The organism is Burkholderia sp. RF4-BP95 (genome assembly GCF_001521985.1).
Lineage (GTDB): Bacteria > Pseudomonadota > Gammaproteobacteria > Burkholderiales > Burkholderiaceae > Burkholderia > Burkholderia diffusa.
In genome coordinates this window covers 169,894-226,302 of sequence record NZ_LOSX01000029.1, presented here as the reverse complement: position 1 = coordinate 226,302, position 56,409 = coordinate 169,894, and the positions used below count along the sequence as shown (strand labels likewise).

Genomic DNA, 56,409 nt, shown 5'->3' with positions numbered 1-56,409 from the left:
ACTCGACGAAGCGATCGACCGCTTTCGCAACGCGCTCACGCTCGCGCCCGAATTTCCGCTCGCGCACTACAACCTCGGCAACGCGTATGCGGCGCTGCAGCGCCACGAGGATGCCATCGACGCGTTCGGCCGTGCGCTCCGGCTCACGCCCGACGACGCATCGATCCACAACAACCTCGGCAACGCGCTGAATGCCCTCGGCCGTCACGACGACGCGCTCGCCGCATTCCATCGCGCGCTCGAGTTGCGGCCCGGGCATGCCGGCGCGCACAACAATCTCGCGATGGCGCTGAACGCGATGGGCCGGGCCGACGACGCGATCGCGCACTTCCAGGCGGCGATCGCCGCGCAGCCGCGCTTCGTCGCCGCGCATTTCAATCTCGGCAACACGCTCGAGGCGGTCGGCCGTCACGCCGAAGCCGCCGCCGCATTCGAAGCCGCGCTCGCGCTGCACCCGCCGTTCCCGCTCGCCCTTTTCGGGCTCGCGAACGCGCTGTGCGCGCAGGCACGCCAGCGCGAAGCGCTGCCCTATTACGAACGCGCGGTCGGCCTCGATCCGTCGTTCAGTCTCGCGTGGCTGAACCTCGGCAACGCGCATCACGCACTCGGCGCGCACGAGATGGCGCTGCGCGCGTACGACCAGGCGCTGCGCGTCGCTCCCGACCTCAAACTCGCGCACCTGCATCGCGCCGTCACGCTGCTGACGCTGGGCGACTTCACGCGCGGCCTGCCCGCATACGAAACGCGTCACGACACGCCGGGCGCAACGCCGCTCGGCACGCTGCCGCGCTGGCAAGGCGAGCCGATTGCGTCGCGCACGCTGCTGATCCGCGCGGAACAAGGCTTCGGCGACACGCTGCAGTTCGTCCGCTTCGTGCCGCTCGCCCGCGCGCGCTGCGCGCGCGTCGTGCTCGAAGTGCAGCCGGAACTCGTCACGCTGCTCGCGCCGGCCGCGGCACGCTGGCGCGTGACGCTCGTCGCACAGGGCGCCGCGAAGCCGCCGGCGGCGGACGTCGCGTGCACGCTGATGAGCCTGCCGTTCCTGCTCGGCCTGCAGCCGGCCGACATCGTCGCGGGCAAACGCTACCTCGACGCGCCGGACAGCGCGCACCGGCGCTTTCGCGGCTCGCTCGGCGGCCAGTCGAAGCGCAAGTTCGGTCTCGCGTGGTCAGGGCGGCGGCAGGCGCAGGAAAACCGCTCGATGCCGTTCGACGCGCTCGCGCCGCTGCTCGCGCTGCCGGACATCGACTGGGTCGTGCTGCAGCCGGCGCTCGACGAAGATGAACGCGCGCGCGTCGACGCGCATCCGCGCGTGCATCGCCTCGACGGGCGACTGAACGACTTCGCCGACACGGCCGCGCTGATCGAACGGCTCGACGGCGTCGTCACGATCGACACGGCGGTCGCGCACCTCGCGGGCGCACTCGGCAAGCCGCTATGGATCATGCTGCCGTTCGCGCCCGACTGGCGCTGGTTCACCGGCGACGATTGCCCGTGGTATCCGCACGCGCGGCTCGCCCGCCAGTCCGCACCGGGGCAATGGCTCGACGTGGCGACGGCGGTCGCCGGTGCGCTGCGCGACGCCTGACCCCGGCCGAGCGCGAATGAAAAAAGGAGCGCGACGCGCTCCTTTTTTCATTCGACGCGATGCGACGCGGGTGGCGTCAGGCCGCCTTGTACTGGTTGCGCGACTCGGGCGTGCGATACAGCACGAGCGTCGCGATCAATCCGCAGATCGCGGCGACGCTCAGCCACAGCCCCGGAGCCGCCTTGTTGCCGGTCTGGTGGATCAGCAACGTCGAGATCGCCGGCGTGAAACCGCCGATCGTCGTCGCGAGGCTGTACGCGAGCGAGAAGCCGGCCGTGCGCACGTCGGCCGGCATGACTTCGGTCAGCGCGACGACCATCGCGCCGTTGTACGAGCCGTACAGGAACGACAGCCACAGCTCGACCGCCAGCAGCCGCAGGAACGACGGATCGGCCACGAGCCACAGCACGGCCGGGTAGGCCGACAGCAGCGTGAGCACCGTGAACGCGATCAGCACCGGGCGGCGGCCGATGCGATCCGACAGCGCGCCGGACAACGGCAGCCAGACGAGATTGGACAGGCCGACGCAGACGGTCACGACGAGCGCGTCGAGCGACGACAGGTGCAGCACTTCCTTGCCGAATGTCGGCGTGTAGGCCGTGATCATGTAGAACGACACCGTCGTCATGATCACCATCCCCATGCCGGCGATCACGACACCCCAGTTCTCGAGCATCGAACGCATGATCTCGCCCATCGTCGGACGATGACGCTTCGCGAGGAATTCGTCGGTCTCCTTCAGCGAACGACGGATCAGGAACAGGAACGGGACGATCAGACAGCCGATCAGGAACGGAATGCGCCAGCCCCACGCGGTCATGTCCTCGACCGGCAGCGCGCGGTTCAGCAGCACGCCGACGAACGCGGCGAACACGACCGCCACCTGCTGGCTGCCCGATTGCCACGACGTATAGAACCCCTTGTTCCCCTTCGTCGCGATTTCCGACAGGTAGACCGACACCCCGCCGAGTTCGACGCCCGCGGAAAAGCCCTGCAGCAACCGGCCGAGCAGCACGAGCACCGGCGCGAGCACGCCGATCGTCGCATAGCCGGGTATCGCGGCCACCGTGAGCGTGCCGAGCGCCATCAGCCCAAGCGTCAGGATCAGCCCCTTGCGGCGGCCGTGGTGGTCGATGTATGCGCCGAGCACGATCGCGCCGACCGGGCGCATCAGGAAGCCCGCGCCGAACACGGATAGCGACAGCATCAGCGACGCAAACGCGTTGCCGCTCGGAAAATAGGTTTTCGCGATGGCCGACGCGTAATACCCGTAGACCATGAAGTCGTACATTTCCAGGAAGTTGCCGCTGACGACCCGGAACACGGTACGAACCTTCGATTCCTGGACGACGGCGTGTGTTGCTGTGGACATGTTGTTCTCTCTCGGCGCGGATGGCGCGACATCGGCGCCGTAGGGATCCGACGATGCGTGTGGCGCCGGACCAGCGCGCACGAACATCGTTGCCAGCCGGCGGCACGCCGCGCAACGATGTGCACGCCGGCATGGTCGGCAAATGATGCCACGCGAAGCCGACAATTGCCTTGGGGCCGGGGCCGCGATCAACGTCGCCGCGTTCGTCTCGTACGAATCGCCTCGAAAAACGCACGAAAATCAGATCGGTCTGATCGACAGGTCGCCGGCGACTCACCACAATGTCACGACTCGCCACGCTATTCGCGCCGCTGCCGGCATCGTCGCCCGTGTCGCACCGCGTACCGCCCTCATGATCCCAACGCCTCTCGTTCCCGTCGAAGGTCCGTTTGCCCGCCCTCGTGTCGCGCCCCTCGACGGCGTGCCGCCGTTCGGCCGTGAATGGACGTTCCGCGGCGCGCCCGGCACCCGCCTCGGCACGCGCTGCGCTGCCGTCCTGAAGACCTCGTGCATCGACGTCGAAGCACCGCATCGCACGTGCCGCTGGCAATCGCCGCCCGCCGCGCGCCCTGTGTCCGCCGGTGTAGCGGCCGTTGCGGCGCGCGCCGCCGGCCAGCACATCGAGCATGCCACCGGTCGCGCGCATGACCGGCGTGCGCGGCACGCCGCCTGCTGGAGCATTGGCGCACTCGGCATCATCGGCTGGCTGATCGCCGCGCACGAGCCGTTCCCGGGTTTCGCGCGTGCGCCTGCGATTCAGACCGTTGGCGTCGCGCCGGCGCATCCCGTGCAGTCCATGGTTGCCGTGCCAACGGCCGCGGTGGCGCCCGCCACGCCGACCATCGCGCCGGCTCAGCGCGTCGCGGCGCGGCAGGTTGCGACGCCTGCCGCGGCGTTGCCCGTCGCACGCGACGCGGCGACCAAGCCAGCGCCGCGCCGCCCCGACACGACACCGAACGTTCAGCGCGTCGCCACTGCCGCGCCGCCAACGCCGCATCGTTCGGACACCAGGCGCACGGCAACGGCACGCGTGCACGCACCTTCCGCGCCGCGAGTCACCGCTCGCCCGTCAGTCACTCACCACGCGTCGCGCACGCCGACGCCCGATCGCGTCGGTTCGCCTGCGCATCCCGGCGCCCCCCACGACTCGCTCGACGATCCGCTCACGCTTATCGCGATGGCGAACGCGCTGCAGGCCGATCGCCCGGCACCGGCGGCCCATGCGCCCGTCGCCGGCTTCGACTGGACAGCGCAACTGTCCCACCGCCGCCTGACCGACGTACCGGATACGCTCACCCGCTGACAGCGCCCAACAAAAAACCCGGCGAAGCAGGCTTCGCCGGGTTTTCGTCCGTCCGTCGGTCCATCGGACCGAATCGTCACTTGTGCGCGGGCAATCCCGTTTCGGACTGCCGTTCGAGTTGCCGTACCTGCTCCTGCAGATCGCGCAACTGCACCTGCGCGGCCCGCTTCTCGATCTGCAGCGCCTGCGTCTGCTCCTGCGCCGCCTTCTGCCGCTGCGCGACCTCGGCCTGCTGGCCGCGCGCGATATTCAGATCGGCCTGCAGTTGCTGCGCGCGATTCGCCTGCAGCGCAATCACGCGTTCGAGGAACGTCTTCTGCGCCTGGAGTTCGGTGCGACGAATTTCGACATCCGCGAGCTGCGCCGTCTGCTGGACGAAGTTCGCGTACACCATCTCCGCGCGGTTCTTCTCCTGCGACCTGATCACGCGCCACAGATGCTTGTCCTGAAACAGCGCGACGTAATACGTCATCTCGCGCGGATCGAACATCAGGCTTGCGCCATAGCTGCCGTTGTAGGTGGTGCGCATCTCGACGATTCGTCCGTCATGCAGCATCTGCGTGAGTTCGGCGACGTTGCCTTGCGCGGCGGCCTCCGTGGCGGACGCCGGCGTCGCGGTCGCCGCATCGCCGCTCAGGCTCGTCACCGCGGGGCGCGTGCCCGCGACCGGCGCGGTCGCGTCGGACCACGCCGCGCCCGCGTGCGCGCAGGCGGCCAGCGCAACGATCCACGTCGCGCATCGTGCAGGGGAAAAATCTCGGAAGGCCAACGTCAGACTCCGTCGAACGAATCGGGAGTCGCGATTATCGTTCAAAACGAAACGGCCGCATCTCGAATTTATCGGGATGCGGCCGGCTTTCCTGCGCGGCAATACAAGAACGGGTTACAGGCGGGTCTCGCGAGCGGCGCGCAGGAACGCATCGAGCAGCGGCGTGCAGTCGAGCAACTCGGAGCCGCCGGCACGATGAAACTCCGGGTGCCATTGCACGCCGACGACGAACGGCGCACGCCGGTAGCGAATGCCTTCGATGATCCCGTCGCCGGCTGACACGGCCTCGATGTTCAGATCGCGGCCGAGATCGCGGATCGCCTGATGGTGGATCGAGTTCACGATCGCTTCGCTGCGCCCGGGGAACATGCTCGCGAGCGTCGACGAGTCGGGGAAGCGGATGGCGTGGCGATGCTGGTCGTAATGCTCGCTCACGTGCGCATTCGCGGTCGGCACGTCCGTCGCGATGTCCTGGTACAGCGACCCGCCGAACGCGACGTTGATCAGCTGGGCGCCGCGGCACACGCCGAGCACCGGCTTGCCGGACTCGACGAACTCGTGAAACAGCTCGAGCTCGTACATGTCGCGCACGCGGTCGCCCGGCCACTCGGGGCGCGCATCCGACGCCGCGTAGGTTTGCGGCGACACGTCGGCGCCGCCTTGCAGCAGCAGGCCGTCGAGATGCTTCGCGTAGTCGCGCAGGCGGATGTTGCTCGGATGCAGCATGCCCTGGTGACCGACGGTCGGGATCATGAACACGAGCACGTCGCGCGACATCACCCAGTGCGCGATCGATTCCTCGAGATACTGCAGCGTCTTGCCGCGCAGCCCCTTCGCGCCCGGCTCCGGATGGAAGATCCGTGCCGACACGCCGATGCGCAGCGTGCGCTGCGTGATCCGCTGGCCGGCGCGATCGAAGATCCGGCGTGCACGCGCCGCGACGATCCGGCCGAACACCGACCACGGCGTGTCGCTTTGCTTCAGGTACGCCGGCGGCGCGTTCTGCGCGCTCGCGGGCGGCGGACGCGGCGTGTCGAAATCGGGCTGAGCGCCGAAACCGGGCGGCGCGGCACCGGGTTTCGGCGGCACTGCACGGCCTTCTGCGGCAGCGCCTGTCGTGCCCGCAGCGCCCGGCTCGGACGCCGCCGTGACCGGCGACGCGCCGTCCGCCGCGACGATCTGCGCAGCGGCAGCCCGCGTGGAGGGCGCCTCCGGCGTATGCGCCGGACTGGAACGGGGGGAATCGGTAGAAGCGGAAGAGGTGCCGGGCAGACCGGCCGGGGAAGGCGTGTTTTCGCTCATGACGATGGTCTGGTACGTCGCTCGCGCGTGGTGGATTGACGAGGATTCATTATGCTTCAGTGCACGATCGCGCGGTAAACGAGCAACATCCTGTCGATATTGTTGCAACTCGTCGCATCCGCCGCGACGCGCGTCACCGGCCCCGTTCGACAACATCGACAGTCGCCCGGGCAAACTGGACATCAGTGATATATCACAATAATATTCACGAATCGCCCACGCTACCCGATCGACCGCGCCATGATCGCGCCCTGCCCGGCCACCGCGCCGCCGCCCGCATGAACGACCTGACCGACGCCCGCCACGACCGGCCCGCCGCATCGGCGGTCAGCCTCGCCGATCGCGCATACGCGCTGATCCAGCGCGACATCATCACGATGCGCCTGAAGCCCGGCGCCGCGCTCAACGAAGCCGACCTCGTCGCACGCACCGGCATCGGCCGCACGCCCGTCCATCAGGCCGTCCACCGGCTGGTGCTCGAAGGGTTGCTGTCCGTGATGCCGCGCAAGGGGCTGATGGTGCAGCCGCTGTCGCTCGACGACATCGTCGCGGTGATCGACGTGCGCCGCATCAACGAAGCGCATTGCGTCGAACTCGCCGCCCGCCATGCGACGCCCGACGATCTCGCGCGCATGGCCGCGCTGCTCGACGACGGGCAGGCCTGCGTCGACACGCACGACGTCGAAGGCATGATGGAGCTCGACCGCGCGTTTCATCAGACGATCGCCGCGGCGGCACGCAACACCGTGCTCGCGGAAATCCTGCGCGCGCTGCACGAACGCTCGCTGCGCTTCTGGTTCGTCACGCTGTCCGAGCCGCACCACCTGTCCGAGGTCCAGCGCGAACACCTCGAATTGTTCGAACGGCTGTCCGCGCGCGATGCCGCCGGCGCACGCACGGCCGTCGAACGCCATATCGATTCGTTTCGCGCCACGCTTGTCCAACATCTTCGTCCCTGAGCCGCCCATGACCACCTTCACGCCCTTCCCTCCGCTCGCCCAGCTTGCCGCCGACCTCGCCGCCGGCCGGACCACGAGCCGCGCGCTCGTCGACGTCGCGCTCGACCGGATCGCCGATCCGGCCGGCCAGGGTGCCGCCGTCTTCACCGAAGTCGACGCCGACAACGCGCGCGCGGCCGCCGATGCCCACGACCGCCTGCGTGCGGCGGGCACCGTGCTGTCGCCGCTCGCGGGCATCCCCGTGTCGGTGAAGGATCTGTTCGACGTCGCGGGCCAGGTGACGCGCGCCGGCTCGCGCGTGCTCGACGGCGCGCCGCCCGCCAAGTCCGATGCGGTCGCCGTCGCGCGGCTCAAGCGCGCGGGCGCGGTGCTGGTCGGCCGCACCAACATGAGCGAGTTCGCGTTCTCGGGGCTCGGCCTGAATCCGCACTTCGGCACGCCGCGCTCGCCGTACGGCCGCGACGTGCCGGGCGACGCGCGGATTGCCGGCGGCTCGTCGTCCGGCGCGGCCGCGTCCGTCGCCGACGGGATGGCGGCCGTCGCGCTCGGCACCGACACCGGCGGCTCGATCCGCATTCCGGCCGCGCTGTGCGGGCTCACGGGCTTCAAGCCGACCGCGAGCCGGATCCCGACGCAAGGCGGCGTGCCGCTGTCGACCACGCTCGATTCGTTCGGCCCGATCGGCCTGACGGTCGCCTGTTGCGCACTCGTCGACCGCATGCTCGCGGGCCTCGAGCCGCACGTGCCGGCCGCGCGACCGCTCGAAGGCGTGCGGCTCGGCGTGCTGACCAACTATGTGACGGACGGTGTCGACGCCGATGTCGCCGCCGCGCTCGACGCATCGCTGAAACACCTCGAAGCCGCCGGCGCGATCGTCACGGAAGTGCGCTTTTCCGCGCTCGACCGGTTGCCGGACATCAACCGTTTCGGCTTCTCGCCGATCGAAGCCTACGCGTGGCATCGCCCGCTGCTCGCGCAGCACCGCGACCAATACGATCCGCGCGTGCTGTCGCGCATCCTGAAGGGCGAGCCGGCGAGCGCGGCCGACTATCTCGACCTGCTCGCCGCCCGCCAGGCGATGCTGGACGAAGCGGCGCACACGGTCTGGTCGCGCTTCGACGCGCTCGTCGCGCCGACGGTGCCGGTCGTGCCGCCGCGCATCGCCGAACTCGAAGCGGACGACGCCGCCTTCACGCGCACCAACGCGCTGATCCTTCGCAACCCGAGCGCGTTCAACTTCCTCGACGCCTGCGCGCTGTCGCTGCCGTGCCATCCGCGCGACGCAGCGCCGGTCGGCCTGATGCTCGCGGCCGCGCCGCATCGCGACGACGCGCTGCTCGCGATCGGCCAGGCGGTCGAAGCCGTGCTGAACACGATCCGGTGACCGCACGGGCGCAATGACGGCGGCAGACGCCCCGGACGCAGTGGCTGCGGCGGGGTGCCGCACGTGCGCTGTCAGTTTCGTGCCAGATCGTTCGCGCTAAAATCGCGCGATTGTTTATCGGACCGACCAACGACAGGAATCCCGCCGACATGAACGACTCCACGCTCGCACTCCGCCGTGAACGCCGCCTGCTGATGCTGCTCGGATGGGTGTGCATCGCCCTGCTGGCCGGCGCGCTCTATCTGCAGTACGTGAAGAACGAAGATCCGTGCCCGCTGTGCATCATCCAGCGCTACTTCTTCGCGGCGATCGGGATCTTCGCGTTCCTGGCGGCCGGGATGCGCAACTGGCGCGGCATCTGGGTGCTCGAGCTGCTGATCGCGATCGCCGCGGCCGGCGGCGTCGGCACCGCCGCGCGGCACCTGTCGATCCAGATGAATCCGGGCTTCAGCTGCGGCTTCGACACGCTGCAGCCGATCGTCGACAGCCTGCCGCCCGCCCAGTGGTTCCCCGGCATGTTCAAGGTCGCCGGCCTGTGCGAGACGGTCTACCCGCCGATCTTCGGCATCCTGCTGCCGGGCTGGGCGCTGATCGGCTTCGCCGCGATCCTGATCGCCGTCGCCTCGAGCCTCTGGCGCCATCGCCGCAAGCTGGCGGGCTGACCGGACGCGCCACGCGGTCCGGCCGACCGGTCGAGGCCGCGCAGGCGCGTCGCGCCGCTCACCCGGCTGCGCCGGCGCAGCCCCGACGCGCCCGCACCCTGCCCGCCGCGCGTAAACACCTACCCCCGCCGCAACCCGGATTTCCGGGCGAACGCACGTCGCGCGACATCCGCGCGCACGCCCCGCCGCACATGCGTTTCGGGCCGATGCCCGCGCATCTGCGCCCCGATTCCGCGCGGCGGGCCTATGATCGACATGATCGCCGCCTGATAGCCCGGATCACCGCCCGGCAATGTTTCCGCCGCCTTGCGGTGCTATCTTCGCGACTGGATGGCGATCTACGTGCGCGAGGCCAGCGGTCTCACCTCCTGCGTAACGCGCGCCCGATCCGCAATGTCGACTGGATTCATCATGACAACGCAAACCATCCGCATCCGTCACCCTCATGGCGTCCGCACGTCCCGCGGCGCCGTTCGCGCGCGCCCTCGGCGCACGGCCGCCGCACAGGATCAGTCGGGCAGCCGGCCCGCGTCGCTCCCATCCGTCCTCGTTGCCGCCGCACCCGCCAGCCCGCGCCGCGCGTCGTGCCGCGTCGTCCCGACCGGAGCGTGCTGATGGAAGCCTGGCTCGGCGATTTGCAGCAACTGCTCGCGCACGGCGAAGCGGCCGTGCTCGTGACGGTCGCGCACACCGACGGCTCCGCGCCGCGCGAGGCCGGCACCAAGATGCTCGTCACGCGCGACACGGCCCGCCATACGATCGGCGGCGGTCATCTGGAATGGAAGGCGATCGAGATCGCGCGGCACCTGCTGAAGGACGGCGCGCACGTGCCCCACGCACGCCGGCTCGAACGGCTCGCGCTCGGCCCGAGCCTCGGCCAGTGCTGCGGCGGCGCGGTCGTGCTCGCGTTCGAGCGGCTCGACGTCGGCGATCTCGGCTGGATCATGTCGCTCGCCAAGCGCGTCGCGGCGGGCGCCGCGACCGTGCGTAGCGTATCATTCGGCCCCTCGCCGGGCGCGCCGCTGCTCAGCGAGCCCGAATCGCCCGCGGCGCGCGCCGACTGCCTGCTGTGGGAAACCGGCGGCGTGTCGCTGATGACCGAAACGATCGCGCCGTTTGCGTTCCCCGTCGTGCTGTTCGGCGCGGGACACATCGGCACCGCGCTCGTGAAGGTGCTGGCGACGCTGCCGTGCCATGTGCACTGGATCGACGGGCCCGACGCGGTGTTCCCGCCGGCCGACGCACTCGCCGGAATCGGCAATCTCGCGATCGACGCGATGGCCAGCCCGGCCGATGCCGTCGACACGGCGCCGCCGCATACGTACTTCGTCGTGATGACGCACGACCACGCACTCGATTTCGTGCTGGCCGAACGTATCCTGCGGCGCGGCGACTATGCGTATTTCGGGATGACCGGCTCGCGCACCAAGCGCATGCAGTTCGATCATCGTCTGGCGGCGATCGGCATCGATCCGGCCCAGCTCGCGCGGATGCGCTGCCCGATCGGCGTCGAAGGCATCGTCGACAAGGCACCCGAAGTGATCGCGATCTCGGTGGCCGCGCAGTTGCTGCAGGCCGTCGAGGCGAACGCGCCCGTGCAGGTTTCCCCACAATTCTGACCGACCAAGAACAACGCCATGACCCCGACATTCAAGGACAAGATCGCCCGCGCTCCGAAAGCGGAGCTGCACATCCATATCGAAGGCTCGCTCGAGCCCGAACTGATTTTCGCGCTCGCGCAGCGCAACGGCGTGAAGCTCGCGTACGAGTCGATCGACGCGCTGCGCGCCGCGTATGCGTTCACCGACCTGCAGTCGTTCCTCGACATCTATTACGCCGGCGCGAGCGTGCTGCTGACCGAGCAGGATTTCTACGACATGACGGCCGCGTACTGCGAACGCGCACTCGCCGACAACGTCGTCCACACCGAGCTGTTCTTCGACCCGCAGACGCACACCGAACGCGGCGTGCCGATCGAGACGGTCGTTGCCGGCATCGACCGCGCGCTCGCCGATGCCGAGCAGCGCGGGCTGTCGAGCAAGCTGATCCTGTGTTTCCTGCGCCACCTGTCCGAAGAAGATGCGCTCGCGACGTTCGAATCCGCGTTGCCGCTGTTCGAACGCTATCGCCACCGGCTGATCGGCGTCGGTCTCGATTCGTCCGAGCTCGGCCATCCGCCGACGAAGTTCGCGCGCGTGTTCGAGAAGGCGCGTGCGCTCGGGCTGAAGCTCGTCGCGCATGCGGGCGAGGAAGGTCCGCCCGCCTACATACACGAAGCTCTCGACGTGCTGAAGGTCGATCGGATCGACCACGGCGTGCGCAGCATCGAGGACGCGGCGCTCGTCGAACGCCTCGCGCGCACGCGCACGGCACTGACCGTGTGTCCGCTGTCGAACCTGAAGCTGTGCGTGTTCGACGACATGACGAAGCACACGCTGAAGGCGCTGCTCGATCGCGGCGTCGCGGTGACGATCAACTCCGACGATCCGGCCTATTTCGGCGGCTACGTGAACGACAACTACTTCGCGACGGTCGACGGGCTGCAACTGACGGACGCCGAAGTGCACGCGGTGATCCGCAACGGCTTCGAGGCGTCGTTCGTCGACGCCGCGCAGCGCGATGCGCTGATCGCGCGTCTCGATTCGTACTGGCAAGCCGCGTGACGGCCGGCATCGAGGTTCGCTAGACAGATGAAACACGTCGACGACATCCGCTTCGTGGCGACCGGCTCGACCCTGCGCCACGCCGGCCGCGTGCGTGCCCCGCGCGCGCACGCCGACGCCGCGCCGGTCGCCCGCGTGGCGACGGCGTTGTGCGACGTCGCGGGCCGAAGCCTGTCGTGGCGGCTCGTCATGCAGCTCGCCGCCGCGCCGGTCGCACATGCCGCCATGCTCGCGTGCGCGCTCGCCATCCGCAGCGCCCCGGCCTTCACGCTTCGCCGCGTCGCGCATGCGCAGGCAGCACCCGCCATGCCGTCGCCCGCGCGACGCCGACCTTTTCTTCTGTTCGCCTTACCTTGATGCAGGACCATTCGTCATGACGCAAACCGCTTTCCGTTCCCAACTGCTGACCTTCAACGGCGACCCGGCGCAGTCGAGCCAGGCCGCGAACCACGAGACCGACGGCCTCCTGATCGTCGACGACGGCAAGGTCGTCGCGGCCGGCCCGCATGCGCGGCTCGCCGCGACGCTCGCGCGCGACGCGGTCGTCCATGATCTGCGCGACAAGCTGATCGTGCCCGGCTTCATCGACACGCACATCCACTATCCGCAGACGGACATGATCGCGTCCCCAGCGCCCGGCCTGCTGCCGTGGCTCGACAAGTACACGTTCCCGACCGAGCGCCGGTTCGGCGATCCGGAACATGCGCGCGAGGTCGCCGACTTCTTCGTCGACGAACTGCTCGCCTGCGGCACGACGAGCGCGCTCGTCTACTGCACGGTGCACAAGCAGTCGGCCGACGCGCTGTTCGCGGCAAGCGACGCGCGCGACCTGCGGATGATCGCGGGCAAGGTGCTGATGGACCGCAACTGCCCCGAATTCCTGCGCGACACCGCGCAATCGGGCTATGACGACAGCGCCGAGCTGATCGGCCGCTGGCACGGCAAGGGCCGCCAGATGTATGCGCTGACGCCGCGCTTCGCGCCGACGTCCACCGAGGCGCAGCTCGAGGCATGCGGCGAACTCGCGCGTCGCCATCCGGACGTGTTCGTGCAGAGTCACGTCGCGGAAAACGTCGATGAAGTGAAATGGGTGGCCGAGCTGTTCCCCGGCCACCGCAGCTATCTCGACATCTACGATCGTTACGGGCTGCTGCGCCCGCGCGCGGTGTACGGCCACTGCATCCACCTCGACGACGAGGACCGTCGCCGGATGGCCGAGACGCGCACCGTCGTCGCGCACTGCCCGACGTCGAACTTCTTCCTCGGCAGCGGGTTGTTCGACTTCGACAAGGCCGGCGAATTCGACGTGCCCGTCACGCTCGCCACCGACGTCGGCGGCGGCACGTCGTTCTCGATGCTGCAGACGATGAACGAGGCGCACAAGGTCGCGCGGCTGTCGGGCCACCACCTGACCGCGACGCGGATGTTCTGGCTCGCGACGGCCGGTGCCGCCCAGGCGCTCGACCTCGCCGACACCGTCGGCACGCTCGCGCCGCGCACCGAAGCCGACTTCGTCGTGCTCGACCCGCAGGCCACGCCGCTGCTCGCGCGTCGCACGAAACGCGCGGAGTCGCTCGAGGAACTGCTGTTCGCGTTCGCGCTGCTCGGCGACGACCGCGCCGTGTACCGCACGTATGCGGCCGGCCAGCTCGTGCACGAGCGCGGCGCCGCACGCCGCACCGCCGCCGCGTAACGCGCGCGCTCGCCCATGCTTGCGCCGGCGTGCGTCGCGGCGCATGCCGGCGCAACCGGATTCGCACCGCGCACGCCACACGGCGTGCTAGAATTCGCCGCTCATTGGGGAGTAGCCGCTCCGCTCGATGCTCCGCGCCAACGGCGCGCATCGTGACGGAGGCGTCCGTCAACAGACTTGGCCTTTCGGCCATGGCGGACGCAGCCACGAAGGCCTGGCGAGACCGATGGTTCACTGCGAGCCGCATCAGGGCCCGGCGCGCGGCGGATCGTCGCTCGCACGCACAACACTGGCCCGTGGAACCCCATACGTGTCCCAAGCCTTCCTGATCTCCACCGGCGCCGTCGCCCTCGCTGAAATCGGCGACAAGACCCAACTGCTGTCCCTCGTGCTGGCCGCGCGCTATCGCAAGCCCGTGCCGATCATTCTTGGCGTACTCGTCGCGACGCTCGTGAACCACGGCTTCGCCGGCGCGCTCGGCGAATGGCTCGGCGCGCTCGTCACGCCGTCGATCATGCGCTGGGCGCTCGCGTTCTCGTTCATCGCGATGGGGCTGTGGATCCTCGTGCCGGACAAGCTCGATGCGGACGAAGCCAATGCCAACCGCTCGCGGCTCGGCGTGTTCGGCGCGACGCTCGTCGCGTTCTTCCTCGCGGAAATGGGCGACAAGACGCAGATCGCGACCGTCGCGCTCGCCGCGCGCTTCCAGGATTACATCGGCGTGGTGGCCGGCACGACTTTCGGGATGATGCTGGCGAACGTGCCCGCCATCCTGCTGGGCGACCGTTTCGCGCACCGCTTGCCGACGAAGCTGGTGCACGGCATCGCGGCCGTGCTGTTCGTCGTGCTCGGCGCGCTGGCGCTGCTGGGCATCGGGACGTGACGCGCGCAGACACGTGGCGCGGCCGGGCGGCCGCGCCGGTGTCGATACCGCGTTACTTCGTGACCGCCGCCCCCGATGCCGGCACGGCCGGCACCGCACGCTCGTTGGCGGCCGGCGCGGCCGGGCCGCCGTGCTTGTCGACCGGCAACCGCACCGTGCGGATCGCGCCGTTCGCCAACGGGAAATCGGCGAGCGCGCTGCGCGCGAGGAACGGCATCGCATACAGCAGCGCACCGTTGTCGCCGGTGGTGCGCGCGGTCACGTTGTAGACTTCCTTGCCGGTCGCGCGCTCGGTGATCCGGATGCCGAGCGTGTAGTCGAAGACCTGATAGGTCTGCGCGACGTAGCCGGCCGGCATCGGCCCCCAGGGCCCCCACGGGCCCCACGGCCCGCCCCGCCAGTACGGCCCCGGCCCCATGAACCACGGGTCGTAGTAAACCGGCTGCGGCACCGTCACCAGATCGCTGCCGACCCCGTAGGCCAGCCCGATCAGATAGCGTGCCTGCGCGGCCGGCACCTGCCTGAATGCATACGCGGACAGCTCGTTCGCGACGATCGGCTCGTAAGTCGATTGCTCGATGCTGTGCTTCTGCGCATCCGTGCGCGTGAAGGCGTACGTGCGTGTCGCGTCGCTGCCGCTCCAGTCGGAGAAGGCCGTGACCTGCGTCGTCACATAGCTCGTGCAGCCCGTCAGCAGCGCCACGCACAGCACCGCCGCCCAGCCCGCACTCCGTTGAATCCATTCGTGTTTCATGTCGATCCTCGTCGATCCGTCATCCGTTCGTCGCACCGCGCGAACCGCACGGGATGCCGATAATACGCGGACAGCCGGAACCGGTAAAAAGTTCGCCCGGCACGCAGCCGCCAGCCTTTGTACAATGGCCCGGTTCGCCCGGCCCGCGCCGCGGGCCCGATCCCCATTCCACCGATCTCGACGACCATGTCCGACAACGCCTCCTCCACCGTGATCCGCCGCGCCGACTATACGCCGCCGGCCTTCCTCATCGATTCCGTCGCGCTCGAATTCGATCTCGCGCCGGCCCGCACGATCGTCAGGAATACGATGCGCGTGCGCCGCAATCCGGACGCGGCGCCGACGCCGCACCTGGAGCTGCTGGGCGAAGCGCTCGAATTCCTCGGTGCACACCTCGACGGCGCGCCCTATGGCGCGGTGCGCGTGCACGAACACGGGCTGACCGTCGAAAACGTGCCCGACGCGTTCGAGCTCACGCTCGACAGCGCGTGCGCGCCGGACCAGAACACGACGCTGTCCGGCCTGTACGTGTCGAGCGGCAACTTCTTCACGCAGTGCGAGGCCGAGGGCTTTCGCCGCATCACCTACTTCCTCGACCGCCCCGACGTGATGGCGTCGTATACCGTCACGCTGCGCGCCGACAAGACCGCGTATCCGGTGCTGCTGTCGAACGGCAACCTCGTCGACTCGGGCGAGCTGCCCGACGGCCGCCACTTCGCGAAATGGGAAGACCCGTTCCGCAAGCCGAGCTATCTGTTCGCGCTGGTCGCGGGCAAGCTCGTCGCGATCGAGGAGAAGATCACGTCCGGCTCCGGCAAGGAAAAGCTGCTGCAGGTCTGGGTCGAACCGGCCGACCTCGACAAGACCCGTCACGCGATGGATTCGCTGATTCACTCGATCCGCTGGGACGAGAAGCGCTTCGGCCTCGAGCTCGATCTCGACCGCTTCATGATCGTCGCCGTGGGCGACTTCAACATGGGCGCGATGGAGAACAAGGGGCTCAACATCTTCAACACGAAGTACGTGCTGGCGAACCCCGAGACCGCGACCGACACCGACTTCGCGAACATCGAATCGGTGGTCGGCCACGAGTACTTCCACAACTGGACCGGCAACCGCGTGACCTGCCGCGACTGGTTCCAGCTGAGCCTGAAGGAAGGCCTGACGGTGTTCCGCGACCAGGAATTCTCGGCCGACATGGCGGCGGGCGACGACGTCGACTCCGCGGCCCGCGCGGTCAAGCGCATCGAGGACGTGCGCGTGCTGCGCCAGCTGCAGTTCGCCGAGGATGCGGGCCCGATGGCGCATCCGGTGCGTCCGGAAAGCTACGTCGAGATCAACAACTTCTACACGATGACCGTCTACGAGAAAGGCTCGGAAGTCGTGCGGATGTACCAGACGCTGTTCGGCCGCGACGGCTTCCGCAAGGGGATGGACCTGTACTTCAAGCGCCACGACGGTCACGCCGTGACGTGCGACGACTTCCGTCACGCGATGGCCGACGCAAACGGACGCGATCTCGCGCAATTCGAACGCTGGTACAGCCAGGCCGGCACGCCGCGCGTGTCGGTGCGCACCGCGTACGACGCAGCCGCGCGCCGCTACACGGTCACGCTCGCGCAAGGCTACGGCGATGCGTCGCCGGCCGCGCGCGAGACGCAGCAGGGGCCGCTGCTGATTCCGTTCGCGATCGGCCTGATCGGCCGCGACGGCCGCGACCTGCCGTTGCGTCTCGACGGCGAAGCGGCCGCGTCGGGCACGACGCGCGTGCTCGACTTCACCGACACCGAACAGACCTTCACGTTCGTCGACGTGCCGGAGCAGCCGCTGCCGTCGCTGCTGCGCAATTTCTCGGCACCGGTGATCGTCGAGTATGACTACAGCGACGACGACCTCGCCTTCCTGCTCGCCCACGACAGCGACCCGTTCAACCGCTGGGAAGCCGGCCAGCGCCTCGCGACGCGCGCGCTGCTGACGCTCGCCGCGCGCGCCGCCGCGAACGAGCCGCTCACGCTCGGCGAGAACTTCGTCGCCGCGTTCCGCCGCGTGCTGACCGATGAAAACCTGTCGCCCGCGTTCCGCGAACTCGCGTTGACGCTGCCGTCGGAAACCTATCTGGCCGACCAGATGGCGGAAGCCGATCCGGCCGCCGTGCATCGCGCGCGCCAGTTCGTGCGCCGCCAGCTCGCGACCGCGCTGCGCGCCGAGTGGCTCGCCGCGTACGAGCAGCATCAGACGCCGGGCGCGTACGAGCCGACGCCCGACGCATCCGGCCGCCGTGCGCTGAAGAACCTCGCGCTCGCGTATCTCGCCGAACTCGAGGATCCGGCCGACGCCGTGCGCATCGCGACCGAGCAGTACGACGCGGCGAACAACATGACCGATCGTGCCGCCGCGCTCGGCGCGCTGCTGTCCGCCGCGGCATCGGGCGCGAACGACGCGGCCGCACACGCGCTCGACGACTTCTACCGTCGCTTCGAGAAGGAAGCGCTCGTGATCGACAAGTGGTTCGCGATGCAGGCCGCGCAGCGCGGCACGTCCACGCAGCCGACGCTCGCGAAGGTCCGCAAGCTGATGGCCCACCCCGCGTTCAATCTGAAGAACCCGAACCGCGCACGCTCGCTGATCTTCAGTTTCTGCGCGGCGAACCCGGCGCAATTCCACGCGGCGGACGGCTCGGGCTACGCGTTCTGGGCCGAACAGGTGCTCGCGCTCGACGCGATCAACCCGCAGGTCGCCGCGCGCCTCGCCCGCTCGCTCGAACTGTGGCGCCGCTTCACGCCGGCGCTGCGCGACCGGATGCGCGAGGCGCTCGAGCAGGTCGCCGCCGGCGCGAAATCGCGCGACGTGCGCGAGATCGTCGAGAAGGCCCTCGCGTAACGTCACGCACGCGATTCGCGTCGCGTGCCCGTGCGACGAAGCCGGCGCCGCCCCGTTGCGGCGCCGGCTTTTTTGTCGTCTGAAGGTTGGCGGGGTCGGAGCGGGACCACGCGTTCAGGCGCCCGGTTTTCCTGCCGCTTTCGCGCCGAACTGCCGCGCCACGCACGCCGGCACCCGGCCGGGACGGCCGACCGACCATGTAACCGGACGAAAAAAGGCGGCGGCTCGGGAGGCGCGCCGGGTAAAATTGCGGCAATTCAAGGATTCTTTGGCCTTTCGGAGTCTGTCATGTCCATTGCCCGCCGCACCACGCTGTCCAAGTTCCTGATCGAGCAGCAGCGTGAGACCAACAACCTCCCCGCCGACCTCCGCCTGCTGATCGAAGTCGTCGCCCGCGCGTGCAAGGCGATCAGCTACAACGTGTCGAAGGGCGCGCTCGGCGATGCACTCGGTACCGCCGGCAGCGAGAACGTCCAGGGCGAAGTGCAGAAGAAACTCGACATCCTGTCGAACGAAATCCTGCTCGACGCGAACGAATGGGGCGGCAACCTCGCCGCGATGGCGTCGGAAGAAATGGAAACGTTCTTCCCGATCCCCGCGAACTACCCGCGCGGCGAATACCTGCTCGTGTTCGACCCGCTCGACGGCTCGTCGAACATCGACGTGAACGTGTCGATCGGCACGATCTTCTCGGTGCTGCGCTGCCCGGACGGCAAGCAGGCGACCGAGGAATCGTTCCTGCAGCCGGGCACGGAGCAGGTCGCGGCCGGCTACGCGGTGTATGGCCCGCAATCCGTGTTCGTGCTGACGACCGGCAACGGCGTGAACTGCTTCACGCTCGACCGCGAAGTCGGCTCGTGGGTGCTCACGCAAAGCAACATGCAGATCCCGGCCGATACGCGCGAATACGCGATCAACGCATCGAACGCACGCCACTGGTATGAGCCGGTCCAGCGCTACGTCAGCGAACTGAACGCCGGCAAGGAAGGCCCGCGCGGCGACAACTTCAACATGCGCTGGATCGCGTCGATGGTGGCCGACGTGCACCGGATCCTGAACCGCGGCGGCATCTTCATGTACCCGGCCGACAAGCGCACGCCCGATCGTCCGGGCAAGCTGCGCCTGATGTATGAAGCGAACCCGATGTCGTTCATCGTCGAACAGGCCGGCGGCGCCGCGACGACGGGCACGCAGCGCATCATGGAAGTGCAGCCGACCGGCCTGCACCAGCGCGTGCCGGTGTTCCTTGGCTCGAAGAATGAAGTCGAGCGCGTGACCAGCTATCACAACGAAGGCGAAGGCAAATAAATTTGCACTGCAGCACTAGACGGAGGTGCGAGACGCCAGTACAATCGCGCCTTCGCGATGTGGCCCTGACAGGCTGCATCGCAGTGAAGTGAAAGCGGGAAGTCCGCCGGATCGATGGTTTCGCGAAGCAGCCGCAGCAAGCTGAAAAAATTTCGCAAAACCTATTGCCAAGATCTCGGATTTCACCATATAATTTCATTTCTCTGCTGCCGGTGTAGCTCAGTTGGTAGAGCAGCGCATTCGTAATGCGAAGGTCGTAGGTTCGACTCCTATCTCCGGCACCAAGATATAAAGGCCTGATAAGCATCGCTTATCAGGCCTTTTCTCTTTTCCGGCGACGATTTCCGATACACGAAGTCCTGCGCCACCCTCCCCGTCATTTCCGCTTGCGGGCATCTCCCGACTCCCGCGCCGCGCGCCGCCGATTACAATCGCCGGACCACCCGGCCCTTCCCCCGCATCATGCGCATCTGGCGCCTCGAACGACCCAACCTCGGCGGACAACTGGACGTGTCCCGCGCGACCGGTCTCGTCACCGCGATCGGCGGCAGCGAGCCGAATGCGTTCGCCGCGGAAATCCTGAAGCTGTTCGACGATGCGCTGTCCGTCACGCAGTGCACGATCTTCGCGTACGAGTTCGGCAGCCGGCCACGCACGGTGTCGGTCGCCGATCATCGCGGCGGCCGCTACCTGCGTGACGTCGCCGACACCTACGTGCGACATTTCTATGCGCTCGACGGCAACCAGAAGATCGTCTCGGCCGCGGGTCGCGACACCCACCGCCGCGACGTGTTGCTGCATCAGCAGGCCGGCGACGAGATCTGCCACGACGCATATCGGGCAGCCTGCTATCGCGGCCCCGACGTGTCCGATCGCCTCGCGTTGCTGATGCAGCCGAACGACTCGACCTGGCTGTCGATCAACCTGTATCGCGCGCATCGCAGCGGCGCGTTCCAGCCGCGCGAGATCGCGGCCATCGAAACACTCGCACCGCTGATCGCGCAGGCCGCGCAGCATCACTACGCGCTCGCCGGCGCGGCGCAGATCGGCATCCCGCAACTGATGCTCGCGCGGCTGCGCGGCGCATGCCCGGCACTGTCCAAGCGCGAACTCGACGTGCTGCGCGGCGTGCTCGAAGGCCAGACCGCGCAGGAGATCGGTGAAACGATCGGCGTGAAGGCCTCCAGCGTCGTCACCTATCAGAAGCGCGCGTACCGGCGCCTCGGCATCTCGAGCCAGCGCCAGCTTTTTGCGCTGTGCCTGCAACCCTGAACCGCGCTCGCCGATCCTGAACGCGTCGGGGGTAAATCCCGGCCCGCCCCCGGCCGAACGCTGTACCCGGAATGGGGACAGCGGTGTTCGGTATGGCTTTCATACTGCATCCAGCCTCTGCCGCACGCATCGCATGGTCGAGCGTGCGCATTCCAACAGTACAACCTGGAAGCCAACGATGGGTATCGAATTCAAGCCATATCCGTTCGTCGCCGCGCGCCATCCCGCGCACCTGCCGACCTGCAGCGACGGTGTCGACATGCAGCGGCACAGCGTCGCGATCGTCGGCGGCGGGCCGGTCGGCCTCGCCGTCGCGCTCGGCCTCGCCAATCACGGCATCCGCAGCGTGCTGCTCGAAGCCGACGATTCGGTCTGTCACGGCAGCCGCGCGATCTGCATCTCGCGACGCAGCCTCGAGATCATCGAGCGGCTCGGCGCACTCGATGATTTCCTTCGCGTCGGACTGCCGTGGAGCGGCGGACGCAGCTTCTATCGTCACGACGAAGTGCTGCGTTTCACGATGCCGCAGGACGAAAACCAGAAGCTGCCGCCGATGGTGAACCTCGCGCAGTATCACATCGAGCAGTTCCTGCTCGACGCCGCACTGCGCCGCCCCGAATTCATCGAAATCCGCTGGCAGACGAAGGTCGCCGGCGTCACGCAGCGCCCGGACGGCGTGCGTCTCGACGTCGATACGCCGCTCGGCGGCTACGCGCTCGATGCCGACTGGGTCGTCGCGAGCGACGGCGGGCGCAGCACGATGCGCGATGCGCTCGGCCTGTCGCTGCGCGGCACCAGCTACGAAGGCCGCTACGTGATCGTCGACATCGCGCTCGACAGCGATCGGCCGACCGAGCGGCTCGCCTACTTCGACCCGGCGTCGAATCCGGGCTCGACGGTGCTCGTCCACAGGCAGCCCGACAACGTGTGGCGGATCGACTATCAGCTGCGTGACGATGAGGATCCCGAAGCGGCCGTCAAACCCGAGAACGTGATCCCGCGCGTGCGGAGCCTGCTCGACATGATGGGCGAGCGCGGCGACTGGTCGCCGATCTGGATCACGATCTACAAGGCGAACGCGCTGACGCTCGAACGCTACCGGCACGGCCGCGTGCTGTTCTGTGGCGACGCCGCGCACCTCGTGCCGATCTTCGGCGTGCGCGGCGCGAACTCGGGCATCGACGACGCCGACAATGTCGCGTGGAAACTGGCGTACGTGATTCGCGGCCTCGCGTCGGACGCGCTGCTCGACAGCTATTCGGACGAGCGCGTGTTCGCGACGCACGAGAACCTGCGCTACGGCACCAAGAGCACCGAGTTCATGGCGCCGCCGTCGTTCGCATTCGACCTGATGCGCAAGGCCGTGCTGACGCTCGCGGCCCGGCATCCGGCGTTGCGTTCACTGATCAATCCGCGTCAGACATCGGCCATCGCTTACACGACGTCGCCGCTCAATGCGGACGAACGCGATGCGTTCTCGGCTGGGCCGCCGCCCGGCACGGTACTCGCCGAATGTCCGCTGATGCTGCAGGCGTCGAGCGACATCGGCAACGACAACGGCGCACGTCGCGGTCACCTGACCGATCTCGTCGGCGCGTGCTTCACCGCGTTCCGCTTCACACGCGACGGTGCGTCCGATCCGTCGTTCGCCGATCTCGAACGACGCCTGCACGACGCCGGCATACCGTTCGCGCTGGTGACGCTCGCGCGGCACGCGGCACCGCAACATCCGCGATGCGGCGGCTACGATGCCGACGGCCGGCTGTTCGACCTGTACGGCGCGCGCGACGGCACCGTCTATCTCGTGCGTCCGGACGGACATGTGCTCGGCCGCTGGCACGATGCGCGCGTCACCGACCTGAGCGCCGCACTCGAGCGCGTGCTGCACCCGCACACGTCATCCGATCCTCAGGAGAACGCATGATGACCGACACCGAACGCGACATCCTTTACACCGACCTGTGCCGCACGATGACTCGCATCGGCGAAACCGATGCATCGCTCTTTCTCGCGCGCTTCGCACTGCTCGCGATCGAGGCGATCGGCGACGCGGCGACCGTCACCCGCCTGATTGCCGACGCCGGTGACGGCCTGCCCGACACCGACGCATCGACGCCGACGCACGGACGATGACACATGGCGCCCCTTTCCTTACAGATTCATTGCGTAGACAGACGAATCCCCTGGAAAAACCCGTTAAGGGTGCATAACATTACTTAACGATTCCGACCCGTCTATCGCGTTACATTGCGTGGGCGGCGCGGCGGGTCGCATGCCGCCTTCATGCAGCTTGCGGCGAAACAGCCGACGTCCGGTCATTTCGACTCAACACAAGGAGAGGATCACCATGACTCATGGCTTGATTATGTGGCTCATCATCGGCGCGATCGCCGGCTGGCTGGCGGGCCTGCTCGTCAAGGGCGGCGGGTTCGGCCTGATCGTCGACATCATCGTCGGTATCGTCGGCGCGGTGATCGGCGGCTGGCTGGCGGGGGTGCTCGGCATCAGCCTCGGCAGCGGCTTCATCGGTTCGGTGATCGTCGCGGTCATCGGCGCCGTGATCCTGCTGTTCGTGATCCGGCTGTTCAGGCGCGCGGCCTGACGATCTTCTCGCGCGCCTTCGGGCGCGCTTTCGTTTCGTATCTGCATCGAAGCGGCGCGCGGCACCGCCCGCGCGCCACCTTCCGCTTTCACCGGCGCTTGCCGCCTTGCAACCAGCCGTCGAGCACGTCGGTCGTCAGCAATCCGCTGCGCGCCTCGCGTGCGCCATCGCGTCCGATCCACACGGTACGCGGCATTTCTCCCCGCCATCCCGCATCGAGTGCCGCACGCAGGCGCTCGGGCATCGGCTCCGCATTCGCATACTGCGCGACCTGCGGCGGCAGGTTCATTTGCGCGAGCGCCTGTGCGATCGCCGCACCGTTGTCGTCGTACGCGTCCATCGAAACCATCGCGAGCCGCACGTCCGGATGCCGGCGCTGCCACGCGACCAGATGCGCGGCGTTCTCGCGGCAGTAGCCGCAATCGAGCGACCAGATCTCGACCGCGAGCGGCCGTTCGGGCGCCGTCGCGTACAACTTCGCGACCTCGGCCGCGCGCAGCGGCTGCAGTTCACCGGCCCATGCGGGCAGGCTCGCAAGCACGGCGCCGATCGACACCATCAGCCGTTTCATCGCGCTCCCTCCACGGAAATGAGCCGATAGCCGTCGTGGCGCGTGCGCCACGACAGGTAGATGCGTCCTGCATCGTCGAGCAGTTGCGGGTTGTCGCTCGCGCCCGACGTCGACGCGATCACGCGCGGCGCCGACCAGTGCTCGCCGCGATCGTCCGAGCGGCGCAGCTTGATCTGCATCGTGTCGCCGTCGAACGCCTTCCATGCGAGCCAGACGACATCGCCGCGCGCGACGAGCGCCGCATGCGATGCCTGCTCGGCCGGTACCGACGAATTCGCGCCGAACGCCCAGGGCGTGCCGAGCGGCCGGCCATCGGCGCCGATGCGCGAGTAGAACACGTCGGCGCGACCGTCGACGACGCCGAACCACGCAATGTGGCGCGTGCCGTCCGGCGTGATCGCGAGCGCCGGCCCGTGCTCGGGGCACGCCTCGACGTGCCAGTTCGAAAACGTGGCGCGCACCGGCACGACGGGCTCCGACGCCGACACGGGCAGCACCGCGAGCGCATGGTCGCGGATCTGCCCCGGGAACACGTTGCGCCACACCGCTTCGATATGTCCGGCCGGATCGATCGCCATCGCGATGCGACAGCATTCGCATGTGTGATCGGTGACCTTGCGCTCGGGCTCGAACGACGCGCCGCCGTCGCGCGACACGGCGTAGTACACGGCCGCGCCGTCGTACGTCTGCCCCGCCGCCTTCGCCGCGAAGAGATCGCGCTTGTCGATCCACGCGATCGCGATGTTGCCGGCCGGATCGACCGCCATCATGTCGAAGCGATGCGTGATCGCCTGCCGGTCGCGATGCACGGTGACGGGCACGCTCCAGGTCGCGCCGCCGTCGAGCGAACGCGAGAAGCGCACCATGCCCGTGTACGGCGCATCGAGCGGCATCGACCACGACACGTACACCGCGCTGCCGTCCGGGCTCGTCGCGATCTTCGGGCGATTTTCCGCACTCGTGTAGATCGGCTCGGGCATCGCGTTGACGGTCGTGGGTGCGGACAGCGTGCGGCCCGCGTCGTCCGAGCGCGCGACGACGACGTGCGCGCCTTCGACCCATGCGACCCACAGCCGGTGCCGCGCGTCGAATGCGGCGCCGGTCGCGAGCGGCTGCTTCTGCTGCGCCGGCGCGGCCTGCATGCTCATGTGCGCCGCGTGCGGATCAACGGTATTCGGCGCGTCGTGCGCGCGTGCGGGCGACAGCGCCGCGAGCCAAAGCGCGCAGCCTGCCGCGAACGATTTCACAGCGACCATTTCAGTTCTCCGAAGAAAGTGCGGCCCGGATACGGGTGGAACACGTAATAGCGGCGGTCGGTCAGGTTGTCGATGCCGAGCGACGCGGTCCAGTGACGGTCGAACCGGTAGCGCGCCTTCAGGTCGACGACCGTGAAGATGCTCGTGCCGCCGTACACGTCCGGATTCACATCGCCGTTGTCGAGCGTATTGAACTGGCGGCCCGAGTAGCGGACGCCGACGCTCGCGAGCCAGTGCTCGTCGAAGCGGTACGACGCGAGCAGGTTCGCGCGCATGCGCGGGATGCGCGGAAAGCGCGAACCGACGTAAGCCGGATTCGCGGCGTCGGCCAGAATCTGCGCATTGCTCGCCGACACGTTCGCGTCGATGTCGAGACCGCGCAGCCCGACGTTCTGACCGCTGAATGCAAGTTCGACGCCACGTACGCGCACCCGATCGACGTTCGAGATGTTGGTGACGGTCGATGCGCCCGACACCGTCGTCTGGCTGTAGATCGAATCGCGCAGGTCGCTCTGGAACACGCTCGCGCGCACGACGCCGACACCCACGTCGCGCTCGGCCGTGAAGTCCCAGTCGATCGCCTTTTCCGGGCGCAGGTTCGGGTTGTTGTTGACGATCGCGTTGTTCGAGATCGTGCCCTGGAACAGTTCGCCGACCGTCGGAAAGCGCGTGCCGGTCGCGAACGACAGCCGGAAGCGCCAGACGTCCGTCGCGTCCCATTGCAGCGCGACTTTCGGCGACAGCGCATTCGCGCCGCGGTCCGCATAGCCGAGCATGCCGTTGGCGTTGCCGAGCGCGCCGCCGTATGCATCCCAGCGCTCGTAGCGCAGGCCGAGGGTCGCGAGCCAGCCGGGCGCGAAACGCCACGCGTCCTGCGCGAACAGCGCCTGCGTGCGCGTGTCGCCCCGGTAGACGCTCGCGAGCGACGTAGTCGGCCCGGCCAGCCAGTCGGCCGTGTTGTACGTGACGTTGCGCAGGAAATAGTTGTCGTAGTGATAGCCGAACGTGAATGCGTGGCCCTTCACTTCCGGCGCCTCGGCCTTCAGGTCAAACGTGCGCCAGCCCGTGCCGTCGCCCTGGAACAGCGTGCCCGCCCCGCCCTGCACGGTCGACGCCGCGCGCAGCACGTCGCGCGACACGTCGTATGCCGACACCACGCCCGACAGCCGCCAGCCCGAATCGAGCCGGCCGTTCAGGCCGAGCGCGTACAGCCAGTTCTCCTGGTCGCCGCGCTGCGGCGCGAACGCGCTCGGCGCGACGGTCATGTTCCGGCCGCCGATCGACACGTTGCCACCGTAGACGGGATTGCCCGCCGCATCGCGCAGGAAGGTTTCGCCGTGCTGCCGGTAATGGTTTTCCCAGTGCCCGAGCGTCAGCGTCGCGTCGACGCGGTCCGTGAACGCGTAGCCCATCCGCACCGTCCCGTTGAGCTGCTCGGTCCGCTCGATGGTCTGCGCGCCGACGATCGTGCGCGGCTTGCCGTTCGGCCCGATGTCGGTGGCCGCCCCCGTCACCGGCACCGCGGCGCCGAGCTTCGGGTTGTAGGCCGAATTGGGGCTCGCATACTGCATCGGCTGGCCGTTGTTCTCCAGCCGGTCGAGCGACAGCGAAAACCAGAACCTGCCGATGCGGTTCGCGATCCGCGCGGTCTGGTGATTGCCGCCGAAGCTGTCCGCGAAGCCGTAGCCGTCGTGATAGCGCTGCGTGAAGAACTGCGTCGACAGCGACGCCTCGAGTGCGTCGGGGCGCCGCGTCGTCAGCAGCACGGTCGAGCCGATCGCGTTGCCCGGATACAGCGCGGAAAAGGGACCATACAGCACGTCGACGCGCGCGATATCGTCGGGCGCGATCAGCGACCAGCGCGGCGGATACGCATAGCTCGAACCGAGCAGGTTCGACAGCAGCAGGCCGTCGGCGTAGACGAGCCCGCGCGCGCTCTGCAGCTCGTTGAAGTCGCGGCCGGCGAACACGCTGTTGCGGTCGCCGATGTAGCGCTTGCGAACCATCAGGTTGGGGGCGTACTTCAGCGCGTCCTCGGTGGTGACGTTGGTGTGCGCGTCGATCTGCTCGCGCGTGATCGACTCGACGACGGCCGGCGTATCGGGATCGACGGGCTGCCGCCGGGCGGTGATGCTGACGGCGGTCAGCGTGTCGCCCGTCGGCGCGGGCGCATCAACCGGTGCGGCATGGCCGGCCAGGTCGCCCGGACCGCCGGGCGCCGGGTCGGCGGATACGCCATCGATCGTGGCCGCCTGCGCGGCAGGCCAGGCAAAAACGGCCGCGCAGGCGAGCGCGAGCCGGCCGCGCGACGGCCGCGCGGCGAAGGTGAACGACATGGATGAATTCCTGAAAACGTGACCGGACACCGCCGGGCGCGAGCCGACGCGCCGCGCGCACACGGCGCGGCGCGCGGACCGGGCCGCGGGCGGCACGCGCGCCACCGGGGCGCGCGGACGATATCAATCAGATCGGGACGTTTTCAGGCGGGCCGCGCGGCTGCGCGAGACGGATGCCCTGGCGGGGAAAAACGGGAACGGCCGGGGCGGCGGCCCGGTATGCGAAGGCGCGCACGAAGCCCGGCAACGCAGGCAGGCTCGTGCCGAGCGCCACGTTCGCCGCGAAGCCGGGACAATACACGCAGTGCGGCACGCCGGCATGGTCGAACGACGATGTGCCGCGGTCGTCGCCCGACTGCGGGAGGACGATCTGACGCGCACCTGCCGCACTGCACAATTCGAGCGTGAGCTCGCCGGAACCGTTCGATGCGAGACGCGCGTAGCCGACGACGGGCGACAGTACGTTCAGTACGAGCGCCAACCATACGAGGCCGATCCATCGCGTCGTTCGTTTCATCGCGGTCCAGGAAAAAGTGCGCGCAAGTATAACAAGCGGCCCGATCGTTGCCGACGTGCGAGGTGCAATAGCCGGCATCGCACGGTGCGCAGCAGCGCATGTGCCGTTAATACAACAGAGACAAAATCTAACGATTCGCCTCTGGCATAAATCCGAGCGCGAGGTTGATAATTATTGAACCTGCTGGAGAAACGACCATGGACGAAAGACCAACCCGCATGCCCCCGCCCGAGCAAGTGATGAGCCCGGATCCGGAACCCGTCGGCGTGGAATTCCTCGCCGAGTTGCCCGAGTATGTCCGGGCATTCTTCGACGAGCAGCACAAGCTGTACTCGCCGAAGTGAACCTACGTTCCGTTCTGTAACCGCCACGTGTCGATCGATATCGTGCGGTTCATCGCTGCGTTTTCGGCGCAGATCGCTTCGCACCCGGGCTGCAACGGCCTGACGGTGCCGGATCAGCGCGTCCGCTGATTCTTCTGTCGCGTCGTTCCGCCGCGCGACTGTCTTCGTCTATCCTTCTGGTTTTCCACCTCCGGCCCGTCCGGTTCTCCCGATCGTTCCGATGAAACAAGCCATTCGTGCCAGCGTCGCTGTCGCCACGCTCGGCGTCGCCTTTTTTTCGTCACCGCACATCGCACGCGCGGACGGCGACGACACCGCGCTCACCAATCTCGTCGCGCTCGCATCGCAGCGGCTCGCGCTTGCCGAACCCGTCGCGCGATGGAAATGGGCGAATCACAAGGCGATCGAGGACCAGCCGCGCGAAGCGGCACTGCTCGCATCGGTCGAAAAACGCGCCGCACAGTCCGGCGTGGATCCGGCGTTCGCGCGCACGTTCTTCGAGGATCAGATCGCCGCGAGCAAGGACGTGCAGAACGCGCTCTTTGCAACGTGGCGCGCAACGCGGCCGCCGGAAGGCTCACCGCCCGACCTCGCGACCAGCACGCGGCCGGCGCTCGATCAGCTCACGCAAAAGATGCTGGCCGGCCTCGCGCAAGTCGCACCGCTGCGCGACGCACCCGACTGCCAGGCGCGGCTCGCACGCAGCATCGCGAACTGGAAGACACTGACCCGCTACGACCGCACCCAGACGCAGGCGCTCGGCATCGCGCTGTCGCACGTCTGCTCCGCCGGCGGCGCCAGTGCGATCGGCTGACGGCGCACGGCCATTGCGCGCGGCAGCACGGCCGTGCTCAGTCGGCTGGCATGAGCGCCGCTAGCGGAATCAGTTGCAGGCCGCGCGCGAGATGCGTCTGCAGCAGGCGATGGGTATGCGGTTCGAACGCACCGTCCGCGCCGTCGGCCACGAGCCGCGCGGCCGCATCGAGCGATTCGGCCGCACCGAGGTAGCGCCAGCCGTCGATCACGTGAAACAGGCGGCGCTCGCCGCTCGCCTCGAACGCGACCGGGCCGTCGAACGGCCAGGGCGCATTGCCGGCACGGCCACTTTCGGCCGTGGGACGCCGGTTGTATGACGGACGCAGGCGAGCGATCCACTGCGCTTCCGCAAGCATCGCGCCGAGTTCGTTGCCGGTCTCCCGCCATTCGACGCGCCGCACCTGCTGCGCAATCCGCATTTCCTTCGACGAACGCCGCTCGCCGGTCAGCAGCGCACGCAAGCGCTGCCGCACGCGCACGCTGCGGCCGACATACAGCGCTTCGTCGCCCTCCCCGAACAGCGCGTACGCGCCGCATCCGGCCGGCGCGGTATCGAGCCACGCTTCGGTCATGCCGCCCGCGAGACGGAAGTGGCGCGTCGTGCGCGTAATCTGGTCGCGCAGACGCTCGAGCGGCACGATCTCGTGCAATTGTCGCCAGAACTGCCAAAGGAGATCGGCATCCGCGAGCGCCCGGTGGCGGGCGGCGGGGACGAGACCGTGGCGTTCGATCAGCGCATCGAGTCCGTGTCGCGCCTCCCGCGGAAACAGCGCGCGCGACAGCCGCACCGTGCACAGTACGTCCGGATTGAACGCGAAGCCGGCGCGCTCGAATTCGGCACGCAGGAAGCCCCGGTCGAAGCTCGCGTTGTGCGCGACGAACAGCTTGCCGTCGAGCCGCTCGAACAGCACGGGCGCGAGCGACGCGAACGACGGCGCGTCGCGCACCATCTCATCGGAAATACCCGTCAGTTGCTGGATGAACGGCGGAATCGATTGCCCCGGGTTGACCAATGTCGTCCATGTCGACACGCCCAGCGGGCCGATTTCGACCACGCCGATTTCAGTGATGCGGTGCTCGGCGGACGAACCACCGGTGGTTTCGAGGTCGACGAAGACGAGCGGCTGTTCGCAGGCGGGATCTGACGGGCTGAAATCGGACATAAAAGGCGGGAGAAACGATGCTTCCGTGAGTATGCACCGGCAGCCGTGTTCGCGACCAGTCCGAAGCGGATTCGATTCGCCGGTCCCGGGTTTTCGTGCCCCGAAAAGCAAAAAGCCCCCGCGATGCGGGGGCCGGACGAGTTCGGCAATGCGTGGCGCGTCAGACCGCCTGGATATTCGCTGCCTGCTTGCCTTTCGGCCCGACTTTCACTTCGAAGGACACGCGCTGGTTTTCCTTCAGCGTTTTGAAGCCGTCCATGCGGATTTCGGAAAAGTGCGCAAACAAATCTTCGCCGCCATTGTCGGACGTAATAAAGCCGAAACCTTTAGCATCGTTAAACCATTTTACGATACCGGTATCCATACCTTCGTTCCCCACTCGATTAGATCAAAAAAGCTACTGTTTATAGCCGCTTCCCGAAATCCCGCAACGGCGCGCCGACACTCACCCCCAGCGCTCCGCCCGGGGACGGAGTGCTGACTTTATAAATTGGACAATCCAGGCGCGTCAAGGGAATTTTTGGCGCTTTCTTTATCAAAAAAACGTCAATACCACTGGAATCGGTACACCATCGTCTTTTATTAATTGATCCGCACCAAAAACCTGTCAATATTACCGGGATCGAATCCCACATAATCGAAACCGTGAAAAACCTACCGGTGACAAATCGGGGCGGTAAAATCCTCGGGTTTTTTCCGGATTGCGAAGAACGAGGGACGTTGCGATGCTGGTGCAAGGCAATGGAAGGAGAAGGTCATGTGGCTGGACGGAATCAAACGCTTCGCGAGCCGACTCGCACGCGTGCGCCGCAAGTCCCGCGCGTTGGCCGAGTCCCGCGACACACCTTGCGACACCGAATTCGACCCGACCTGGCACGGCGATCATTGGCAGAACCTGCTGGCGTCACCGCTGGACGCCCGTCACTACGTGATGGAAGACTGGACGTATACGCCGCCGCAACCCGAAGCCGACGACACGCCGCCCACGGGCAAGCGCAAGCGACGCTCGTACACGCAATAGGGACCTGGAAGACGGGAAAAAAAAGCGCGACTGGGAAGTCGCGCCGACAAAGGTTTGGAGATCTTTTCCGTCAACGAAAAAGTCTGCTTCGGAAAGCAGAGATCGCAGTATAGCGAGAGAACATCCTTTCATTATCCATGCTCCACACAAACCTCTATTGCCGATGTGTCAATAATCGCGCCAGGCCTACTTCCGCCCGCCAGTGAGTGCCTGTCGCGATCGCGCAACGTCCACGACACCCTTTATGCAGTCCTGAGCACCTTCTCCGCCTGCTGCGCTGCCGCAAAGCCTTGATGGCCGGGGCTCCCGGCGCATACACTTATTCTTGCGGGATTCAAAATACAGTATTGCCGGAAGCAATTTTCTTCTGCACCCGGCCCCATCCGTACACTGCAAATGGATTTCCGACGAGGGTGCCGCGCTCCACGCGCACGGCGTCGCCGACCCGCGACGCCGCCGATGCCCGCAGCAGGTTCGATCGACATCATCCTGTTTGGAGACAGATCATGAAAAAGCCCCTGATCGTCGCCGCATTGACCGGCGTGTGCGCCACTGCCGCCCATGCGCAAAGCAGCGTCACGCTGTACGGCCTGATCGACGCCGGCATCACTTATACGAACAACCAGGGTGGCCACAGCGCGTGGCAGGAGACGAGCGGCTCGATCAACGGCAGCCGCTGGGGCCTGCGCGGCACCGAGGATCTCGGTGGCGGACTGAAAGCCATCTTCACGTTGGAAAACGGCTTCGGCATCAACAACGGTTCGCTCAAGCAGAACGGCCGCGAATTCGGCCGCCAGGCGTTCGTCGGCCTCGCGCACGAGAGCTACGGGTCGCTCACGCTCGGCCGCCAGTACGACAGCGTCGTCGATTTCCTCGGCCCGCTGTCGCTGACCGGCACCCAATACGGCGGCACGCAGTTCGCGCACCCGTTCGACAACGACAACCTGAACAACTCGTTCCGGATCAACAACTCGGTCAAGTATCAGAGTGCCAATTACGGCGGCCTGAAGTTCGGCGCGCTGTACGGCTTCTCGAATTCCAGCGATTTCTCGAACAACCGCGCATACAGCGTAGGCGCGTCGTACAGCTACATGGGCTTCAACGTCGCGGCCGCGTACATGCAGCTCAACAACAACATCAACGCGCTGTCGCTCGCAGCCAGCGACCCCGGCGCGGTGGCCGGCGACTGGACGTTTGCCGCCAGCCGTCAGCGCACCTGGGGCGCGGGCCTCAACTACACGTTCGGGCCCGCGACGGCCGGCTTCGTGTTCACGCAGACGCGCCTGACCGATTCGGCCAGGATCAGCGCCGGGCAGTCCGGTGTGTCGGGCGGCATCCCGCTCGCCGGCGGCACGCGCTTCAACAATTACGAAGTGAACGGCCGCTACGCGCTGACACCGGCGTTCTCGCTCGCGGGCTCGTACACGTACACCGACGGCCGCCTCGACGGCCAGACGCCGAGCTGGCACCAGTTCAACCTGCAGGCCGACTATGCGCTGTCGAAGCGCACCGACCTGTATCTGCAGGGCGAGTACCAGCGGGTCAATGCGGACGGCCTGGCGGTCGGCGCGAACATCAACGGGCTCGGCACCGCGTCGTCGACGAACAAGCAGATCGCGGTCACGGCCGGCATGCGCCACCGCTTCTGAGCCACGCCATCGGTCCCGGCGCTTCGGCCGGGAGCGTCATGACGAGCGCCCCACCCCGGGGCGCTCGTCGTTTCGGCGCGGCACTGCGCGGATGCACCACTCGCTGCTCACGCGCCGCCCGGCGCCGGATAGCGAACGTCGAGCACGTCGATCGGCTGGGGACCGGCCGGCGTCATCAGCGTGACGGTGTCGCCGATCTTCGCCTTGATGAGGGCCCGCGCGACCGGCGAGATCCAGCTGACACAACCGCGATCGAGATCGACCTCGTCGATCCCCACGATCGTGACGGTGTGATCCTCGCCGTCCGGCGTCGCGTAATCGACGGTCGCGCCGAAGAACACCTGGTCGACATTCTCCTGCCGGCTCGCGTCGACGACTTCGGCGAGATCGAGCCGCTTCGTCAGGAAGCGGATCCGGCGGTCGATCTCGCGCAACCGCCGCTTGCCGTAGATGTAGTCGCCGTTCTCCGACCGATCGCCGTTCGACGCGGCCCACGACACCAGCCGCACGACCTCGGGACGCTCGACGTCGATCAGGTTCAGGAGTTCGTCCCTGAGCCGCTTGTGGCCGGCCGGGGTAATGTAGTTCTTCGTGCCCGCCGGAATCGCGGGTTGACTCGGGTCGAGATCGTCGTCGTCGCCGTCCGACTCTTTGACAAACGCCTTGTTCATGATGCAGATTCAACACATGGATGACTGATGCATCAAGGGTACACGAACGCGGCCGCCCAAGATCGGGTGACATTTTTTGCGAATAAGGCTTCCCTTTTTATACAACCCTGCTATACTTCCGCTTCTGCGTGCGGCTGTAGCTCAGTTGGATAGAGTACTTGGCTACGAACCAAGGGGTCGTGGGTTCGAATCCTGCCAGCCGCGCCACCTTTTTCGAGGGCCTTCCAAACCGAAGGCCCTTTCAGTTCGATGTTGTAGCGTTTTGTTTTTGCGTGCGGCTGTAGCTCAGTTGGATAGAGTACTTGGCTACGAACCAAGGGGTCGTGGGTTCGAATCCTGCCAGCCGCGCCACCTTTTTGGGGGCCTTCCAAACCGAAGGCCCTTTCAGTTCGATGTTGTAGCGTTTTGTTTTTGCGTGCGGCTGTAGCTCAGTTGGATAGAGTACTTGGCTACGAACCAAGGGGTCGTGGGTTCGAATCCTGCCAGCCGCGCCACCTCAGAAGGGCCTTCCTCCGGGAAGGCCCTTTTTTCTTTTCCGCCCCTCTTCTCTTCGGCCATCGCCCGCTCGGCTCGAGTCGGGTTGCCGCTGCGCGACACCGCCCGACCCGCGGCACAAACGAAAACGGCGGCCCGTGGCCGCCGTCGTATCCCGCCGCAAACCCACGCGCGACGTCAGTAATCCTGCCGCTCGCGCTCGATGCGCATGCCGCCGTCGTGACGCGCATGCACGCTGTCGTCGGTCGAGCGCTCGCGCATGATCCGCATCACGTCTGGATTGGTCCGCACGCGCCGCATCACGTTCGCGAGATGCACGCGATCGCTGACCTGGATCACGAACCGCAGCACCGTCGATTCGTGCGTCAGATCCTCGTCCATCGCGATGTGCACGATGTTCGCGTCGGCCGACGTGATGTCCGCCGCGACACGCGCGAAGATACCCTTCGTGTTCTTCACGAGCGCCTTCACCGCGACGTCGAACAGACGACCCGGCTGCGGCGCCCACTCGACGTCGATCCAGCGGCCCGGATCGCGACGATGGATGCGCTGCGCGACCCGGCAATCGGTCGTATGAATCGCCATCCCGAGCCCGATGCCGATATAGCCCATGATCGCATCGCCCGGAATCGGCCGGCAGCACGCCGACAGTTGCACGGACATCCCTTCGGTGCCGGTAATCACGACCGGCGGCGCATTGTGTGCGGGATGCCGCTCGGACTTCGGCAGATCGTCGTCCGCATCGCGGCCGCTCATCAGCACCTCGATGCGCTTGGCCATCACCGCGGCGACGCGCCGGCCGAGGCCGATGTCCGCGAAGATTTCCTGGCGGCTCTTGTTGCCCGTCCACTGGACGAGCTTCTCCCACACCTCGGGCGCGACATCGGCGAGCGCGAGCCCGTAACCCTTCAGACTCTGGTCGACGAGCCGCTCGCCCAGCTGCACCGACTCGTTCAGGCGCATCGTCTTCAGGTAGTGACGAATCGCCGAGCGTGCCTTGCCGGTGCGCACGAAGCCGAGCCACGCCGGGTTCGGCTTCGAATACGGCGCGGTGATCACCTCGACGATGTCGCCGCTCTTCAGCTCGGTACGCAACGGCAGCAACTCGTTGTTGATCTTCACGGCCACGCACTGGTTGCCGAGATCGCTGTGAATCGAATACGCGAAATCGAGCGCCGTCGCGCCGCGCGGCAACGCCATGATCTTCGACTTCGGCGTGAACACGTAGACCGCATCCGGGAACAGGTCGATCTTCACGTGCTCGAGGAATTCGCTCGAATCGCCGGCTTCGCTCTGGATGTCGAGCAGCGACTTCAGCCACTGATGCGCGCGCTTCTGCACGTCGTTCAGATCCGCGCCGCCGTTCTTGTACAGCCAGTGCGCGGCCACGCCCGCCTCGGCGATCTCGTGCATCTTGCGCGTGCGCACCTGGAACTCGATCGGCGCGCCGAACGGGCCGACGAGCGTCGTGTGCAGCGACTGATAGCCGTTGATCTTCGGGATCGCGATGTAGTCCTTGAACTTGCCGGGCACGGGCTTGTACAGCGCGTGCAACGCACCGATGCACGTGTAGCAGTCGAGCGGATTCTCGACGACGACGCGAAAGCCGTATACGTCGAGCACCTGCGAGAACGACAGCTGCTTGTCGCGCATCTTGCGATAGATGCTGTAGATCGTCTTTTCGCGGCCGGTGATCTCGGCGTCGAGCTTCGCGTCGCCCATCGCGCGCTGCGCGGCCTCGAGGATCTTGCTGATCACTTCGCGGCGGTTCCCGCGCGCGGCCTTCACGGCCTTCTCGAGCGTCGCGTAACGATGCGGGTTGAAGTTCGCGAAGCTCATGTCCTGCAGCTCGCGATACGTGTTGTTCAACCCGAGGCGGTGCGCGATCGGCGCGTAGATGTCGAGCGTCTCGCGTGCGACGCGGCGGCGCTTTTCCATCGGCACCGCGCCGAGCGTGCGCATGTTGTGCAGACGGTCGGCGAGCTTGACGAGGATGACCCGCACGTCGCGCGCCATCGCGAGCAGCATCTTGCGGAAGTTTTCCGCCTGCGCTTCCTCGCGGCTGCGGAACTCCATCTTGTCGAGCTTCGACAGGCCGTCGACCAGCTCGGCGACCTTCGGGCCGAACCGTTCGGCCAGCTCGCTCTTGGTCACGCCCTGGTCTTCCATCACGTCGTGCAGGAGCGCGGCCATCACGGCTTGCGCGTCGAGCTTCCAGCCGGCGCAGATTTCCGCGACGGCGACGGGATGGGTGATATAGGGTTCGCCGCTCTGGCGATATTGACCGAGGTGGGCTTCGTCACTGAAGTGGAACGCCGCCTTGACCTCTTTGATTTCTTCCGGAGGGAGATACTCGGCAAGCGCGGTCGTCAGTTTCGCGATCGAAACGACGCCGTGCTTGCGCGGCTGCTCCGGAGTGGCGGTCGGCCCGAACAGATGCCGGAAGGACTGTTCGAGGACCGCGTCGATGTACTGGCGCGCAGGCGACTGGGCCGTGGCTTCGGTGGTCGAATCCGCGGAGGCGGACGATGGGGTGGTGCTCATATTCGCCTCCAGGTCGAGTCGTTGCGCGCGTGGACTACATGGCTGGAACGGGCCGGATGCGCGTTACACCGGCACCTTCTTCAGCATCTCGACGCCGACCTGGCCGGCGGCGATCTCGCGCAGCGCGACGACGGTCGGCTTGTCGCGGCTCTCGATCTTCGGCGTATGGCCTTGCGCGAGCTGCCGCGCGCGGTAAGTGGCGGCGAGCGCCAGTTCGAAGCGGTTGGGGATTTGCTTCAGGCAGTCTTCGACGGTAATGCGAGCCATGTTGGTAATTCCTTCTGAATATAGTCCCTATTCTACCTTATGTCCCTCTACCCCCGCGTCATTCCGCGTGGGGCAAATGGATGCCGAGCTCGATGAACAGCTCGGCATGTCGCGCGTACTGCGAAGCAAAGCGCAGGCGCGTCGCCGCGACGATGCATTCGAGCTCGGCCAGTGCACAATCGAAATTCTCGTTGATCACGACGTATTCCGCTTCGGACGCGTGCGCCATCTCGCTGCCCGCCGCGAGCAGGCGTCGCGTGATCACGTTCGGTTCGTCCTGGCCGCGCTTCTTCAGACGTTCCTCGAGCGCGTCGAGCGACGGCGGCAGAATGAAGATGCCGACCGCGTTGCGGAACTGCTTCTTCACCTGCTGCGCGCCCTGCCAGTCGATCTCGAGCAGCACGTCGTGCCCGTTCATCATCTGCTCCTCGATCCAGACGCGCGACGTACCGTAATAGTTGCCGTGCACCTCCGCGCTTTCGAGGAATTCGTGCGCGGCGTGGCGCGTGCGGAAATCCTCGACGGTCGTGAAGTGGTAGTGCTGGCCGTCCTGCTCGCCCGGGCGCGGCTTGCGCGTCGTGTACGAAATCGACAGGCAGATGTCGCTGTCCTTCGACAGCAGCGCGTTCACGAGCGTCGACTTGCCGGCGCCCGACGGCGCGATGACCATGAACAGGTTGCCGGGATAGACGCCGCCGTGCAGCGCATGCGATGCGTGGCCGTCGTGAGTGGGATGGGTCATGTTGCGTTACTCCAGGTTTTGCACTTGCTCACGCATCTGCTCGATCAACAGCTTGAGCGCCATCGATGCGTCGGCCAGTTCCTTTGCCGCCGCCTTCGAGCCGAGCGTGTTTGCTTCTCGATTCAGTTCCTGCATCATGAAGTCGAGACGCTTGCCGACGCGGCCGCCCTTCTCGATCACGTGACGCGTTTCGTTCAGGTGCGCGGTGAGTCGCGACAGTTCTTCCGCGATGTCGATCCGGATGCCGTACATCGTCACTTCCTGACGAATGCGTTCCGCGGCTTCCTCGCGCGTGACGATCGGCGCGCTGCCTTCGGGCGCCGCGAGGCCGAGCGCTTCCTGCAGCCGCTCGACGATCTTCTGCTGATGCTTCGCGATCAGCTCCGGCACGAGCGGCGTGATGCGCGCGACGATCGCTTCCATTTCGGTGACGTTCGACAGCAGCATCGTCGCCAGCTGCGCGCCTTCGCGCGAACGCACGACGACGAGCTCGCCGATCGCCTCTTTCCCGCACGCGAGCACTGCGTCGCGGATCGCTTCCGCCGACACGCCGCTCTCGGCGAGCACGCCCGGCCAGCGCAGGATCTCGCCCGCGCGCAGGCGGCCGACGCCCGGGAACGAATCGAGCACCGAGCGCTCGAGCTCGGCAAGCTGGCCGAGGGCCGTCTGGTTCAGCGCGCCGGCGCCGATGCTCTGCTCGCCGCGCTGCAGGTTGATGCGCACGTCGACCTTGCCGCGCGACAGCTTGTTCATCAGCATTTCGCGCAGCGCGGGCTCGCACGCGCGCACGTCGTCCGGCATGCGGAAATTCAGGTCGAGGAAGCGCGAGTTCACGGTGCGCAGTTCGACCGACACGCTGGTGCCGCCGTTGCCGGTAGCCGTCGCGAGTTCGCGCGTCGCGCTCGCATAGCCCGTCATGCTGTAGATCATGGTTCGTCTCGCCGTCTGGGTGCCCTTCTCGGGCGGGAATATGTCGAGGCGCCCGGCGCATTGCAAGGCGCGGGGCGGGAAGCGCGCATTATCCCATTTTTGCGCCCCACCCCGCCGGGCAAGGCTGCCGTTCGGCGCTAAAATCGGGGTTTCCTCTTCCGTCCACGATTCCCCCATGACGTCTTCCCTGTCCCGCCCGAGCGGCCGCCGCGCCGACGAACTGCGCAAGGTCGCCCTCACGCGCCATTACACGAAACACGCCGAAGGCTCGGTACTCGTCGAATTCGGCGATACCAAGGTGATCTGCACCGCGAGCGTCGCCGAACGCGTGCCCGAATTCCTGCGCGATCGCGGCCAGGGCTGGCTGACGGCGGAATACGGGATGCTGCCGCGCGCGACGCACACGCGCAGCGACCGTGAAGCCGCGCGCGGCAAGCAGACGGGCCGCACGCAGGAAATTCAGCGCCTGATCGGCCGCGCGCTGCGCGCGGTGTTCGATCTCGAAGCGCTCGGCCCGCGCACGATCCACATCGACTGCGACGTGATCCAGGCCGACGGCGGCACGCGCACGGCCAGCATCACCGGCGCCTTCGTCGCCGCGCACGACGCCGTGTCGAAGCTGATCGCGGCCGGCAAGCTCGCGCGCTCGCCGATCACCGACCACGTCGCCGCGATCTCGGTCGGCGTGTACGAAGGCGCGCCCGTGCTCGATCTCGACTACGCGGAAGATTCGCGCTGCGACACCGACATGAACGTCGTGATGACGGGCGCCGGCGGCTTCGTCGAAGTCCAGGGCACTGCCGAAGGCGTGCCGTTCTCGCGCGCCGAGATGAACGCGCTGCTCGACCTCGCGCAAAGCGGGATCGGCCAGCTCGTGCAGTTGCAGAAGGACGTGCTGGGCGCCGGCCATGTCTGACGATCGCACCCTCGCGCCGCTGTCGCGCATCGTGCTAGCGTCGAACAACGCCGGCAAGCTGCGCGAGTTCACCGCGCTGTTCTCGACGGTCGGCATCGAGATCGTGCCGCAGGGCGACCTGGCCGTGCCGGAGGCGGAAGAGCCGTTCGGCACGTTCATCGAGAACGCGCTGACGAAGGCGCGCCACGCGTCGCGGCTCACCGGCCTGCCGGCGATCGCCGACGATTCCGGCCTGTGCGTGCGCGCGCTGCGCGGCGCGCCGGGCGTCTATTCGGCGCGCTACGCGCAGCGCGCGGGCGGCGACAAGGGCGACGCGGCGAACAATGCGTACCTCGTCGAGCAGTTGCGCGGCGTCGCCGACCGGCGCGCATACTATTGCTGCGTGCTCGCGCTGGTGCGCCACGCGGACGATCCCGAGCCGCTGTTCGCCGAAGGTCGCTGGGCGGGCGAGATCGTCGACACGCCGCGCGGCGAGCACGGATTCGGCTACGACCCGTATTTCCACCTGCCGTCGCTCGGCGCGACGGCAGCCGAACTCGAGCCGGCCGTGAAGAACACGCACAGCCATCGCGCGCTCGCGCTGAAGGCACTGCTCGCGCGGCTCGCGGAGGAACCGGCATGATCGTCTTCGTCACGCATTCGCAACCGGAGGCCGCATGAGCCAGGCGGCGGAAACCGGCGCGCGCGTCGTCGCGGCCTTCACGTCGCCCGGGCAGGTACGGCTCACGTCGCTGCCGCCGCTCGCGCTGTACGTGCATTTTCCGTGGTGCGTGCGCAAGTGCCCGTACTGCGATTTCAACTCGCACGAGTGGAAGGGCGAGCGGTTTCCGGAAACCGAATACCTCGACGCGCTGCGCGCCGATCTCGAACAGGCGCTGCCGCTCGTCTGGGGCCGGCAGGTGCATACGGTGTTCATCGGCGGCGGCACGCCGAGCCTGCTGTCCGCGGCCGGTCTCGACCGGCTGCTGTCCGACGTGCGCGCGCTGCTGCCGCTCGATGCCGACGCCGAGATCACGCTCGAGGCAAACCCGGGCACGTTCGAGGCCGCGAAGTTCGCGCAGTTCCGCGCGAGCGGCGTGAACCGCCTGTCGGTCGGCATCCAGAGCTTCAACGAAGGCCATCTGAAGGCGCTCGGCCGCATTCACGACACCGCGCAGGCGCGCGCGGCCGTCGAGATCGCCGCGAAGACGTTCGACAACTTCAACCTCGACCTGATGTTCGCGCTGCCGAACCAGACGCTCGACGAATGCCGGACCGACATCGAGACCGCGCTGTCGTTCGCGCCGCCGCATCTGTCGCTGTATCACCTGACGCTGGAACCGAACACGCTGTTCGCGAAGTTTCCGCCCGCAGTGCCCGACGACGACGCGTCGGCCGACATGCAGGAATGGATCCACGCGCGCACGGCCGAGGCCGGTTACGACCGCTACGAAGTGTCCGCTTACGCGAAGCCGAATCATCAGTGCAAGCACAACCTGAACTACTGGCGCTTCGGCGACTATCTCGGGATCGGCGCGGGCGCGCACACGAAGCTGTCGTTCCCGAACCGGATCCTGCGGCAGGCACGCTACAAGCATCCGGCCACCTTCGTCGAACAGGCGATGGCCGGCACGCCGGTTCAGGAGGAACGTGAAGTCGGTGCGCGCGACCTGCCGTTCGAGTTCATGCTGAACACGCTGCGGCTCGTCGAGGGCTTCCCCGTGCACAGCTTCGTCGAACGCACGGGCTTGCCGATCGGCACGATCGAGCCGGCACTCAAGGAAGCGGAGCAGCGCGGACTGATCACGCGCGATTTTGCGCAGATCGCGCCGACACCGCTTGGTCAACGTTTCCTCAACGACTTGCAGGAATTGTTCCTGCGCGACGATTGAGGCGGAACGAGGCGGCATTTCGGTTACAATGCTGCCTCGTGTGGAAGCGTGGCCGAGCGGTTTAAGGCACCGGTCTTGAAAACCGGCGACGGGAAACTGTCCGTGAGTTCGAATCTCACCGCTTCCGCCAGGAAGTTCGCCAAACCCCGTCCATTCATCGAATGACGGGGTTTTTGTTTGTCCGCCGCGCGCCACGCACGGTGCCCGCACAACGGGCCGACGCATCTCGCGCGATGCCGTTACAATCCGGCGCTCCGATTCGCGAAACGGGAAACCACGTCATGAAGCCCTTCATCGCCTCGTCGCTCGTCGCCCTGCTGGCCGCCGTCGGCACGCACGCGGCGGCCGCCGATTCCGCCTCCGGCACGGACGCACAAACGCCGTCGTGCGCGATCGCGTACGTGAAGGGCGTCGGCGGCTCGCCGCGCAGCCTGCGCGAATATCTCGCGAGCCCGACGCCGTACAACTACCTGAAGGAAAACGAGATCCAGTGCAAGGTGTCGGACGATGGGCGCGCATCGAACTGCACCGGCGTGACCTATATCCGCAATGAACAGGTCAGCGTGTACGACGATTCCGACCCGGCGACGCTGACGGTCGTCGCGCCGGTGGAACTCGAGCACGGCGAGAAGTATCCCGTGATCCTCGTGGTGCAGCGCAAGGACGCGCGCTGCACGCGGTAACGCGCGACACGGCACGCCCGCCGTGGCAGCCGACGACGCGCGCGCCTCACGAGCCGGGCCGCCATCGCCTAGAATTCGATCAGCACGGCGACACGACCGCCGCCGCAACTCGATGCCGCCCGCGCCATCCGTGCGAGCGGCCCACGGAGACCGCCATGACCGAACTGTCGACAGCGACGGATCACGTCGATTACGAAGGCTTCGAGATCCATGTGGTGCCGGGCCTCGCTCCCGGCAGTGACACGCGTTACACCTACACCGGCTATGTCTGCCATCCCGGCGTGAATCCCGCGCTGCCCGATCATGCGGTGCCCTTCCACGCCGACGGCGAGGAAAGCTTCGCGAGCGTCGACGAAGCGGTTCGGGAAGCCGTGCACATCGGCAAGAGCATCATCGACGGCACGCATCCGGACCTGTCCGTTCTGTCGCTCGTCACGCACGGCTACTGAGCGGGCCGGTCGGGCCACGCCCACCGCCCCCCCACGGCGCACGATGCGCGAGCACATATCGCGCCCGCGCCGTCACATGTCACGTCACATCGCGACGCATGCCGGTCGGCCCGCCAATCGCCATCCCTCGCGAATCGCCAGGTCGCGCTTCGCCCACTATGCGTTTCTCCCGATAACAGGTCGCGCCGGGACGCCTATCATTTTTTTATAGTCACCCTCCGGCACTCCGCCATGTCCCCTCTTCCCCTCTCATGCGCCAGCCGGCTGCGTATTGCCGCGCTGGTCGCCGCCTCGTTGCTTGCCGCGTGCACGATCACGCCGCCGCCGTCGCTGCACTCGGTGCTGACGATCCCGTCCGTCATCCGCAGCGCGAATCGCGACCAATATCGCGTGGAAGTCGCGCGCTGCGTGACGGAGCACAATCCGTCCGGCGTCTCGCACGGGACGCCGCAGGCGATGCTGCGCTCGCTCGTCGTCGTCGCGTACACCGTCGATGGCAGCGGCCGCCTCGTCAACGCGTCCGTCTATCGCAGCAACGGCGACAGCGAAGCGGAAGGGCTCGCGCTCGCGTCGCTGCGCCGCTCGGCACCGCTGCCGCCACCGCCGTCGAAACTGCTGGACGGCAATGGCCGGCTCGAGATGATGGAAGGCTGGCTGTTCAACGACGACGGCCATTTCCAGCTGCAAAGCACTGCATCCGCACAGGCGCAATCGATCGACTGAGCCCGCGCCCGCCCGCGATTGCCGCTATGTCGCGGCGCTGGCTATAATTTTCCGCAATCGCGCGGCCACCCTCCCGCGCGCGCGTTCGCGCGCCGCACCCGGCATGCGAGCCGACCATGCCGGCACAGGGCGGCGGCGGCCTATCCGTCTCCATCGTCGACCGGCGGGTGACGTCCGCGCCACGACGCGCGTCCACGCCGCTACCGCATCATCCGCCCGGCTGCGCTCTCCCGGCAGGTGTCCACCTGCCTGCCCGAGCGCACGCTCAGTCGAATGCCCCAACGACAAAACGGAGACATCCATGTCCGCATCTCCCCCGGCCGTTGCACACGCAACCGGTTCGGCCGGCGCCGTCAGCCACCGGCGCATCGTGTTCGCGAGCTTCATCGGCACCGCGATCGAGTTCTACGACTTCTACGTGTACGCGACCGCCGCGGCGCTCGTCATCGGCCCCGTGTTCTTTCCCCACGGCTCCGCGACCGCGCAGGCGCTATCCGCATTCGTCACGTTCGGCATCGCGTTCATCGCGCGGCCGATCGGCTCGTTCCTGTTCGGCCACTTCGGCGACCGCATCGGCCGCAAGTCGACGCTCGTCGCGTCGTTGCTCGTCATGGGCGTGTCCACTACCGCGATCGGCTTCGTGCCCGGCTACGACACGATCGGCACGCTCGCGCCGGTGCTGCTGTGCGTGCTGCGCTTCGGCCAGGGCATCGGCCTCGGCGGCGAATGGGGCGGCGCGGCGCTGCTCGCGACCGAGCACGCGCCGCAAGGCAAGCGCGGCTGGTTCGGGATGTTCCCGCAACTGGGCCCGTCGGTGGGCTTCCTGATGTCGAACGGGCTGTTCTTCGCACTCGCGCTGTCGCTGTCCGACGAACAATTCCGCAGCTGGGGCTGGCGCATCCCGTTCCTCGTCAGTGCGGTGCTCGTCGCGCTCGGCCTGTACGTGCGGCTGAAGATCACCGAGACGCCGGCGTTCCAGGCCGCACTCGACCGCAACGAACGCGTGCGCGTGCCGGTCGCGACGCTCGTCTCGCAACACTGGCAGCCCACGTTGCTCGGCGCGCTCGCGATGGTGGTCTGCTACACGCTGTTCTATATCTCGACGGTGTTTTCACTGTCGTACGGCGTGTCGACGCTGCATATTCCGCGCCAGAGCTTTCTCGGCCTGCTGTGCTTCGCTGTCGTGTTCATGGGGCTCGCGACGCCGCTGTCGGCGTGGGCGTCGGATCGCTTCGGCCGCAAGCCGGTGCTGGCCGTCGGCGCGATCGCCGCACTGCTGTCCGGCTTCGCGATGGAGCCGCTGCTCGGCAGCGGCTCGATGCCGCTCGTCGCGCTGTTCCTGACGCTCGAGCTGTTCCTGATGGGCGTGACGTTCGCGCCGATGGGCGCGCTGCTGCCCGAGTTGTTCCCGACCAACGTCCGCTATACGGGCGCGGGCGTCGCGTACAACCTCGGCGGGATCCTCGGCGCGTCGATCGCGCCGTACATCGCGCAGCTGCTCGCCGCGCGCGGCGGCCTGTCGTGGGTTGGCGGCTATGTGTCGGTCGCGGCGGCGATCAGCCTGATCGGCGTGCTGCTGATGCGCGAAACCCGCGACGCATCGCTCGTCTGAGCCTCCGGGGCGCCCCGGGTTGTTCGGCGGGCGGCGCTGCCTATACTCGATCCGGGGGCGCCGTCGTGCACCCCCGGATCCCCGAAGGAGCCGCCGCGATGAACATCCACCTCAACAACGCCGACCTCGTGCTGATCCTGGCGCTCGCGCTGGGTGGCGCCCTGCTGCTCGCGGCACGCTTCCGGCCGAAAACCTGGCGCGGCCTCCTGTTCGAGGCGTTGCTCGCCAACCTGGCCGCCGTCGCCGCGGTGATCACGGTCGAAGCGCTGCTCGCCTGAACCGATCGGCTCCGTTTCCCCGGGGCCTGTTCACACCGAAAGCCGGGCCTGTGCAGGCTAGGCCGTCAGCCGCTCGCGCTGCGCGTCGTAGGCCGGCCCGACCGCATCGATTGCATCGAGTGCCTGCGCCACCGACGGCGGCACACCGGGCTCGCCGATCGACAGTGCATTCGGTGCGCCGCCGATGCCGCAATGGTGGCGCGAGGTCGCGACGAAAATCATCACGGTCGGCCGCTGCAGCGCGTGCGCCATGTGCACGAACCCGGTATCGACCCCCACCACGAGCGCAGCCCGGCCGATGGCCGCGCCCAGTTCGCGCACCGACATCGCCGGCAGCACGATCGCGCCCGGCGCGCGGGCGGCAATGTCCTTCGCATCGTCGTGCTCGGCGGCCGATCCCCACGGCAACAGCACGCGCACGCCGCGCGCCATCATCCGGATGGCCAGCGCGGCCCAGTCGTCGGCCGGCCATTTCTTGTCGGGGTTGGACGTCGCGTGGAACAGCAGCATGAACGGTGCGCCGTCGGTCACGGCGGGCGGCAGGTTCGCATCCTGGGGCGGGACGATCCCGTACGTGGCGATGCCTTCGGGGACATAGCCCAGCGCCTCGCCGGCGCTCACGCGCATTCCGTGCCACGCGTCGCAGTCCGGCCGCGGGCCGAAGCGATGCGAGTACGCGAAACGGGCGCCCGTCTCGCCGAGATCCTGGGTCTGATAGCCGACACGGCGCGCGGCGCGCGCGAGTGCCGAGATGATCGCGCTCTTGTAGACGCCGTGCAGGTCGATGACGGCGTCGTAGCGGTGCGCGCGCAGCGCGCCGATCGACGCGGAGATCGCCTTCAGGTCGCCACCGTTGCGCAGCTTCTTGAACCGCCGCAGCGGCGCGCAGAGCACCTCGCTCACGCCCGGATGCCAGCGCACGACCTCCGCGCACGATTCGTCCACGGCCCAATCGACCGTCACGCCCGGGAAGGCGCGATGGAGGTCCGCGACGACGGGCAGCGTCTGGACGACGTCGCCGAGCGACGTCACTTTCACGATGAGGATGCGTTTCACGTTCGTTATGAGGAATGGCTGGCCATTGCGCCATGCTAACGACGCTTGCGGTGCGCAGACATTACGCCGACATTACATTTGCAACAAAATGCGACGTTCTTGTGAATATTTGTCGAGCCCCGGCCGCATCGGGTTCTTTTTATAATGCGTTCTTTGCTCTTCCGGCCCGCTGCCGATGCAACGCCCTCCCCTTCCCGCACTGTTTCCTGCTCTCACCCGCCGGTCGCTGCGGATCTGGCGCCAGTATGGCGTGTTCTGGCTCGGCGCGATCGCCGTCGGCCTCGCGGCGGTGCTGTACGCGCGACTGATCGACTGGGGCTACGACACATTCCGCACGATGCGCGACCACGCCACATGGCTGCCGCTGCTGCTGACGCCGTCGATCGCCGCGGCGTCGGCATGGCTCACGCGCCGCTTCTTCCGCGGTGCCGAGGGCAGCGGGATCCCGCAGGTCATCGCGACACTGCACGCGAGCCCGAGCGCATTCGGTGCGCGGCTGCTGACGCTGCGCATCCTGTTCGGCAAGGTCCTGATCTCGTTCCTGGGGATCCTCGGCGGCTTCACGATCGGCCGCGAAGGCCCGACCGTGCAGGTCGGCGCGGCGCTGATGTTCAACCTGCGGCGCTTCTACCCGCGCTCGAACGCGCAGATCGAACGGCAGCTCGTGCTCGCCGGCGCGGCGGCCGGCCTGTCGGCCGCGTTCAACACACCGCTCGCCGGGATCGTGTTCGCGATCGAGGAGCTGACCCGCAGCTTCTCCGCCCGCGCAAGCGGCGTGCTGATCACCGCGATCATCCTCGCCGGTGTCGTCGCATTGGGCTTGAACGGCAATTACACGTACTTCGGCACGATCGACGCCGGCCAGCATTTTCCGAAGATGCTGGCCGTCGCCGTGCTCGTCACCGCGATCGTGACGGGCATCGCGGGCGGCCTTTTCAGCTGGCTGCTGCTCAATACGGGCCGCTGGCTGCCCGCGCGCCTGCTCAGCCTGTATCGCGAGCGCCCGATCGCGTTCGCGGCGCTGTGCGGCTTCGTGATCGCGGTCGTCGGCCTCGTGTCGGGCGGGACGACGTTCGGCAGCGGCTATGCCGAGGCGCGCGGCCTGCTCGACGGCCATGAACGCCTGTCGGTGCTTTATCCGTTCCTGAAGATGGTGTCGATGGTCGCGTCGTACCTGCCGGGCATCCCGGGCGGGATCTTCGCGCCTTCGCTGTCGATCGGCGCCGGGTTCGGCAACCTGCTGCACATCGTGTTCGGCGACATGAGCCTGCCGATGCTGATCGCGCTCGCGATGGTCGGCTACCTCGCGGCGGTCACGCAGTCGCCGATCACGTCGTTCGTGATCGTGATGGAGATGATCAACGGTCACGCGCTCGTGATTTCGCTGATGGCGACCGCGCTGGTATCGAGCCGCATGGCGCGCTTCTTCGCGCCGCCGCTCTACGAAACACTCGCCGAACGCTATCTCGCGCCGCCCGCCGCCACCGCCGAACCCGCCGCGGCACCGGCGGCTGCGGCCGGTGTCGTCGAGCCGCAGGATGCAGCCGCCGCGCCCGCCGATCCGCTCGACACCCTGCGCGAGCGGGACGCTGGCGAGCCGGAGGCCCCAGTGGCCGGCAACGTCGCCACGCACACGCCGGCGACGCCGCACGAGCCCGACCCATCCGCATCCGGTGCGAGCGGCCCGGCGCGGACGGGCCCGCGTGACCCTCAGTAGATCACCACCGGCGCCGGCCGATAGTAGACGGGACGCGCCGGCACGACGATACAGCCGGCGAGCGTGATCGCGACGAGCGCGATGGCAATGGCGGTTCGTTTCATCGCATGCCTCCGTCAAGCCCAGTGGCCGCGGTTCCAGAACCAGTTCGGGCCACGCTGATCCCAGTGGCCCGGCACCCAGTGCATGCCGATGCGCTCGGCTTCCCAGTGACCGCCGATCCAGACGTAGCGGCCGTGATCCCAGCGCCAGTGCCCGCGCTCCCACACGTAGCCGACGCGCGCGTCGGGCACGACCTCGTAGCGCACGGGCGGCGGCGCGTTCGGCGCGACGACGACGATTTCCTCGACGGGCGCCGTCACCGGTTCGGCGACGACCATCCGGCCCGACTGCACCATCACCGGCGCACCGACGAGAATTTCGTCCGCGCGTGCGGCAAGCGGCGCGGCGATGGCTGACAGGCCCGCGGCGAACAGCGCGAGCGAAACGATACGACGTCGAACGGTAGAGACAGCCATTACAACCTCCTGATTGACAAATGACGCGAGCGTATTCGTTCAATGCGGGAGGTCGATCGGCGGCCGACAGGCGCCGTGTTACGGCGAGCCCGAAAGTGCAACAGGGCGTAAGACGCGCACGACGGCATGCGCCGCCGTGCGGGGGGACAGGCAAGCGTCAGGCTTGCGGGATCTCGATCTTCACTTCGAGGACCTCGAGATCGTCCTGGCGCTCGAGGCTCACGCGGATGTCATCGTTCGAAATATGGACGTACTTCGAGATGACCGCGACCAGCTCCTTCTGCAGCGCCGGCAGGTAATCGGCCGGCGGCCGGCCGCCGACCCGCTCGTGCGCGATGATGAGCTGCAGGCGCTCCTTCGCGACCGATGCGGACTTCTTCTTCTCGCCGAGGAGAAACGAAAGGATGGACATGGGCGGCCTCCGTTACTTGCTGCCGAAGAGGCGCTGCAGCAGGCCCGGCTTCTGATAATCGGTGAAGCGCAGCGGCTTGTCCTCGCCGAGGAAACGAGCGACGACGTCCTTGTACGCTTCCGCAACGTCGGTGCCGTCGATATGCACCGCCGGCAGACCCTGGTTCGATGCGTGCAGCACGGCTTCCGATTCCGGCACCACGCCGATCAGCTTGATGCGCAGGATCTCGCTGATGTCCTCGAGCGACAGCATTTCGCCTTCGCTCACGCGCTTCGGGCTGTAGCGCGTGATCAGCAGGTGTTCCTTGATCGGATCCTTGCCTTCGGCCGCGCGCTTCGTCTTCGACGACAGGATGCCGAGAATGCGGTCCGAGTCGCGCACCGACGACACTTCCGGGTTCGTGACGATCAGCGCTTCGTCCGCGAAGTACATCGCGTGCAGCGCGCCCGCCTCGATGCCGGCCGGCGAATCGCAGACGATGTATTCGAAGTCCATCGCGACCAGGTCGTTCAGCACCTTCTCGACGCCGTCACGCGTGAGCGCATCCTTGTCGCGCGTCTGCGACGCCGGCAGGATGAACAGGTTCTCGCACTTCTTGTCCTTGATCAGCGCCTGGTTCAGGTTCGCTTCGCCCTGGATCACGTTGACCAGGTCATACACCACGCGACGCTCGCAGCCCATGATGAGATCGAGGTTGCGCAGGCCGACGTCGAAGTCGATCACGGCCGTCTTGTGGCCGCGCAGCGCGAGGCCGGACGCGAAGCTCGCGCTGGTCGTCGTCTTGCCTACGCCGCCCTTGCCCGAAGTCACCACGATGATTTTTGCCATTTACCCAATACCCTGTGTTCGTCAATGAGAGCCGATCGATCCGGAGCGTGCCGCGTGAATCACGTCAGGCGCAGCGGTTCGATCATCAGTTTTTCCTCTTCGAGCCGGATCTGCACCGATTTGCCCAGTATGTCGGCGGGCAACGGGTTCTCGGTCGTTCGATAGATACCCGCGATCGAAATCAGTTCCGGCTCCAGACACGTGCAGAAAATGCGCGCGTCGTGATTGCCGTGCACGCCCGCGAGTGCGCGGCCGCGCAACGGCGCGTAGATGTGGATGTTGCCTTCCGCGATGATCTCGGCGCCGTGACTGACCGGCGCAAGCACCACGAGGTCTCCTTTCGCGTAAATCTGCTGCCCCGAACGCAGCGGCCGATCGATCACCAGCGTCTGGCCGCCCGCCGCAACCGGCGTCGGCGCGGGTTCCGGTGCCGGTTCGGCTGCCGCGGCAGCGGCCGGGGCCGCGACAGGCGCCGGCTCCGCTTCCTCGGCCGGCTTCGCCGTCGACACGCGGCGGTCGCGCGCCTCGAGCAACGGCAGGCCGGCTTCCGCCGCCCAGCCCTGCGTGGCGAGCGCGACGACGCCCACCGGGCGCATCCGCACATCGTTCAGCATCTGGCGGATGTCGGCAAGCGCGACGCGTTCGCCGTCCGCGAGGCGGCGGACGTCGATCGCGACGACATCATCGGCAAAAAACTCGGGAGTCGCTTCGAAGCGCTTGACCAGTTCGGTACGCAACGCATCGAGATCGGTCGTCTTCACGGTGAACAGCAACGTATCGACCGATCCGCTGCGCAGCTCGAAGAATGGCGATTTTTTAAGCGACATGGACACTCTGCAAAAAATTTTTGCGTATTTTACAGGCGTCCACGCGCGCGGCCATTATTTTTGGGGAACCGGGTGGCGACGGTCGCGGCGAACGCGCAACCGGCAGGCGGGCAATCGGACGGGCGGCCGGGTATTCATCGCACCGTGCGGCCCGCGCATTCATGCGTCAGGGCGTGTTGACGTGCGACACGAACAACGACTTCATCGCGCCGGGCATCCGCGCGATCGGCGCATGCTCGCCCGTGTTGCCGAAACCCGCGCGTTCGTAGAAACGGATCGCGTTGCGGTTCGCATCGGCGATCCATGCGTAGACGTCCTGCGCACCGCGTTCGGCCAGCCACGCAGTGGCCGTTTCGAGCAACAGCACGCCGCCGCGCAGGTGGCGGACCGCGTGCGCGACCCACAGCTCGCTGACGAACGCGCGCCGCTCGGGCGTATTGTCGAAATACGCGCCGATCATGCCGGCCGGATGGCCTTCGGTATACAGCAGGAAAGTCGTCGACTCGTCGGACGCGGCACGCAGCGCGGCGACGGCCGCCGCCGCGTCGGAATCGACGTTCAGCAATTCGGCCTCCGGCGCTTCCCCGGGCGCGTAGGGCTCGCGCAGCGATGCGGCGCGGAGTTCGCGATACACGCGGCCTTGGTCGGCAGCGATACGACGAACGGTCAAGGTCGAACTCATGCAGGCACAGCCCCCTTCGGACAGCAAGCTATTAGCTTCAACCGAAAGCGGGGCATGAGTCAAATCGTAATTTTCAAATGGCAGCGCCGATCGAAAGGCAATCGATGTCGCGCACACGCCGGTGTGCAGGTGCAGCATCGATGCGTCGACGTGCGGCGACGCATACGGCCCGCACTGCGAGACCGGAGGCGTCGCCTCGCTCGCCTTGTCATGCATGGCGCTCATGCGGCGAGGGTCCTGCATTTCGTCGTCGAGGCCGTAATGGTTCGTTACATATGTATCCAGACGAACCGCGCCGCCGGGCGGCTTCGCGCCGCGCCTGCTGCGCCGCAACATTCGTTGCGAACTTCGCCGCCGAATGCACGCGTGCGTCGCGCCGAGCATTCATCTGACAAGAACGCAGGCCGCGCAAGGGAATCGGCCCGCGCCCGCCTGTTTCAATCACCCCATGCCGGCCCTTCCCGACCGGTGTCATGCACGGTCCGCCGTTTGGAGTTGCACGCCTAACGCGAGGGTTTGGAAAGCGTGCGCGACGGTCGTATAAATGGCACAACCGGACCAACGATCCGGGCCGCGCGTCGTGCCGCTGATCCGCGACGATTCGAACGACGACGAACGCGTCACCCGGCCGCCGCGCCCGCACACGCGGGAGCCGGCCAAAACAAGGAGGGAGACAATGGCAATGACCGACGCATCGGCCTCGGGCTGGTCGGATGGCAAACGTTATCTATGGCTGCTCGGCGCGGTGACGATCACGCTGCCGATCCTCTCGGCCCAGCTCGCACTGTCGACGGGCCTTCACGTGTTCTGGTGGTTCGGCCCGCTGTTCGCGTTCGGCGTGATCCCGGTCCTCGATACGCTGATCGGCGACGATCGCGACAATCCGCCCGAAGCCGTCGTCCCGCACCTCGAACGCGAGCGCTACTACCGCTACATCGTCTATCTCGCGACGCTGGTCGAATACATCGCGTTCTTCATGTGCGTGTGGATCGTCGGCACGCATGCGCTCGCGTGGTACGACTACGTCGGCTTCGCGCTGTCGCTCGGCGCCGCGACGGGCATCTCGATCAACACCGCGCACGAACTCGGGCACAAGACCAACCGCTTCGAGCGCTGGCTCGCGAAAGTCACGCTCGCGCCGGTCGCGTACGGACATTTCTTCGTCGAGCACAATCGCGGCCATCACGTGCGCGTCGCGACGGCCGAGGATCCGGCGAGCGCGCGCTACGGCGAATCGTTCTGGGCGTTCCTGCCGCGCACCGTGACCGGCAGCATCCGCTCGGCCTGGCGGCTCGAGACGGCGCGCCTCGAGCGCCTCGGGCATTCGCCGTGGACCTGGCGCAACGAGGTGCTGCATGCGTGGGCGATGACCGTCGTCGTGTGGGCCATCGCGATCGCGATGGCCGGCAAGGTCGTGATTCCGTTCCTCGTGATCCAGGCCGTGTACGGTGCGTCGCTGCTCGAAGTCGTCAACTACGTCGAACACTACGGGCTCGGCCGCCGCAAGCTGCCGAGCGGCCGCTACGAACGCTGCACGCCGCAGCATTCGTGGAACAGCAATCACGTCGTCACCAACCTGTTCCTGTATCAGTTGCAGCGGCACGCCGACCATCACGCGAACCCGACACGCTCATACCAGGCGCTGCGCCACTTCGACGACTCGCCGCAACTGCCGGCCGGCTACGCGACGATGATCCTGTTCGCGTATGTGCCGCCGCTCTGGTATCGCGTGATGAATCCGCGTGTCGTCGCGCATTACGGCGGAGACATGGCGCAGTCCAACATCAAGCCGTCGATCCGCGCGCGCGTGCTCGCACAGTATTCGGCCGCGGCGTGATGCTCGACGGTGTGGTCGCGGTCTGCGATGTCGTCACGCGGCCTGCGGCAGCCTGAACACGGCGACCGCGTGCCGCAGCGCGCTCGCCTGCTCGGCCAGCGCCTGCGTCGCGGCCGACGCCTGTTCGACCAGCGCCGCGTTGCGCTGCGTCGCCTCGTCCATCTGCGTGACCGCGACGTTCACCTGCTGGATCCCGCCACTCTGCTCCTGCGATGCGGACGAAATCTCGCCGACGATCGACGTGACCCGCTGCACCGCGCCGACGATCTCGTGGATCGATTCGCCCGCGCGCGCGATCAGCACGGCGCCCTCGTCGACCCGCCGCGTCGATTGCTCGATCAGCGCCTTGATCTCCTTCGCGGCGGCCGCGCTGCGCTGCGCGAGCGTGCGCACCTCCGACGCGACGACCGCGAAGCCACGCCCCTGCTCCCCCGCGCGCGCCGCCTCGACGGCCGCGTTCAGCGCGAGGATGTTGGTCTGGAACGCGATGCCGTCGATGACCGCGATGATCTCGCCGACCTTCGCCGCGCTGGCGGCGATCCCGCCCATCGTGTCGACGGCGTCGGTCATCACGCCGCCGCCCGCGGACGCGATGTCCGACGCGTCGCGCGCCAGTTGCGCCGCGTGCTGCGCGTGCTCGGCCGACTGACGCACGATACCCGTCAGCTCGGTCATGCTGGCGGCGGTTTCCTCGAGCGACGCAGCCTGCGCCTCGGTGCGCGACGACAGGTCATGATTGCCCGCCGCGATCTGCGCGCTCGCGGTCGCGACGGCTTCGGCATGCGTCCGTACCTCGAGCACGACGCCCGACAGGCTTGCCTGCATCGTCCGCAACGCCCGCAGCAGATCGGCGATTTCGTCACGACCTGCCGCGTCGACATCGCGCGTCAGGTCGCCACCCGCCACCGCCTGCGCACAGGCCACGGCGCGATCGAGCGGCCGCAGGATCGCGCGGCTGAACAGGAACGCACCGATCATCGCGATGCCGAGTACGATCAGCATCAGCACGACGCTCGCCGCGGTGGCGTGGCTCGCATCGCGGCTCGCTTGCGCCGACACGGCGGCGCTCTCGTCGGCAATCGCCTTCGCCGCGCGCTCGAGCAGCGCGGCGGGTGCACGGTCGACGCCCGCGACGGCCGCATCTCCGGCCGTCGGCTCGAAGCCAGCGGCCTTGAATGCGTCGAACCCGCGCCGATAGCCGTCACCCATCGCGGCATGCGCGCGCATGAACTGCTCGACGAGCGTACGGCTCTCGCCGGGCGGCAACTGGTTCACGAGCTGCGCGGCGAGCGTATCGACCGTGCGCTCGCGCGTCTGGAATGCCTGCCAGTACTTGTCGAGCTTGTCGGGCTGCTTGCCGCGCAGCAGCGTGTCCTTCCATTCCTGGACCTGCAGCTTGAACTGCACGAGCGTCGCCGACACGAGCCGCTCGTCGGCGACCCGGGTCTGCACGTCGTTCGCGAACGTATCGATCGAGCGATTGAGGATGCGGATGCCGTACAGCGCGCCGCAGAACATCAGCAGCAGCGCGATGGCGAATGCGAGGGGAATCTTGTAGCTCAGCTTCATGGGACCTTGAATCGACGGGAAACGGCGACGACGCAAAAGGCGCGTGCCGTCGCCCATTGTTAACGGCGCGCGAAACCAAGGCTGAAGCAGGACATCGGCAGCGGGATTCCGCCGGAGCGGCCGCGAGGAGGACGGCGGTTCGGCGACGGCGAGGAACCGGGCCCGCCGGCACGCAAGGGGAACTTGCGACTCTGGCGTCGCGCGATCAGGTCGGGCTTGCCGCGTGCGGTCCGGCCGCCTCGATCGCGCGTCGACCGCCCATCCAGCGACGCACCGCGGCGATCGACAGCGCGCCGCACACGATCCCGGCGATCACGTCGGCGAGATAGTGGCCGCCCTGCGTCGGCGTCGACGCGATCATCACCGCATTCAGCACGATCGCAGCCGGAAACACGTAGCGGACATGCCGCACCGCATACGCGAACAGCAGCGCCAGCATCACGTGAAACGACGGCAACGACACGAGCCCCTGCGCGTCGGCCAGATTCAGTTGACGGAGCTGCCCGCTGCGCAACAGGCCGTAGTGCGTCACCGTCGATGCGGTGCCCGGGTCGGTGATGCCGAAATGGACGAATGCGCTGGCGGCGGGGAACGGCGTGGAGACGAGCACGACCACGATCACCGCGAACATGAACTGCGCGACGAACTCGGCGAGATCGTCGACGCGACGGACCGCCGCGAGGATGAACGGCACCGCAAACAGTTGCGGCATGCCGCTGCGATACGCGAGGTCGAGCACACGGTGCAGGCCGGCTTGCGCCGTCACCCATCGGTACAGGTCCGGCCAATGGAAACCGAGCATCGCATCGAAGCGAACGAGATGGCTTTCGATCGACGGCGGGGCGATCGCCACGCAAAGATAATCGAGCACGGCGACGGCCGCGCTGAGCGTTGCGAGCAGCGCCACGCTCAGTAGCGCGAATGCGAATTCGCGACAGCGCAGCGTTCGCGCGATGTCGCGATAGCGGCGCACGCGAGACAGCACGGCAAGGAACGCGCTTGCAGCAAAGCCGAGCGCGACGTGCCGCGCGAACTCGACGACGCTGCCAGGATTCACGACCCAATCCGCGTGCGTGACACACATGCCGGCGGCAAGCGCCGTCAGCAATACCGCGCCGGTCAGCATCCCCCAGATTCGCGTGCTCGCACTCATCGTGGCTTTTTGTCATTCGTGTGACGGGCCCCAACGCCTGGGCGCTATCGTACACCGCCATCGACGCAGCGTTCACTCACGCGCGACCCAAACGAAAAACCCCGTGATCCTTCCGGATCACGGGGCTTCGCATTTTGGCGGAGAGGGTGGGATTCGAACCCACGGTACGGGGAAACCGTACGCCTGATTTCGAGTCAGGTACATTCGACCACTCTGCCACCTCTCCTTCCTTGCTGCTTCATTTCCCGGTTGGTCGTGTCCGGGAAAGAAAAGATTATAGAACGATCTCTTTGAATCTCACAAGCCCTTTTTGCAAATTTTTTGCGGGGCCTTCGAAGACCAATCGCGGAGCAATCTCACGACGCCTGCGCAGGCGCTTCGATTCGCTCCATGCCGCCCATGTACGGACGCAGTGCCTCCGGCACCGTGACCGAACCGTCGGCATTCTGGTAGTTCTCCAGCACGGCCACGAGCGTGCGGCCGACCGCGAGGCCGGAACCGTTCAGCGTATGCACGAGTTCCGGCTTGCCCTGCGCGTTGCGGAAACGTGCCTGCATGCGGC

General features: G+C 67.3%; 54 protein-coding genes, 6 tRNA genes and 1 riboswitch (2 of these 61 cut by a window edge). Of the genes, 35 read left to right on the top strand and 25 right to left on the bottom strand.

Going from position 1 to position 56,409, the window contains the following annotated elements; genetic code table 11:
• Positions 1-1,588, top strand: the 3' portion of a protein-coding gene (locus WS46_RS13485) for a tetratricopeptide repeat protein (RefSeq protein ID WP_059690816.1). 323 nt of this gene lie to the left of the window's left edge; the window shows 1,588 of its 1,911 coding nt (coding positions 324-1,911); its start codon lies beyond the left edge, outside the window; it ends in the stop codon at positions 1,586-1,588.
• A gap of 76 nt (positions 1,589-1,664) precedes the next feature.
• Here WS46_RS13485 and WS46_RS13480 read toward each other — a convergent pair whose 3' ends face one another.
• The gene (locus tag WS46_RS13480; protein ID WP_059690841.1) at positions 1,665-2,960 is read right to left on the bottom strand and encodes an MFS transporter; all 1,296 of its coding nucleotides are present in this window, start codon (positions 2,958-2,960) and stop codon (positions 1,665-1,667) included.
• 142 nt (positions 2,961-3,102) lie between these two features.
• Here WS46_RS13480 and WS46_RS13475 point away from each other — a divergent pair, with 142 nt between their 5' ends.
• Entirely contained in the window at positions 3,103-4,263 is a 1,161-nt protein-coding gene (locus WS46_RS13475) for a hypothetical protein (RefSeq protein WP_257129988.1), read from the top strand.
• A gap of 76 nt (positions 4,264-4,339) precedes the next feature.
• Here the strand turns inward: WS46_RS13475 and WS46_RS13470 are convergent, their stop codons facing one another.
• Positions 4,340-5,032, bottom strand: a complete 693-nt coding sequence (locus WS46_RS13470) for a DUF2968 domain-containing protein (protein WP_059690814.1) — start codon at positions 5,030-5,032, stop codon at positions 4,340-4,342.
• A 114-nt stretch (positions 5,033-5,146) separates the two neighbouring features.
• Complete coding sequence (locus WS46_RS13465; protein ID WP_059690813.1) at positions 5,147-6,334, bottom strand: gamma-glutamyl-gamma-aminobutyrate hydrolase family protein; 1,188 nt, start codon at positions 6,332-6,334, stop codon at positions 5,147-5,149.
• A 278-nt stretch (positions 6,335-6,612) separates the two neighbouring features.
• Between WS46_RS13465 and WS46_RS13460 the strand changes: the two genes are divergently transcribed.
• From WS46_RS13460 to WS46_RS13425, 8 genes are all read left to right on the top strand, one after another.
• The gene (locus WS46_RS13460) at positions 6,613-7,293 is read left to right on the top strand and encodes a GntR family transcriptional regulator (RefSeq protein ID WP_059690812.1); all 681 of its coding nucleotides are present in this window, start codon (positions 6,613-6,615) and stop codon (positions 7,291-7,293) included.
• A 7-nt stretch (positions 7,294-7,300) separates the two neighbouring features.
• On the top strand, positions 7,301-8,677 hold the full coding sequence (locus WS46_RS13455) for an amidase (protein ID WP_059690811.1): 1,377 nt from the start codon (positions 7,301-7,303) through the stop codon (positions 8,675-8,677).
• Positions 8,678-8,826: 149 nt separating this feature from the next.
• A complete protein-coding gene (locus tag WS46_RS13450; RefSeq protein ID WP_059467072.1) occupies positions 8,827-9,339 on the top strand; it encodes a disulfide bond formation protein B in 513 nt (170 codons plus the stop codon).
• Positions 9,340-9,953: 614 nt separating this feature from the next.
• Complete coding sequence (gene xdhC / locus WS46_RS13445) at positions 9,954-10,958, top strand: xanthine dehydrogenase accessory protein XdhC (RefSeq protein WP_059690810.1); 1,005 nt, start codon at positions 9,954-9,956, stop codon at positions 10,956-10,958.
• Between the two features lie 18 nt (positions 10,959-10,976).
• Entirely contained in the window at positions 10,977-12,002 is a 1,026-nt protein-coding gene (locus WS46_RS13440) for an adenosine deaminase (protein ID WP_059690809.1), read from the top strand.
• 27 nt (positions 12,003-12,029) lie between these two features.
• Positions 12,030-12,359 (top strand): hypothetical protein, encoded by a 330-nt coding sequence (locus tag WS46_RS13435; RefSeq protein ID WP_257129987.1) that lies wholly within the window; start codon positions 12,030-12,032, stop codon positions 12,357-12,359.
• Positions 12,360-12,375: 16 nt separating this feature from the next.
• The gene (gene guaD, locus WS46_RS13430) at positions 12,376-13,695 is read left to right on the top strand and encodes a guanine deaminase (RefSeq protein ID WP_059530075.1); all 1,320 of its coding nucleotides are present in this window, start codon (positions 12,376-12,378) and stop codon (positions 13,693-13,695) included.
• Between the two features lie 94 nt (positions 13,696-13,789).
• A riboswitch (yybP-ykoY riboswitch) is annotated at positions 13,790-13,914 on the top strand.
• Between the two features lie 91 nt (positions 13,915-14,005).
• A complete protein-coding gene (locus WS46_RS13425) occupies positions 14,006-14,578 on the top strand; it encodes a TMEM165/GDT1 family protein (RefSeq protein WP_059530078.1) in 573 nt (190 codons plus the stop codon).
• 52 nt (positions 14,579-14,630) lie between these two features.
• Here WS46_RS13425 and WS46_RS13420 read toward each other — a convergent pair whose 3' ends face one another.
• The gene (locus tag WS46_RS13420; protein WP_059530081.1) at positions 14,631-15,332 is read right to left on the bottom strand and encodes a DUF4136 domain-containing protein; all 702 of its coding nucleotides are present in this window, start codon (positions 15,330-15,332) and stop codon (positions 14,631-14,633) included.
• A gap of 186 nt (positions 15,333-15,518) precedes the next feature.
• Between WS46_RS13420 and pepN the strand changes: the two genes are divergently transcribed.
• The 7 genes from pepN (at position 15,519) to WS46_RS13385 (ending at position 23,394) form a co-directional block, all read left to right on the top strand.
• Positions 15,519-18,212 (top strand): aminopeptidase N, encoded by a 2,694-nt coding sequence (pepN, locus tag WS46_RS13415; RefSeq protein ID WP_059690808.1) that lies wholly within the window; start codon positions 15,519-15,521, stop codon positions 18,210-18,212.
• 288 nt (positions 18,213-18,500) lie between these two features.
• A complete protein-coding gene (locus tag WS46_RS13410) occupies positions 18,501-19,520 on the top strand; it encodes a class 1 fructose-bisphosphatase (protein WP_059530086.1) in 1,020 nt (339 codons plus the stop codon).
• A 208-nt stretch (positions 19,521-19,728) separates the two neighbouring features.
• Positions 19,729-19,804, top strand: a tRNA-Thr gene (locus WS46_RS13405).
• Positions 19,805-19,982: 178 nt separating this feature from the next.
• Positions 19,983-20,792, top strand: a complete 810-nt coding sequence (locus WS46_RS13400; protein ID WP_059690807.1) for a LuxR C-terminal-related transcriptional regulator — start codon at positions 19,983-19,985, stop codon at positions 20,790-20,792.
• Positions 20,793-20,970: 178 nt separating this feature from the next.
• Complete coding sequence (locus tag WS46_RS13395; RefSeq protein ID WP_059690806.1) at positions 20,971-22,716, top strand: FAD-dependent oxidoreductase; 1,746 nt, start codon at positions 20,971-20,973, stop codon at positions 22,714-22,716.
• Positions 22,713-22,925, top strand: coding sequence for a hypothetical protein (locus WS46_RS13390; RefSeq protein WP_059530094.1), 213 nt, complete (start codon positions 22,713-22,715; stop codon positions 22,923-22,925). The genes WS46_RS13395 and WS46_RS13390 overlap by 4 nt, the downstream gene beginning before the upstream one ends.
• Positions 22,926-23,139: 214 nt before the next feature.
• Positions 23,140-23,394, top strand: a complete 255-nt coding sequence (locus WS46_RS13385) for a GlsB/YeaQ/YmgE family stress response membrane protein (RefSeq protein ID WP_059530096.1) — start codon at positions 23,140-23,142, stop codon at positions 23,392-23,394.
• A gap of 88 nt (positions 23,395-23,482) precedes the next feature.
• Here the strand turns inward: WS46_RS13385 and WS46_RS13380 are convergent, their stop codons facing one another.
• The 4 genes from WS46_RS13380 to WS46_RS13365 all read right to left on the bottom strand — a co-directional run bounded on the left by WS46_RS13380 (position 23,483) and on the right by WS46_RS13365 (position 28,074).
• Entirely contained in the window at positions 23,483-23,965 is a 483-nt protein-coding gene (locus WS46_RS13380) for a TlpA disulfide reductase family protein (protein WP_059690805.1), read from the bottom strand.
• Positions 23,962-25,221 carry a sialidase family protein gene (locus WS46_RS13375; RefSeq protein WP_059690803.1) on the bottom strand — a complete coding sequence of 420 codons (1,260 nt, stop codon included), beginning with the start codon at positions 25,219-25,221 and terminating at the stop codon, positions 23,962-23,964. The genes WS46_RS13380 and WS46_RS13375 overlap by 4 nt, the downstream gene beginning before the upstream one ends.
• The gene (locus WS46_RS13370; RefSeq protein ID WP_059690801.1) at positions 25,209-27,557 is read right to left on the bottom strand and encodes a TonB-dependent receptor; all 2,349 of its coding nucleotides are present in this window, start codon (positions 27,555-27,557) and stop codon (positions 25,209-25,211) included. The genes WS46_RS13375 and WS46_RS13370 overlap by 13 nt, the downstream gene beginning before the upstream one ends.
• Positions 27,558-27,684: 127 nt before the next feature.
• Positions 27,685-28,074, bottom strand: coding sequence for a DUF2946 domain-containing protein (locus WS46_RS13365; RefSeq protein WP_059690799.1), 390 nt, complete (start codon positions 28,072-28,074; stop codon positions 27,685-27,687).
• A gap of 197 nt (positions 28,075-28,271) precedes the next feature.
• Between WS46_RS13365 and WS46_RS36030 the strand changes: the two genes are divergently transcribed.
• Complete coding sequence (locus WS46_RS36030) at positions 28,272-28,418, top strand: hypothetical protein (protein ID WP_167359231.1); 147 nt, start codon at positions 28,272-28,274, stop codon at positions 28,416-28,418.
• A 220-nt stretch (positions 28,419-28,638) separates the two neighbouring features.
• Complete coding sequence (locus WS46_RS13360) at positions 28,639-29,232, top strand: chorismate mutase (protein ID WP_059690797.1); 594 nt, start codon at positions 28,639-28,641, stop codon at positions 29,230-29,232.
• Positions 29,233-29,269: 37 nt separating this feature from the next.
• On the opposite strand, the gene WS46_RS13355 is transcribed toward WS46_RS13360, so the two are convergent.
• Positions 29,270-30,397 (bottom strand): exonuclease domain-containing protein, encoded by a 1,128-nt coding sequence (locus WS46_RS13355; protein WP_059690795.1) that lies wholly within the window; start codon positions 30,395-30,397, stop codon positions 29,270-29,272.
• 160 nt (positions 30,398-30,557) lie between these two features.
• A complete protein-coding gene (locus tag WS46_RS13350; RefSeq protein WP_027783827.1) occupies positions 30,558-30,761 on the bottom strand; it encodes a cold-shock protein in 204 nt (67 codons plus the stop codon).
• Between the two features lie 393 nt (positions 30,762-31,154).
• On the opposite strand from WS46_RS13350, the gene WS46_RS13345 reads away from it, so the two are divergent.
• Both WS46_RS13345 and WS46_RS13340 read left to right on the top strand, forming a co-directional pair.
• Positions 31,155-31,418 (top strand): hypothetical protein, encoded by a 264-nt coding sequence (locus WS46_RS13345; protein WP_059530114.1) that lies wholly within the window; start codon positions 31,155-31,157, stop codon positions 31,416-31,418.
• Between the two features lie 506 nt (positions 31,419-31,924).
• A complete protein-coding gene (locus WS46_RS13340) occupies positions 31,925-33,067 on the top strand; it encodes a porin (RefSeq protein WP_059530117.1) in 1,143 nt (380 codons plus the stop codon).
• Positions 33,068-33,174: 107 nt separating this feature from the next.
• Here WS46_RS13340 and greB read toward each other — a convergent pair whose 3' ends face one another.
• The gene (gene greB / locus WS46_RS13335) at positions 33,175-33,738 is read right to left on the bottom strand and encodes a transcription elongation factor GreB (RefSeq protein WP_059690793.1); all 564 of its coding nucleotides are present in this window, start codon (positions 33,736-33,738) and stop codon (positions 33,175-33,177) included.
• Between the two features lie 130 nt (positions 33,739-33,868).
• Between greB and WS46_RS13330 the strand changes: the two genes are divergently transcribed.
• The 3 genes from WS46_RS13330 to WS46_RS13320 all read left to right on the top strand — a co-directional run bounded on the left by WS46_RS13330 (position 33,869) and on the right by WS46_RS13320 (position 34,232).
• Positions 33,869-33,945, top strand: a tRNA-Arg gene (locus WS46_RS13330).
• A gap of 67 nt (positions 33,946-34,012) precedes the next feature.
• Positions 34,013-34,089, top strand: a tRNA-Arg gene (locus WS46_RS13325).
• A 66-nt stretch (positions 34,090-34,155) separates the two neighbouring features.
• A tRNA-Arg gene (locus WS46_RS13320) sits at positions 34,156-34,232 on the top strand.
• 178 nt (positions 34,233-34,410) lie between these two features.
• Here the strand turns inward: WS46_RS13320 and WS46_RS13315 are convergent.
• The 4 genes from WS46_RS13315 to WS46_RS13300 form a co-directional block, all read right to left on the bottom strand.
• Positions 34,411-36,777: a bifunctional (p)ppGpp synthetase/guanosine-3',5'-bis(diphosphate) 3'-pyrophosphohydrolase gene (locus WS46_RS13315; RefSeq protein ID WP_059530123.1), complete on the bottom strand. Its 2,367-nt coding sequence runs from the start codon at positions 36,775-36,777 to the stop codon at positions 34,411-34,413.
• Between the two features lie 63 nt (positions 36,778-36,840).
• The gene (gene rpoZ, locus WS46_RS13310; RefSeq protein WP_006025620.1) at positions 36,841-37,044 is read right to left on the bottom strand and encodes a DNA-directed RNA polymerase subunit omega; all 204 of its coding nucleotides are present in this window, start codon (positions 37,042-37,044) and stop codon (positions 36,841-36,843) included.
• 58 nt (positions 37,045-37,102) lie between these two features.
• Positions 37,103-37,786, bottom strand: coding sequence for a guanylate kinase (gene gmk, locus WS46_RS13305; protein ID WP_059690792.1), 684 nt, complete (start codon positions 37,784-37,786; stop codon positions 37,103-37,105).
• 6 nt (positions 37,787-37,792) lie between these two features.
• Positions 37,793-38,716 (bottom strand): YicC/YloC family endoribonuclease, encoded by a 924-nt coding sequence (locus WS46_RS13300; RefSeq protein ID WP_059467048.1) that lies wholly within the window; start codon positions 38,714-38,716, stop codon positions 37,793-37,795.
• A 175-nt stretch (positions 38,717-38,891) separates the two neighbouring features.
• On the opposite strand from WS46_RS13300, the gene rph reads away from it, so the two are divergent.
• The 9 genes from rph to WS46_RS13255 all read left to right on the top strand — a co-directional run bounded on the left by rph (position 38,892) and on the right by WS46_RS13255 (position 45,248).
• The gene (gene rph / locus WS46_RS13295) at positions 38,892-39,632 is read left to right on the top strand and encodes a ribonuclease PH (protein ID WP_059530129.1); all 741 of its coding nucleotides are present in this window, start codon (positions 38,892-38,894) and stop codon (positions 39,630-39,632) included.
• The gene (gene rdgB / locus WS46_RS13290) at positions 39,625-40,254 is read left to right on the top strand and encodes an RdgB/HAM1 family non-canonical purine NTP pyrophosphatase (RefSeq protein WP_059530132.1); all 630 of its coding nucleotides are present in this window, start codon (positions 39,625-39,627) and stop codon (positions 40,252-40,254) included. The genes rph and rdgB overlap by 8 nt, the downstream gene beginning before the upstream one ends.
• Before the next feature lie 34 nt (positions 40,255-40,288).
• Positions 40,289-41,503, top strand: a complete 1,215-nt coding sequence (gene hemW / locus WS46_RS13285; RefSeq protein ID WP_059690791.1) for a radical SAM family heme chaperone HemW — start codon at positions 40,289-40,291, stop codon at positions 41,501-41,503.
• A 42-nt stretch (positions 41,504-41,545) separates the two neighbouring features.
• Positions 41,546-41,633, top strand: a tRNA-Ser gene (locus tag WS46_RS13280).
• 151 nt (positions 41,634-41,784) lie between these two features.
• Positions 41,785-42,186, top strand: a complete 402-nt coding sequence (locus WS46_RS13275) for a hypothetical protein (protein ID WP_059507119.1) — start codon at positions 41,785-41,787, stop codon at positions 42,184-42,186.
• Between the two features lie 155 nt (positions 42,187-42,341).
• Complete coding sequence (locus tag WS46_RS13270) at positions 42,342-42,635, top strand: hypothetical protein (protein WP_059530138.1); 294 nt, start codon at positions 42,342-42,344, stop codon at positions 42,633-42,635.
• Between the two features lie 231 nt (positions 42,636-42,866).
• Positions 42,867-43,358, top strand: coding sequence for a TonB family protein (locus WS46_RS13265; protein ID WP_059530142.1), 492 nt, complete (start codon positions 42,867-42,869; stop codon positions 43,356-43,358).
• A 301-nt stretch (positions 43,359-43,659) separates the two neighbouring features.
• The gene (locus tag WS46_RS13260; protein ID WP_059680776.1) at positions 43,660-44,970 is read left to right on the top strand and encodes an MFS transporter; all 1,311 of its coding nucleotides are present in this window, start codon (positions 43,660-43,662) and stop codon (positions 44,968-44,970) included.
• 98 nt (positions 44,971-45,068) lie between these two features.
• Complete coding sequence (locus tag WS46_RS13255) at positions 45,069-45,248, top strand: hypothetical protein (protein ID WP_059530148.1); 180 nt, start codon at positions 45,069-45,071, stop codon at positions 45,246-45,248.
• 57 nt (positions 45,249-45,305) lie between these two features.
• On the opposite strand, the gene waaC is transcribed toward WS46_RS13255, so the two are convergent.
• Entirely contained in the window at positions 45,306-46,304 is a 999-nt protein-coding gene (gene waaC, locus WS46_RS13250) for a lipopolysaccharide heptosyltransferase I (protein WP_059690790.1), read from the bottom strand.
• Between the two features lie 175 nt (positions 46,305-46,479).
• On the opposite strand from waaC, the gene WS46_RS13245 reads away from it, so the two are divergent.
• Positions 46,480-48,021, top strand: a complete 1,542-nt coding sequence (locus WS46_RS13245) for a chloride channel protein (protein WP_059690789.1) — start codon at positions 46,480-46,482, stop codon at positions 48,019-48,021.
• A 116-nt stretch (positions 48,022-48,137) separates the two neighbouring features.
• Here WS46_RS13245 and WS46_RS13240 read toward each other — a convergent pair whose 3' ends face one another.
• The 5 genes from WS46_RS13240 to WS46_RS13220 all read right to left on the bottom strand — a co-directional run bounded on the left by WS46_RS13240 (position 48,138) and on the right by WS46_RS13220 (position 51,426).
• Positions 48,138-48,539 (bottom strand): YXWGXW repeat-containing protein, encoded by a 402-nt coding sequence (locus WS46_RS13240; RefSeq protein ID WP_059690788.1) that lies wholly within the window; start codon positions 48,537-48,539, stop codon positions 48,138-48,140.
• Between the two features lie 157 nt (positions 48,540-48,696).
• Positions 48,697-48,951 (bottom strand): cell division topological specificity factor MinE, encoded by a 255-nt coding sequence (gene minE, locus WS46_RS13235; protein ID WP_006486661.1) that lies wholly within the window; start codon positions 48,949-48,951, stop codon positions 48,697-48,699.
• Between the two features lie 12 nt (positions 48,952-48,963).
• Positions 48,964-49,779: a septum site-determining protein MinD gene (minD, locus tag WS46_RS13230; RefSeq protein ID WP_044849298.1), complete on the bottom strand. Its 816-nt coding sequence runs from the start codon at positions 49,777-49,779 to the stop codon at positions 48,964-48,966.
• A 59-nt stretch (positions 49,780-49,838) separates the two neighbouring features.
• Positions 49,839-50,606, bottom strand: coding sequence for a septum site-determining protein MinC (gene minC, locus WS46_RS13225; RefSeq protein ID WP_059530157.1), 768 nt, complete (start codon positions 50,604-50,606; stop codon positions 49,839-49,841).
• 166 nt (positions 50,607-50,772) lie between these two features.
• Positions 50,773-51,426: a GNAT family N-acetyltransferase gene (locus tag WS46_RS13220; RefSeq protein WP_236873226.1), complete on the bottom strand. Its 654-nt coding sequence runs from the start codon at positions 51,424-51,426 to the stop codon at positions 50,773-50,775.
• 538 nt (positions 51,427-51,964) lie between these two features.
• Between WS46_RS13220 and WS46_RS13215 the strand changes: the two genes are divergently transcribed.
• Positions 51,965-53,125 carry an alkane 1-monooxygenase gene (locus tag WS46_RS13215; RefSeq protein ID WP_059690787.1) on the top strand — a complete coding sequence of 387 codons (1,161 nt, stop codon included), beginning with the start codon at positions 51,965-51,967 and terminating at the stop codon, positions 53,123-53,125.
• Between the two features lie 33 nt (positions 53,126-53,158).
• On the opposite strand, the gene WS46_RS13210 is transcribed toward WS46_RS13215, so the two are convergent.
• From WS46_RS13210 to serS, 4 genes are all read right to left on the bottom strand, one after another.
• Positions 53,159-54,694 (bottom strand): methyl-accepting chemotaxis protein, encoded by a 1,536-nt coding sequence (locus tag WS46_RS13210; RefSeq protein WP_059690786.1) that lies wholly within the window; start codon positions 54,692-54,694, stop codon positions 53,159-53,161.
• A gap of 205 nt (positions 54,695-54,899) precedes the next feature.
• On the bottom strand, positions 54,900-55,847 hold the full coding sequence (locus WS46_RS13205; protein WP_257129985.1) for a phosphatase PAP2 family protein: 948 nt from the start codon (positions 55,845-55,847) through the stop codon (positions 54,900-54,902).
• A gap of 135 nt (positions 55,848-55,982) precedes the next feature.
• A tRNA-Ser gene (locus WS46_RS13200) sits at positions 55,983-56,073 on the bottom strand.
• Between the two features lie 130 nt (positions 56,074-56,203).
• Positions 56,204-56,409, bottom strand: the end of a protein-coding gene (serS, locus tag WS46_RS13195; RefSeq protein WP_059690785.1) for a serine--tRNA ligase. It continues 1,096 nt past the right edge of the window; only the last 206 of its 1,302 coding nucleotides appear in the window; its start codon lies off the right edge, out of view; the stop codon is at positions 56,204-56,206.

Coding starts and splice junctions, on each gene's coding strand:
- minC (WP_059530157.1), bottom strand. CDS start 50,606: ATGTCGCTTAAAAAATCGCCATTCTTCGAGCTGCGCAGCGGATCGGTC.
- WS46_RS13275 (WP_059507119.1), top strand. CDS start 41,785: ATGAAGCCCTTCATCGCCTCGTCGCTCGTCGCCCTGCTGGCCGCCGTC.
- WS46_RS13420 (WP_059530081.1), bottom strand. CDS start 15,332: ATGAAACACGAATGGATTCAACGGAGTGCGGGCTGGGCGGCGGTGCTG.
- WS46_RS13270 (WP_059530138.1), top strand. CDS start 42,342: ATGACCGAACTGTCGACAGCGACGGATCACGTCGATTACGAAGGCTTC.
- minD (WP_044849298.1), bottom strand. CDS start 49,779: ATGGCAAAAATCATCGTGGTGACTTCGGGCAAGGGCGGCGTAGGCAAG.
- xdhC (WP_059690810.1), top strand. CDS start 9,954: ATGGAAGCCTGGCTCGGCGATTTGCAGCAACTGCTCGCGCACGGCGAA.
- WS46_RS13220 (WP_236873226.1), bottom strand. CDS start 51,426: ATGCTGCACCTGCACACCGGCGTGTGCGCGACATCGATTGCCTTTCGA.
- WS46_RS13315 (WP_059530123.1), bottom strand. CDS start 36,777: ATGAGCACCACCCCATCGTCCGCCTCCGCGGATTCGACCACCGAAGCC.
- WS46_RS13240 (WP_059690788.1), bottom strand. CDS start 48,539: ATGGCTGTCTCTACCGTTCGACGTCGTATCGTTTCGCTCGCGCTGTTC.
- WS46_RS13435 (WP_257129987.1), top strand. CDS start 12,030: ATGAAACACGTCGACGACATCCGCTTCGTGGCGACCGGCTCGACCCTG.
- WS46_RS36030 (WP_167359231.1), top strand. CDS start 28,272: ATGGACGAAAGACCAACCCGCATGCCCCCGCCCGAGCAAGTGATGAGC.
- WS46_RS13265 (WP_059530142.1), top strand. CDS start 42,867: ATGTCCCCTCTTCCCCTCTCATGCGCCAGCCGGCTGCGTATTGCCGCG.
- greB (WP_059690793.1), bottom strand. CDS start 33,738: ATGAACAAGGCGTTTGTCAAAGAGTCGGACGGCGACGACGACGATCTC.
- WS46_RS13340 (WP_059530117.1), top strand. CDS start 31,925: ATGAAAAAGCCCCTGATCGTCGCCGCATTGACCGGCGTGTGCGCCACT.
- WS46_RS13400 (WP_059690807.1), top strand. CDS start 19,983: ATGCGCATCTGGCGCCTCGAACGACCCAACCTCGGCGGACAACTGGAC.
- rph (WP_059530129.1), top strand. CDS start 38,892: ATGACGTCTTCCCTGTCCCGCCCGAGCGGCCGCCGCGCCGACGAACTG.
- WS46_RS13440 (WP_059690809.1), top strand. CDS start 10,977: ATGACCCCGACATTCAAGGACAAGATCGCCCGCGCTCCGAAAGCGGAG.
- hemW (WP_059690791.1), top strand. CDS start 40,289: ATGAGCCAGGCGGCGGAAACCGGCGCGCGCGTCGTCGCGGCCTTCACG.
- minE (WP_006486661.1), bottom strand. CDS start 48,951: ATGTCCATCCTTTCGTTTCTCCTCGGCGAGAAGAAGAAGTCCGCATCG.
- WS46_RS13205 (WP_257129985.1), bottom strand. CDS start 55,847: ATGAGTGCGAGCACGCGAATCTGGGGGATGCTGACCGGCGCGGTATTG.
- WS46_RS13385 (WP_059530096.1), top strand. CDS start 23,140: ATGACTCATGGCTTGATTATGTGGCTCATCATCGGCGCGATCGCCGGC.
- WS46_RS13410 (WP_059530086.1), top strand. CDS start 18,501: ATGTCCATTGCCCGCCGCACCACGCTGTCCAAGTTCCTGATCGAGCAG.
- WS46_RS13350 (WP_027783827.1), bottom strand. CDS start 30,761: ATGGATACCGGTATCGTAAAATGGTTTAACGATGCTAAAGGTTTCGGC.
- WS46_RS13370 (WP_059690801.1), bottom strand. CDS start 27,557: ATGTCGTTCACCTTCGCCGCGCGGCCGTCGCGCGGCCGGCTCGCGCTC.
- WS46_RS13450 (WP_059467072.1), top strand. CDS start 8,827: ATGAACGACTCCACGCTCGCACTCCGCCGTGAACGCCGCCTGCTGATG.
- WS46_RS13460 (WP_059690812.1), top strand. CDS start 6,613: ATGAACGACCTGACCGACGCCCGCCACGACCGGCCCGCCGCATCGGCG.
- gmk (WP_059690792.1), bottom strand. CDS start 37,786: ATGACCCATCCCACTCACGACGGCCACGCATCGCATGCGCTGCACGGC.
- WS46_RS13260 (WP_059680776.1), top strand. CDS start 43,660: ATGTCCGCATCTCCCCCGGCCGTTGCACACGCAACCGGTTCGGCCGGC.
- pepN (WP_059690808.1), top strand. CDS start 15,519: ATGTCCGACAACGCCTCCTCCACCGTGATCCGCCGCGCCGACTATACG.
- WS46_RS13365 (WP_059690799.1), bottom strand. CDS start 28,074: ATGAAACGAACGACGCGATGGATCGGCCTCGTATGGTTGGCGCTCGTA.
- WS46_RS13255 (WP_059530148.1), top strand. CDS start 45,069: ATGAACATCCACCTCAACAACGCCGACCTCGTGCTGATCCTGGCGCTC.
- WS46_RS13395 (WP_059690806.1), top strand. CDS start 20,971: ATGGGTATCGAATTCAAGCCATATCCGTTCGTCGCCGCGCGCCATCCC.
- WS46_RS13390 (WP_059530094.1), top strand. CDS start 22,713: ATGATGACCGACACCGAACGCGACATCCTTTACACCGACCTGTGCCGC.
- rpoZ (WP_006025620.1), bottom strand. CDS start 37,044: ATGGCTCGCATTACCGTCGAAGACTGCCTGAAGCAAATCCCCAACCGC.
- WS46_RS13355 (WP_059690795.1), bottom strand. CDS start 30,397: ATGTCCGATTTCAGCCCGTCAGATCCCGCCTGCGAACAGCCGCTCGTC.
- WS46_RS13380 (WP_059690805.1), bottom strand. CDS start 23,965: ATGAAACGGCTGATGGTGTCGATCGGCGCCGTGCTTGCGAGCCTGCCC.
- WS46_RS13360 (WP_059690797.1), top strand. CDS start 28,639: ATGAAACAAGCCATTCGTGCCAGCGTCGCTGTCGCCACGCTCGGCGTC.
- rdgB (WP_059530132.1), top strand. CDS start 39,625: ATGTCTGACGATCGCACCCTCGCGCCGCTGTCGCGCATCGTGCTAGCG.
- WS46_RS13245 (WP_059690789.1), top strand. CDS start 46,480: ATGCAACGCCCTCCCCTTCCCGCACTGTTTCCTGCTCTCACCCGCCGG.
- guaD (WP_059530075.1), top strand. CDS start 12,376: ATGACGCAAACCGCTTTCCGTTCCCAACTGCTGACCTTCAACGGCGAC.
- WS46_RS13345 (WP_059530114.1), top strand. CDS start 31,155: ATGTGGCTGGACGGAATCAAACGCTTCGCGAGCCGACTCGCACGCGTG.
- WS46_RS13215 (WP_059690787.1), top strand. CDS start 51,965: ATGGCAATGACCGACGCATCGGCCTCGGGCTGGTCGGATGGCAAACGT.
- WS46_RS13465 (WP_059690813.1), bottom strand. CDS start 6,334: ATGAGCGAAAACACGCCTTCCCCGGCCGGTCTGCCCGGCACCTCTTCC.
- WS46_RS13210 (WP_059690786.1), bottom strand. CDS start 54,694: ATGAAGCTGAGCTACAAGATTCCCCTCGCATTCGCCATCGCGCTGCTG.
- WS46_RS13300 (WP_059467048.1), bottom strand. CDS start 38,716: ATGATCTACAGCATGACGGGCTATGCGAGCGCGACGCGCGAACTCGCG.
- WS46_RS13480 (WP_059690841.1), bottom strand. CDS start 2,960: ATGTCCACAGCAACACACGCCGTCGTCCAGGAATCGAAGGTTCGTACC.
- WS46_RS13375 (WP_059690803.1), bottom strand. CDS start 25,221: ATGGTCGCTGTGAAATCGTTCGCGGCAGGCTGCGCGCTTTGGCTCGCG.
- WS46_RS13455 (WP_059690811.1), top strand. CDS start 7,301: ATGACCACCTTCACGCCCTTCCCTCCGCTCGCCCAGCTTGCCGCCGAC.
- WS46_RS13475 (WP_257129988.1), top strand. CDS start 3,103: ATGATGCCACGCGAAGCCGACAATTGCCTTGGGGCCGGGGCCGCGATC.